At 62.7% G+C, this 53,310-nt stretch carries 67 protein-coding genes (2 of these 67 only partly in view); 14 read left to right on the top strand and 53 right to left on the bottom strand.

The features are described 5' to 3' along the window. The 4 genes in view from R3O64_RS02240 to glmS are tightly spaced (at most 25 nt apart) and all read right to left on the bottom strand, a layout consistent with a single transcriptional unit that may run on beyond the window. Window positions 1-563, bottom strand: the 5' portion of a protein-coding gene (locus tag R3O64_RS02240) for an aspartate:alanine exchanger family transporter (protein WP_339017199.1). 1,030 nt of this gene lie to the left of the window's left edge; the window shows 563 of its 1,593 coding nt (coding positions 1-563); the start codon lies at window positions 561-563; its stop codon lies beyond the left edge, outside the window. Between the two features lies 1 nt (window position 564). Continuing rightward, a complete protein-coding gene (gene tsaE, locus R3O64_RS02235) occupies window positions 565-1,029 on the bottom strand; it encodes a tRNA (adenosine(37)-N6)-threonylcarbamoyltransferase complex ATPase subunit type 1 TsaE (RefSeq protein ID WP_070530761.1) in 465 nt (154 codons plus the stop codon). Then, complete coding sequence (gene alr, locus R3O64_RS02230; RefSeq protein ID WP_339017532.1) at window positions 1,019-2,125, bottom strand: alanine racemase; 1,107 nt, start codon at window positions 2,123-2,125, stop codon at window positions 1,019-1,021. The genes tsaE and alr overlap by 11 nt, the downstream gene beginning before the upstream one ends. A 25-nt stretch (window positions 2,126-2,150) precedes the next feature. Then, window positions 2,151-4,022 carry a glutamine--fructose-6-phosphate transaminase (isomerizing) gene (gene glmS / locus R3O64_RS02225; RefSeq protein WP_144014232.1) on the bottom strand — a complete coding sequence of 624 codons (1,872 nt, stop codon included), beginning with the start codon at window positions 4,020-4,022 and terminating at the stop codon, window positions 2,151-2,153. A gap of 106 nt (window positions 4,023-4,128) precedes the next feature. On the opposite strand from glmS, the gene R3O64_RS02220 reads away from it, so the two are divergent. Beyond that, a complete protein-coding gene (locus tag R3O64_RS02220; RefSeq protein WP_070685178.1) occupies window positions 4,129-4,950 on the top strand; it encodes a dienelactone hydrolase family protein in 822 nt (273 codons plus the stop codon). A gap of 70 nt (window positions 4,951-5,020) precedes the next feature. Here the strand turns inward: R3O64_RS02220 and R3O64_RS02215 are convergent, their stop codons facing one another. The 11 genes from R3O64_RS02215 to eccCa form a co-directional block, all read right to left on the bottom strand. Next, entirely contained in the window at window positions 5,021-5,287 is a 267-nt protein-coding gene (locus tag R3O64_RS02215) for a hypothetical protein (RefSeq protein ID WP_143334262.1), read from the bottom strand. A 54-nt stretch (window positions 5,288-5,341) separates the two neighbouring features. After that, window positions 5,342-5,599, bottom strand: coding sequence for a hypothetical protein (locus R3O64_RS02210; RefSeq protein WP_339017198.1), 258 nt, complete (start codon window positions 5,597-5,599; stop codon window positions 5,342-5,344). Beyond that, on the bottom strand, window positions 5,599-7,290 hold the full coding sequence (locus R3O64_RS02205; protein WP_339017197.1) for a zinc metalloprotease: 1,692 nt from the start codon (window positions 7,288-7,290) through the stop codon (window positions 5,599-5,601). The genes R3O64_RS02210 and R3O64_RS02205 overlap by 1 nt, the downstream gene beginning before the upstream one ends. Beyond that, window positions 7,290-7,601, bottom strand: a complete 312-nt coding sequence (locus R3O64_RS02200) for a hypothetical protein (RefSeq protein ID WP_070521594.1) — start codon at window positions 7,599-7,601, stop codon at window positions 7,290-7,292. Before R3O64_RS02200 ends, R3O64_RS02205 begins: the two co-directional genes overlap by 1 nt. A gap of 140 nt (window positions 7,602-7,741) precedes the next feature. Further along, window positions 7,742-9,085, bottom strand: coding sequence for a phosphoglucosamine mutase (gene glmM / locus R3O64_RS02195; protein WP_070530775.1), 1,344 nt, complete (start codon window positions 9,083-9,085; stop codon window positions 7,742-7,744). A gap of 163 nt (window positions 9,086-9,248) precedes the next feature. Next, window positions 9,249-9,785 (bottom strand): 30S ribosomal protein S9, encoded by a 537-nt coding sequence (rpsI, locus tag R3O64_RS02190; protein ID WP_070521636.1) that lies wholly within the window; start codon window positions 9,783-9,785, stop codon window positions 9,249-9,251. Next, entirely contained in the window at window positions 9,785-10,228 is a 444-nt protein-coding gene (gene rplM, locus R3O64_RS02185) for a 50S ribosomal protein L13 (protein WP_010189505.1), read from the bottom strand. The genes rpsI and rplM overlap by 1 nt, the downstream gene beginning before the upstream one ends. 433 nt (window positions 10,229-10,661) lie before the next feature. Continuing rightward, the gene (locus tag R3O64_RS02180; protein WP_070521638.1) at window positions 10,662-10,949 is read right to left on the bottom strand and encodes a WXG100 family type VII secretion target; all 288 of its coding nucleotides are present in this window, start codon (window positions 10,947-10,949) and stop codon (window positions 10,662-10,664) included. Window positions 10,950-11,020: 71 nt separating this feature from the next. Further along, window positions 11,021-11,338 (bottom strand): WXG100 family type VII secretion target, encoded by a 318-nt coding sequence (locus tag R3O64_RS02175; protein ID WP_070521640.1) that lies wholly within the window; start codon window positions 11,336-11,338, stop codon window positions 11,021-11,023. A 178-nt stretch (window positions 11,339-11,516) separates the two neighbouring features. Continuing rightward, the gene (locus tag R3O64_RS02170) at window positions 11,517-12,647 is read right to left on the bottom strand and encodes a type VII secretion-associated protein (protein WP_070565024.1); all 1,131 of its coding nucleotides are present in this window, start codon (window positions 12,645-12,647) and stop codon (window positions 11,517-11,519) included. Window positions 12,648-12,692: 45 nt separating this feature from the next. Beyond that, window positions 12,693-16,370, bottom strand: a complete 3,678-nt coding sequence (gene eccCa / locus R3O64_RS02165; protein ID WP_339017196.1) for a type VII secretion protein EccCa — start codon at window positions 16,368-16,370, stop codon at window positions 12,693-12,695. A gap of 129 nt (window positions 16,371-16,499) precedes the next feature. On the opposite strand from eccCa, the gene eccD reads away from it, so the two are divergent. Next, window positions 16,500-17,831 carry a type VII secretion integral membrane protein EccD gene (gene eccD, locus R3O64_RS02160; protein WP_070521649.1) on the top strand — a complete coding sequence of 444 codons (1,332 nt, stop codon included), beginning with the start codon at window positions 16,500-16,502 and terminating at the stop codon, window positions 17,829-17,831. Further along, window positions 17,828-19,072, top strand: coding sequence for a S8 family serine peptidase (locus R3O64_RS02155; RefSeq protein WP_339017195.1), 1,245 nt, complete (start codon window positions 17,828-17,830; stop codon window positions 19,070-19,072). The genes eccD and R3O64_RS02155 overlap by 4 nt, the downstream gene beginning before the upstream one ends. On the opposite strand, the gene eccB is transcribed toward R3O64_RS02155, so the two are convergent. The 13 genes from eccB to secY all read right to left on the bottom strand — a co-directional run bounded on the left by eccB (window position 18,963) and on the right by secY (window position 29,396). Then, entirely contained in the window at window positions 18,963-20,222 is a 1,260-nt protein-coding gene (gene eccB / locus R3O64_RS02150) for a type VII secretion protein EccB (RefSeq protein WP_101735824.1), read from the bottom strand. The two genes, R3O64_RS02155 and eccB, sit on opposite strands and share 110 nt — an antisense overlap. Before the next feature lie 55 nt (window positions 20,223-20,277). Further along, a complete protein-coding gene (gene truA, locus R3O64_RS02145; RefSeq protein WP_339017194.1) occupies window positions 20,278-21,135 on the bottom strand; it encodes a tRNA pseudouridine(38-40) synthase TruA in 858 nt (285 codons plus the stop codon). 15 nt (window positions 21,136-21,150) lie between these two features. Next, a complete protein-coding gene (locus tag R3O64_RS02140) occupies window positions 21,151-21,984 on the bottom strand; it encodes a trimeric intracellular cation channel family protein (protein WP_039674330.1) in 834 nt (277 codons plus the stop codon). 101 nt (window positions 21,985-22,085) lie between these two features. Next, the gene (gene rplQ, locus R3O64_RS02135; protein ID WP_339017193.1) at window positions 22,086-22,607 is read right to left on the bottom strand and encodes a 50S ribosomal protein L17; all 522 of its coding nucleotides are present in this window, start codon (window positions 22,605-22,607) and stop codon (window positions 22,086-22,088) included. A gap of 78 nt (window positions 22,608-22,685) precedes the next feature. Continuing rightward, window positions 22,686-23,696 (bottom strand): DNA-directed RNA polymerase subunit alpha, encoded by a 1,011-nt coding sequence (locus R3O64_RS02130; RefSeq protein ID WP_070521667.1) that lies wholly within the window; start codon window positions 23,694-23,696, stop codon window positions 22,686-22,688. Between the two features lie 69 nt (window positions 23,697-23,765). Further along, entirely contained in the window at window positions 23,766-24,371 is a 606-nt protein-coding gene (gene rpsD, locus R3O64_RS02125; RefSeq protein ID WP_010189536.1) for a 30S ribosomal protein S4, read from the bottom strand. Between the two features lie 21 nt (window positions 24,372-24,392). Beyond that, window positions 24,393-24,797, bottom strand: coding sequence for a 30S ribosomal protein S11 (gene rpsK, locus R3O64_RS02120; RefSeq protein ID WP_010189540.1), 405 nt, complete (start codon window positions 24,795-24,797; stop codon window positions 24,393-24,395). 3 nt (window positions 24,798-24,800) lie between these two features. Beyond that, window positions 24,801-25,169 (bottom strand): 30S ribosomal protein S13, encoded by a 369-nt coding sequence (rpsM, locus tag R3O64_RS02115; protein ID WP_010189542.1) that lies wholly within the window; start codon window positions 25,167-25,169, stop codon window positions 24,801-24,803. Between the two features lie 185 nt (window positions 25,170-25,354). Further along, entirely contained in the window at window positions 25,355-25,573 is a 219-nt protein-coding gene (infA, locus tag R3O64_RS02110; RefSeq protein ID WP_003854422.1) for a translation initiation factor IF-1, read from the bottom strand. Window positions 25,574-25,873: 300 nt separating this feature from the next. Continuing rightward, window positions 25,874-26,665 carry a L,D-transpeptidase gene (locus R3O64_RS02105; RefSeq protein ID WP_269948419.1) on the bottom strand — a complete coding sequence of 264 codons (792 nt, stop codon included), beginning with the start codon at window positions 26,663-26,665 and terminating at the stop codon, window positions 25,874-25,876. Window positions 26,666-26,716: 51 nt separating this feature from the next. After that, the gene (gene map / locus R3O64_RS02100; protein WP_339017192.1) at window positions 26,717-27,511 is read right to left on the bottom strand and encodes a type I methionyl aminopeptidase; all 795 of its coding nucleotides are present in this window, start codon (window positions 27,509-27,511) and stop codon (window positions 26,717-26,719) included. Between the two features lie 14 nt (window positions 27,512-27,525). Beyond that, the gene (locus tag R3O64_RS02095; RefSeq protein ID WP_070530790.1) at window positions 27,526-28,071 is read right to left on the bottom strand and encodes an adenylate kinase; all 546 of its coding nucleotides are present in this window, start codon (window positions 28,069-28,071) and stop codon (window positions 27,526-27,528) included. Next, a complete protein-coding gene (secY, locus tag R3O64_RS02090) occupies window positions 28,071-29,396 on the bottom strand; it encodes a preprotein translocase subunit SecY (protein WP_070521679.1) in 1,326 nt (441 codons plus the stop codon). The genes R3O64_RS02095 and secY overlap by 1 nt, the downstream gene beginning before the upstream one ends. A 380-nt stretch (window positions 29,397-29,776) precedes the next feature. On the opposite strand from secY, the gene R3O64_RS02085 reads away from it, so the two are divergent. Next, complete coding sequence (locus tag R3O64_RS02085) at window positions 29,777-31,084, top strand: class I SAM-dependent methyltransferase (protein ID WP_339017191.1); 1,308 nt, start codon at window positions 29,777-29,779, stop codon at window positions 31,082-31,084. Between the two features lie 17 nt (window positions 31,085-31,101). Further along, window positions 31,102-32,583, top strand: coding sequence for an FAD-binding oxidoreductase (locus tag R3O64_RS02080; protein ID WP_339017190.1), 1,482 nt, complete (start codon window positions 31,102-31,104; stop codon window positions 32,581-32,583). A 12-nt stretch (window positions 32,584-32,595) separates the two neighbouring features. Here the strand turns inward: R3O64_RS02080 and R3O64_RS02075 are convergent, their stop codons facing one another. The 7 genes from R3O64_RS02075 to rpsH form a co-directional block, all read right to left on the bottom strand. Then, complete coding sequence (locus R3O64_RS02075; RefSeq protein ID WP_070563546.1) at window positions 32,596-32,934, bottom strand: hypothetical protein; 339 nt, start codon at window positions 32,932-32,934, stop codon at window positions 32,596-32,598. A 140-nt stretch (window positions 32,935-33,074) separates the two neighbouring features. Then, window positions 33,075-33,521 carry a 50S ribosomal protein L15 gene (gene rplO / locus R3O64_RS02070; RefSeq protein ID WP_070521691.1) on the bottom strand — a complete coding sequence of 149 codons (447 nt, stop codon included), beginning with the start codon at window positions 33,519-33,521 and terminating at the stop codon, window positions 33,075-33,077. Window positions 33,522-33,524: 3 nt separating this feature from the next. After that, window positions 33,525-33,710, bottom strand: coding sequence for a 50S ribosomal protein L30 (gene rpmD, locus R3O64_RS02065; protein WP_039673747.1), 186 nt, complete (start codon window positions 33,708-33,710; stop codon window positions 33,525-33,527). A gap of 3 nt (window positions 33,711-33,713) precedes the next feature. Next, window positions 33,714-34,340, bottom strand: coding sequence for a 30S ribosomal protein S5 (rpsE, locus tag R3O64_RS02060; RefSeq protein ID WP_070521694.1), 627 nt, complete (start codon window positions 34,338-34,340; stop codon window positions 33,714-33,716). Between the two features lie 40 nt (window positions 34,341-34,380). Next, the gene (gene rplR / locus R3O64_RS02055; RefSeq protein WP_070521697.1) at window positions 34,381-34,782 is read right to left on the bottom strand and encodes a 50S ribosomal protein L18; all 402 of its coding nucleotides are present in this window, start codon (window positions 34,780-34,782) and stop codon (window positions 34,381-34,383) included. A gap of 3 nt (window positions 34,783-34,785) precedes the next feature. Beyond that, a complete protein-coding gene (gene rplF / locus R3O64_RS02050) occupies window positions 34,786-35,322 on the bottom strand; it encodes a 50S ribosomal protein L6 (RefSeq protein WP_070521700.1) in 537 nt (178 codons plus the stop codon). 14 nt (window positions 35,323-35,336) lie between these two features. After that, window positions 35,337-35,720: a 30S ribosomal protein S8 gene (rpsH, locus tag R3O64_RS02045; protein WP_070521703.1), complete on the bottom strand. Its 384-nt coding sequence runs from the start codon at window positions 35,718-35,720 to the stop codon at window positions 35,337-35,339. 310 nt (window positions 35,721-36,030) lie between these two features. Between rpsH and R3O64_RS02040 the strand changes: the two genes are divergently transcribed. After that, window positions 36,031-36,279, top strand: coding sequence for a DUF6457 domain-containing protein (locus R3O64_RS02040; RefSeq protein ID WP_070563549.1), 249 nt, complete (start codon window positions 36,031-36,033; stop codon window positions 36,277-36,279). Continuing rightward, on the top strand, window positions 36,276-37,127 hold the full coding sequence (fdhD, locus tag R3O64_RS02035) for a formate dehydrogenase accessory sulfurtransferase FdhD (RefSeq protein ID WP_070530799.1): 852 nt from the start codon (window positions 36,276-36,278) through the stop codon (window positions 37,125-37,127). Before R3O64_RS02040 ends, fdhD begins: the two co-directional genes overlap by 4 nt. Here fdhD and R3O64_RS02030 read toward each other — a convergent pair. The 6 genes from R3O64_RS02030 to R3O64_RS02005 all read right to left on the bottom strand — a co-directional run bounded on the left by R3O64_RS02030 (window position 37,096) and on the right by R3O64_RS02005 (window position 43,145). Beyond that, window positions 37,096-37,881, bottom strand: coding sequence for a formate/nitrite transporter family protein (locus tag R3O64_RS02030; protein ID WP_070530801.1), 786 nt, complete (start codon window positions 37,879-37,881; stop codon window positions 37,096-37,098). The genes fdhD and R3O64_RS02030 overlap by 32 nt on opposite strands. A 148-nt stretch (window positions 37,882-38,029) precedes the next feature. Continuing rightward, a complete protein-coding gene (gene rplE / locus R3O64_RS02025) occupies window positions 38,030-38,581 on the bottom strand; it encodes a 50S ribosomal protein L5 (RefSeq protein ID WP_070521728.1) in 552 nt (183 codons plus the stop codon). A gap of 1 nt (window position 38,582) precedes the next feature. Beyond that, complete coding sequence (rplX, locus tag R3O64_RS02020; RefSeq protein ID WP_005527724.1) at window positions 38,583-38,897, bottom strand: 50S ribosomal protein L24; 315 nt, start codon at window positions 38,895-38,897, stop codon at window positions 38,583-38,585. Between the two features lie 4 nt (window positions 38,898-38,901). Beyond that, complete coding sequence (gene rplN / locus R3O64_RS02015; RefSeq protein ID WP_070521731.1) at window positions 38,902-39,270, bottom strand: 50S ribosomal protein L14; 369 nt, start codon at window positions 39,268-39,270, stop codon at window positions 38,902-38,904. 433 nt (window positions 39,271-39,703) lie between these two features. After that, on the bottom strand, window positions 39,704-41,710 hold the full coding sequence (locus tag R3O64_RS02010; protein ID WP_339017189.1) for a sucrose-specific PTS transporter subunit IIBC: 2,007 nt from the start codon (window positions 41,708-41,710) through the stop codon (window positions 39,704-39,706). 112 nt (window positions 41,711-41,822) lie between these two features. After that, a complete protein-coding gene (locus R3O64_RS02005; protein WP_339017188.1) occupies window positions 41,823-43,145 on the bottom strand; it encodes a glycoside hydrolase family 32 protein in 1,323 nt (440 codons plus the stop codon). Window positions 43,146-43,166: 21 nt separating this feature from the next. On the opposite strand from R3O64_RS02005, the gene R3O64_RS02000 reads away from it, so the two are divergent. Together R3O64_RS02000 and R3O64_RS01995 are read left to right on the top strand one after the other, a co-directional pair. Next, a complete protein-coding gene (locus R3O64_RS02000; protein ID WP_339017187.1) occupies window positions 43,167-44,036 on the top strand; it encodes a carbohydrate kinase in 870 nt (289 codons plus the stop codon). Next, window positions 44,033-44,425 (top strand): hypothetical protein, encoded by a 393-nt coding sequence (locus R3O64_RS01995; RefSeq protein ID WP_339017186.1) that lies wholly within the window; start codon window positions 44,033-44,035, stop codon window positions 44,423-44,425. The genes R3O64_RS02000 and R3O64_RS01995 overlap by 4 nt, the downstream gene beginning before the upstream one ends. Here the strand turns inward: R3O64_RS01995 and R3O64_RS01990 are convergent. From R3O64_RS01990 to rpsJ, 12 genes are all read right to left on the bottom strand, one after another. Beyond that, complete coding sequence (locus R3O64_RS01990; RefSeq protein WP_339017185.1) at window positions 44,422-45,144, bottom strand: hypothetical protein; 723 nt, start codon at window positions 45,142-45,144, stop codon at window positions 44,422-44,424. The two genes, R3O64_RS01995 and R3O64_RS01990, sit on opposite strands and share 4 nt — an antisense overlap. A 188-nt stretch (window positions 45,145-45,332) precedes the next feature. Next, window positions 45,333-45,614, bottom strand: coding sequence for a 30S ribosomal protein S17 (gene rpsQ / locus R3O64_RS01985; protein ID WP_070521746.1), 282 nt, complete (start codon window positions 45,612-45,614; stop codon window positions 45,333-45,335). Between the two features lie 2 nt (window positions 45,615-45,616). Then, window positions 45,617-45,847, bottom strand: coding sequence for a 50S ribosomal protein L29 (gene rpmC, locus R3O64_RS01980; protein ID WP_005276944.1), 231 nt, complete (start codon window positions 45,845-45,847; stop codon window positions 45,617-45,619). After that, complete coding sequence (gene rplP, locus R3O64_RS01975) at window positions 45,847-46,263, bottom strand: 50S ribosomal protein L16 (protein ID WP_070521748.1); 417 nt, start codon at window positions 46,261-46,263, stop codon at window positions 45,847-45,849. The genes rpmC and rplP overlap by 1 nt, the downstream gene beginning before the upstream one ends. Before the next feature lie 3 nt (window positions 46,264-46,266). Then, window positions 46,267-47,013, bottom strand: coding sequence for a 30S ribosomal protein S3 (gene rpsC, locus R3O64_RS01970; protein WP_070446580.1), 747 nt, complete (start codon window positions 47,011-47,013; stop codon window positions 46,267-46,269). Beyond that, complete coding sequence (rplV, locus tag R3O64_RS01965; protein ID WP_010189645.1) at window positions 47,013-47,375, bottom strand: 50S ribosomal protein L22; 363 nt, start codon at window positions 47,373-47,375, stop codon at window positions 47,013-47,015. The genes rpsC and rplV overlap by 1 nt, the downstream gene beginning before the upstream one ends. A 3-nt stretch (window positions 47,376-47,378) precedes the next feature. After that, entirely contained in the window at window positions 47,379-47,657 is a 279-nt protein-coding gene (gene rpsS, locus R3O64_RS01960) for a 30S ribosomal protein S19 (RefSeq protein WP_010189646.1), read from the bottom strand. 13 nt (window positions 47,658-47,670) lie between these two features. Beyond that, a complete protein-coding gene (gene rplB / locus R3O64_RS01955; protein ID WP_339017184.1) occupies window positions 47,671-48,507 on the bottom strand; it encodes a 50S ribosomal protein L2 in 837 nt (278 codons plus the stop codon). 35 nt (window positions 48,508-48,542) lie between these two features. Beyond that, window positions 48,543-48,845, bottom strand: coding sequence for a 50S ribosomal protein L23 (gene rplW, locus R3O64_RS01950; RefSeq protein WP_070521753.1), 303 nt, complete (start codon window positions 48,843-48,845; stop codon window positions 48,543-48,545). Then, window positions 48,845-49,507 carry a 50S ribosomal protein L4 gene (gene rplD / locus R3O64_RS01945; RefSeq protein WP_010189650.1) on the bottom strand — a complete coding sequence of 221 codons (663 nt, stop codon included), beginning with the start codon at window positions 49,505-49,507 and terminating at the stop codon, window positions 48,845-48,847. Before rplD ends, rplW begins: the two co-directional genes overlap by 1 nt. Beyond that, a complete protein-coding gene (gene rplC / locus R3O64_RS01940; RefSeq protein ID WP_070521756.1) occupies window positions 49,504-50,160 on the bottom strand; it encodes a 50S ribosomal protein L3 in 657 nt (218 codons plus the stop codon). The genes rplD and rplC overlap by 4 nt, the downstream gene beginning before the upstream one ends. A 35-nt stretch (window positions 50,161-50,195) precedes the next feature. Then, window positions 50,196-50,501: a 30S ribosomal protein S10 gene (rpsJ, locus tag R3O64_RS01935; RefSeq protein WP_003848085.1), complete on the bottom strand. Its 306-nt coding sequence runs from the start codon at window positions 50,499-50,501 to the stop codon at window positions 50,196-50,198. A 639-nt stretch (window positions 50,502-51,140) separates the two neighbouring features. Between rpsJ and R3O64_RS01930 the strand changes: the two genes are divergently transcribed. The 5 genes in view from R3O64_RS01930 to R3O64_RS01910 are tightly spaced (at most 52 nt apart) and all read left to right on the top strand, a layout consistent with a single transcriptional unit that may run on beyond the window. Then, window positions 51,141-51,638 carry an Asp23/Gls24 family envelope stress response protein gene (locus tag R3O64_RS01930; RefSeq protein ID WP_070521759.1) on the top strand — a complete coding sequence of 166 codons (498 nt, stop codon included), beginning with the start codon at window positions 51,141-51,143 and terminating at the stop codon, window positions 51,636-51,638. Window positions 51,639-51,690: 52 nt separating this feature from the next. Beyond that, on the top strand, window positions 51,691-51,945 hold the full coding sequence (locus R3O64_RS01925) for a hypothetical protein (RefSeq protein WP_246816518.1): 255 nt from the start codon (window positions 51,691-51,693) through the stop codon (window positions 51,943-51,945). A gap of 31 nt (window positions 51,946-51,976) precedes the next feature. Further along, window positions 51,977-52,171 (top strand): hypothetical protein, encoded by a 195-nt coding sequence (locus R3O64_RS01920; protein WP_010189668.1) that lies wholly within the window; start codon window positions 51,977-51,979, stop codon window positions 52,169-52,171. Beyond that, window positions 52,171-53,073, top strand: a complete 903-nt coding sequence (locus R3O64_RS01915) for an Asp23/Gls24 family envelope stress response protein (RefSeq protein ID WP_101735812.1) — start codon at window positions 52,171-52,173, stop codon at window positions 53,071-53,073. Before R3O64_RS01920 ends, R3O64_RS01915 begins: the two co-directional genes overlap by 1 nt. After that, a protein-coding gene (locus tag R3O64_RS01910) for a DUF6286 domain-containing protein (protein WP_339017182.1) crosses the window boundary here: on the top strand, window positions 53,066-53,310 show its start. Its footprint extends 331 nt past the window's final position; only the first 245 of its 576 coding nucleotides appear in the window; the start codon lies at window positions 53,066-53,068; its stop codon lies off the right edge, out of view. Before R3O64_RS01915 ends, R3O64_RS01910 begins: the two co-directional genes overlap by 8 nt.

Here is a 53,310-nt window from a genome sequence, read left to right as displayed (position 1 = left end):
GGCTCTGCAATCATGCCCTCGGCGCGCGCGTCCTCAATGTGGTTCACGCGCAGCACCTTGGCACCAATCGCGGCAACCAGAATGGTTCCGATGATGCAGCCCGGGTAGGCCAGGGAATAGCCCACCACCGGGGTGCTATCGCCGCCCAAGGCTTCGACGACCGCGGCCATACCAGGCGTCGAGCTCACCGAACCCGCCAGCGTGCCCACGCTAATCGCCGGGTCCAGATCAAACATGCGCATCGCCAGGGTGGTCAGCCCCGCCAACACGAAGAAGAAGACGATGACCACCATGGACATCTTCCATCCACGCCGGCGGAAATCTTGGAAGAAGCTACGGCCGAAGTTCAAGCCGATGACATAGACGAAGATGGCCAAACCAAATTGATACACGAACGCCGGGACCACGATGTCCGGGTTGGCCGCGGACAATCCCAGGGCCACGAACATCGCAGCGGCGGCGCCGAGCGAGATGCCGAAGACATTGATCTTGCCGACGGCTAATCCCACCGCCATGATCAGAAAAAGCGTGAGCAGGGGCTGTTCAGCAAGGAAAGCCAGCACGTTAATTCACCCATTTCCATGTGAATACGCGGACGTCATCGTCCGAATCGCGGTTGATTGTAACGGCGAGGTACGAGTCAGATAGCCGCTCCATGAAGCCCCCGCCCCATTCGGCGACGACGACGGCGTCCTCTATTTCGGTGTCTAAGTCTAGACTGTCCAGCTCCCCCAACGGATCCTCTGAATGATCCAAGAGGCGGTAGGCATCCACGTGCACCAACGTCGGCCCGCCCACGCGCGAAGGGTGCTCGCGCGCGATGACGAAGGTCGGCGACGTCACCCGCCCCTTCACCTGCATTCCGCGGGCAATACCCTGCGTGAAGGTGGTTTTCCCGGCGCCCAGGGGACCATCAAGAATTACCAGGTCCCCGGCCTCTAAAGCCGCGCCCAGCTCCTCGCCGAAGGCCTGAGCATCCTCCGGAGTGGCCGCCTCGCGGTGTCCTTCGTGTGGAAAATCACTGCGCATCGCTAGCTCCTTCGCGGTATGTGCGCTGGGTGCGCCCGGTAGGGCGGCACAGTACTTCGTAGTTGATGGTCCCGGCTGCCTCGGCCAGCTCGGTAGCGCTCATGCCGCCACGGCCAAAGATAACGGCTGTCTCCCCGGCGCGCACACCGTGGGGATTGGCCCCAAGGTCGACGACAATCTGGTCCATACAGACCCTGCCTACCTGCGGGTAGAGCTCGCCGCCGATCCCTACCTGCAGCGCCCCTTGAAAGGCTCGCGGTAGGCCATCGGCATAGCCCACGCTGACGGTGGCGAGTTGACGGTCGCTATCCGCAGTCCAGGTCAGGCCGTAGCAGGTGGACTCCCCCGCCGAAATCGGCTTCACCGCGACGACGGACGCTTCCCACGTCATGGCGGGCTTCAGCCCATGGTCGCGCCCGGCCACCGGTTCGAGCCCATACAGGACCAGCCCGACGCGCACCTGCTCGAAGCGCGCCGAGGGGCGGGTCAAGGCCGCGGGCGAGTTGGCAAGATGGTTCAGCGGGCACTCAAGCCCGAGCTCACGGGCAAGCGCTAGGGCCTGGCGGAACTCCGATTCTTGATGATCATTGTGCGGGTGCTCCGGCTCGTCCGCACAAGCAAAGTGGGACATGAGGCCCAGGACGGTGATGTGGGGGGCGTCGGCAAGCAGGCGGAAGGTCTCCTCCCACGCGTGCTTGTCGACGCCCGAGCGGTGCATCCCCGTCTCCACCATCACGAAGACCTCGGTGGGCGCATCAGTGGCGGCGATGAGCGCCTGCGCGTGCGCCAAAGAAGGGATGCCGATCTGGATTCCGGCGGCTAGGGCCGGGGCGAGGTCCTCCGTCGGCTCCCACAGCCAGGCAGCGATGGGGAGGGTGTCAATGACCTTCCGCAGCGCCACGGCCTCGGCCAGCGTGGCCACCCCGAAGGCGTCCGCCCCCGCCTTCGCCATGACCGGGGCGCAACGCTCGATGCCGTGGCCATAGGCATCCGCCTTGACCACGCACATGAGGCGGGCCGGGGCCACCGCCTCCTTCACGCGAGCGACATTGTGGGCAATAGCGTTGAGGTCAACGGTGGTTTTCAACATGCCCACCATTGTGCCACTTAAGGGTGCGGCGCTATTCGACGGTCACCGACTTCGCAAGGTTACGCGGCTGGTCCACGTCGTAGCCCTTGGCGGTGGCTACACCGCAGGCGAAAATCTGCAGCGGCACGGTGGCAAGCAGAGGCTGCATGAGCGTCGGCGCCTGCGGGATACGGATGATGTGGTTGGCGTAGGCCTCGACGGCTTCGTCGCCCTCTTCCGCGATGACGATGGTGATGGCACCGCGGGCACGGATCTCCTGGATATTGGAGACGACCTTGGAATGCAGGGAATCCCGGCCGCGCGGGGAAGGCACGATGACGAAGACCGGCTGGCCCTCTTCGATGAGCGCGATGGGGCCGTGCTTGAGCTCGCCGGCGGCGAAGCCCTCAGCGTGCAGGTAGGCGATCTCCTTGAGCTTGAGCGCGCCCTCCAACGCGACGGGGAAGCCGACGTGGCGGCCCAGGAAGAGCACCGACTTGGCGTTCTCCATGGCGTTGGCCAAGTCGTAGACCTGCTGCTCGTTGTCGATGATTGCCTGGACTTTATCCGGCATATCACGCAGATCCTCGAGGACGGAGTTGACCTCATCGGAGAACATGTTGCCGCGCAGGCGTGCCAGGTAAAGGCCCAGCAGGTAGGTCGCGGTGATCTGCGCCAGGAAGGCCTTGGTGGAAGCCACGGCGATCTCCGGGCCGGCGTGGGTGTACAAGGCGGCGTCGGACTCGCGCGGGATGGAGGAACCCTGGGTGTTGCAGATGGCAATCACCTTAGCGCCCTGCTGGCGGGCGTGGCGCACGGCCATGAGGGTATCCATGGTCTCGCCCGACTGGGAAAGGGCCACAACCAAGGTCTTTTCGTTGACGATCGGATCGCGGTAGCGGAACTCGTGTGCCAGCTCCACCTCGCACGGGATGCGGCACCAGTGCTCGATGGCGTAGCGCGCGACGTGTCCTGCGTAGGCGGCGGTGCCGCAGGCGATGACGATGATCTTGTCGATGGACTTGAGCACCGACTCCTCGATGCGAATCTCATCGAGGACCAGGTTGCCGGTCTCATCGAGGCGGCCCAGCAGCGTATCGCGCACGGCGGCTGGCTGGTCGTGGATTTCCTTCTCCATGAAGGAGTTGAAGCCGCCCTTTTCGGCCGCGGCGGCGTCCCACTTGATTTCGAAGGGCTTGCCCTGGGCGGGGTTGCCGTCATAGTCGGTGATCTCGACATCATCCGCGGTGATGGTGACGACCTGATCGTTGTCCATCTCCACGGCGGACTTGGTGTAGTCGATGAAGCCGGAGACGTCCGAACCCAGGAAGTTCTCCCCGTCACCCAGGCCGATAACCAGCGGCGAATCGCGGCGCGCGGCCACGATGCGGTCTGCCTGCTCGGCGTGGATAGCCAAGAGGGTAAACGCGCCTTCCAGGCGCTTGCCGGTCAGCTGCATGGCCTTGGTGAGGTCCCCGCCGGCCTCGTTGTGGAACACATCCGCCAGGAGGGTGGCGGCAACTTCGGTGTCGGTCTCGGACACAAAGTTGTGGCCCTTGGCCTCCAGCTCGGTCTTGAGCTCGGCGAAGTTCTCGATGATGCCGTTGTGAACAACGGCGAGCTTGCCGCCATCCACTACGTGCGGGTGGGCGTTCAGATCGGTCGGGCCACCGTGGGTGGCCCAGCGGGTGTGCCCGATGCCCAGGACGGAATCCTGAAGCGGACGCGCGGCGATTTCGGCTTCCAGCGCGGCGACCTTTCCGGCCTTCTTGCGCCAGCCGATCTTGCCATCGGCGTACATTGCGACGCCTGCTGAGTCATAGCCGCGATACTCCAGTCGACGCAGGCCCTCCAGCACAACGTCTAGGGCAAAGTACTCACGGCCATCGGTGTTATGGCCAATGTATCCAACGATTCCACACATAGGTCGAAATTTTACAGCATGATTTAACATGCCGAATCGCAAGGATCCTACTTAATCTCCCGCACTGTTCACCGCTTTGCTTATTCTTTCCTCTATTCTGTAAAGCGTGTCTGCGAATTTGAAGAAGCATCTCGGTACGTTGTCTAAGCGCGGCCCGCACCGCGTCCTCGTCGGAGACCTGTCTTATGCAGGGCTTGAGGGCAAGGTGTACACCCCGGTTGAGGGCAAGGGCCTGTCCGCCGTGGCGTTTGCCCACGACTGGACGAAGAGCATCAAGGACTACCACGCCACCCTGCGCCACTTGGCCAGCTGGGGCATCGTGGTGGTTGCTCCGGATACGGAGACGGGCGTCTTTGCCAAACACCGCGACTTGGCTGCCGACCTCGAATCGGCCTTGCAAATTGCCGCCGGCGTCAGGCTGGGTGCTGGCAAGATTTCGGTCTCCGCTTCCAAGCTGGGTGTCTTTGGCCACGGCATGGGCGGCGGCGTGGCTACCCTGGCTGCCGTGGATAACCCGAAGGTCCGCGCCGTCGCGGCCCTCTACCCCGCCGATACTTCCCCGTCCGCGGTTCAGGCCGCACACACCGTGAAGGCACGCGGCCTCGTTATTGGCGCGGGCCAAGATGATATCTTCCGCGCGGGAAACCCCGCGAAGCTGGCCAACGCCTGGGGCGGTCCGGTGGCTTACCGCGAAATTGCTAAGGGCACGCAGTCCGGCTTCAGCGAGGACAAGCTCTTCAAGTTGGCGCTTGGCTCCGGCTTCTTCCAAGGTTCCGCAGTCGAAACTGCCCGCGGCCTTGTCACTGGCTTCTTCCTGTCCACCCTCGCTGGCGAATCCAAGTACGACGACTTTGCGGCTGCCGACGCCTCCGCCAAAGGCGTCGAGAGCTTCGTCGGCGAAGACCTCACCAAACGCGCCGGCTTCTAGCAACAGGAAAGGTTTCGACGAGCTAGCACCACAAGGCGCACATGTACTCCGACTAAAGCAGGACGATCGCTTATCCGTCCTGCTTTAGTCGTTTTAACCGAGGAACCTCAATGAAAAGCCAAGCGATAAGTGCGATGCCCGGGAGAAGCAACTGAGCGGCTGTCCACAGCTTTATGTGGGCCATTTCTCTGTCGTATTTAATCTCAATGCCAAGCACAACAAAAGCCACCAAGAGGTACAGCATGGGAAGAACGCCCCACAAGACGTCATAAAGCCAAGGAACTGTCATGCGGTCTTTCCCTCCGAACCCTGGTTGATACGTGCGGCGGCTACTCACGCCACGGTAGCACCTAAGACTGCTGGCGCACAGAGGAGTTTCCCGGTTTCCGTGTCACCCGCGCCTGAGCACCGATTGCACTTGACCGCGCGGGCGGCCCCGCCCCTGCCCCTGGCTTTGGCCGTGCGCTACGCCCCTGGCGGCTGGGCTTCGCCTCTGCGGGTCCGGGTGCACTTGGGTTTGGGCCGCGCGCTGCGCAGATTTTTCCAGCTCATCCTGTGCCTTAGCCATGGCTTTCTCAAATTCCAGTAGCCGTGCTGCTGTGCGCTCGCGGAATCCGCGCGCGAACTCATCAAAATCATTGTGCGGCATTACCACTGCCCTGCCTTTCGTGCGTGTACAGACGATGTCTCTGAGCTTTCTTGCGGCGCTATGTCTGGTGCGGCCTCAGTTGCGGGAGCTGGCCCTGGCGCTGGCTCGGGTGCGGGTGCTGGCGCAGGGTCCGGTGCTGGCACCGGTGCTTCCGCTGCTTGCATGTGTGCAAGCTTCTCCGGCGGTGCTTCTGGCTCCGGGACGTTGTTCAGCTCCGGCGGTGGCGGCGTAACGCCATTGTCAGGAGCAGGTTCCGGCGCAGGCGGCGGACAGGGCTCTGGTTCTGGCTGGGGTTCGGGCTCTGGCTCAGGCACCGGCTCCGGTACAGGTTCTGGCTCCGGCAGGTTTTCGATGAAGTCCACAGCCGCCTCGGCCAAGAGGCCCAGCCCCAGGATGGCAACCCCTACGCCGAGGATTCCCAAGCTTCCGCAGCAGGATTCTTCAGGCTTGCACTCACCCGGCTCCGCAACTGGTGGCTGCTCTGGCGCCTCACAGTCTTCACCTTCTACCGGTTCCTCAGGGCACTCCTTCTCCTCAGCCACCGGCTCCATATCCTCCGGGCAGTCAATCACCTTCTGTTGCACGGGTTCGGTGGGACTCTCCACCCCTGCATCGGCTGGCTTCGTGGTTTCTATTTCACGTTGCTGCTCACTGCAACCGCAGGACTGCGCTTCTTTCTCCGCATGGCAGCCGCACGGTGTGTGCTGCGCTTCTGGCGCAGTGGATTCCGGCTTGGGCTGCTCTACGGTTTCAATTGGTGTGCTTGGAGGCTGGCTCGGCTTCGCCGGCTGTGGCTTCTCTTCATCCGGTGGGCACTCTTTTTCCTGCGCCGCAGCGGGACGAGTCGGCGCCGGTTCCTCCGGTGGCGCTACCGGTTTTTCAACCCCCTGCTCAACCGGTTGCTGTGGCGGGGCAGGTGTGGAAGAAGCCGGTGCGGGAGAAGGCTGCGCTGGCGCAACAGGTTCAGTGGACTGGGCTGGCTTCGTCGGCGCACAAGGCTCAGGCGCAGGTTGCGCACACTGCTTCGGTTTGTCCTCGCAGCCACATTCGGGTTCCGGCGGGGTCTCCGGAAGCTCGCGCTCACACACCTCAGAACAACGCCTCTCAAACTCGCCATAGCAATTCTCGATGGCAGTATCGCGGTCCCGGCAGGTCTGCGTAATAGTGTCATTCGTCTGATCGATCAGGTCCCCACCAATGCGCGCTATCTCAGGGACGATGACCTTTCCCAGAGGATGCCGCTGCAATAGCATCGTCAGGATGTTGAGCAGTGGAATTACCGCGGAAATGAGCTCTGCCACCGCAGAATCGGAAACATCGACCACATCCTCGATGGCCTCGGAGCACTGCTGCGCGGATTCCACCAGGTCATCGGCTTCGTCTCTCTCCTTCTCAAAGTCATCCTGCACGCCGCGCAGGTGATCCATGAGCGCTCCCCCGGCCAGCGATAGGACCGTTCCTAAAAGGAAATCTCGCAAACCATTGCCGCCACGCCGCGGGCGCCGAGCGCCCATCGCCGATGCGGTACTGCTCACCAGGTCATCCGGTTTTATCCCATCGACCGAACCCACCATGTCCCCCAACAAACCAATAGGTGTGCTGGGTCCGGAGTAGCCGCCTAAGCTAGCGGCCTGGAACTGGGACACCGCCTGTGAATAATCACCCAAAAGTGACTTGACCATCGTGGACATCAGTTCATCCCCACTTCCTGCTCACCAAGCTGGCTAGAAAGACCACGGTCGATCTCCCCGAAGGCACGCAGCTGTGCGCGTGCAGCATCCGCTGTGGCCGATATGTTGTCCAACCGCCACGCTCCGCGCTCATGCAGCTGGCTCAGCAACGCCTGAATCTGCGCCCCATGCCCGCCGAAGTCCCTGCCCGCGGATGACGCGGGAAAGTTCGGTCTGTCCCCACGATGCGCGTCACTTTGGGCGCGGGTTTGGTCCACGACGGCGTCGAGAAGCCGCGTGGCTTCGTCCTCATCAAAAAATACGTCGGGCATGAGCGCCCTCCTTCTCGTCCACAACAAACAGTGATTCCTGCCCTTATTGGACTGAGAAACCTCCCCTCCGGTTCCCCCATCACCCACAAAACACGAAACCCCAGGCCACATGGCCCGGGGTTTAGCGTGGGTGCGTAGAACTAGACTGCAGCAACAACCGCAGCGAGCTTGCCCGCCACCTTGCGCGCCTGCTCCTCTTCAGCAGCCTCCACCATGACGCGGAAGAGCTCCTCCGTGCCGGACGGGCGCAACAGAACGCGGCCTGTGTTTCCAAGCTCCGACTCGGCGGCAGCGATAGCTTCCTTGACCTCAGGAGCCTTAAGAATGACGGCTTTATCGGACACCGGAACGTTAATGAGCACCTGCGGCAATACCGTCATCACGGAGGCCAGCTCCTTGATGGACTTCCCGGACTTCGCCATGCGCGCCATGATGGACAGGCCAGTCAGAGTGCCATCACCAGTGGTGCAGTCATCCGGCAACACCACGTGGCCGGACTGCTCGCCGCCCAGGGAGTAATCGCCACGGTTGAGCTCCTCCAGCACGTAGCGGTCACCCACGGCGGTTTCCTTGACCTCGATGCCCTGCTCCTGCATGGCCAGCTTCAGGCCCAGGTTCGACATGACGGTAGCCACCAAGGTGTTGAAGCGGAGATCGTTGTCTTCCTTCATGCCCACGGCGAGGATCGCCATGATCTGGTCGCCGTCAACAACGTTGCCCTCGGCATCCACGGCCAAACAGCGGTCAGCGTCGCCGTCGTGAGCCAAGCCCAGATCGGCGCCGTGCTCGACGACGGCCTCCTGGGTCTTCTCGATGTGCGTCGAACCGCAGTCCTCGTTGATGTTGAAAGCATTGGGCTTGTTGTGAATGGCAATGACCTCAGCACCCGCAGCCTCGTAGGCCTGCGGTGCCACCTTGGAGGCAGCACCATTAGCGGTATCGACGACAACCTTGATGCCGCTCAGATCCGTGGTCACGACCTCGGCCAAGTGCTTGAGGTAGCGCTCGCGGCCGTCGGGGGCCTCCGAAATGATGCGACCAATCTTGGTCGCAGTAGGTCCGTCTTCGGTGAGGCTTCCCATGGCAGCCTGGATGCGATCCTCCACCTCATCAGGCAGCTTCTTACCGCCCGCGGAGAAGAACTTGATGCCATTGTCCGGCATCGGGTTATGGGAGGCGGAGATCATCACGCCGAGATCTGCCCCAAAGTCATCGGTGAGGAACGCGATAGCCGGGGTAGGCAGCACGCCGACGCGTACGACGTCGACGCCACGCGATGCTAAGCCCGATGCGATCGCCGCATCCAGCATCTCACCCGACACGCGCGGATCGCGCCCGATAATCGCGAGCGGTCGACGCTCATAGGACTCGCGGTCCGAGGTCAATACCTCCGCAGCCGCCTGTCCCAAGCGCAAGGCCAGGATCGGAGTGAGCTTCTTGTTCGCTAAGCCGCGAACTCCATCGGTTCCAAAAAGTCGAGTCATAGTTGTTCATTATGCCTGCTACCCCATAGCTTCCGCAGATCGGGCCACCAACGATGTCTGTCTATGACTCGCGGCTTCACGTTGTGCAGGCCCTACGCATAGCGAAAGCCGCCGCCCCCATACAAGGGAAGCAGCGGCTTTCGAAAAATGCAGTGCGCGAAGATTAACGCTTGGAGTACTGCGGGGCACGACGTGCCTTGTGCAGACCAGCCTTCTTGCGCTCCACGGCACGAGCGTCACGGGTGAGCAGGCCGGCCTTCTTGAGGGCCGGGCGGTCAGCCGGGTTGTAGACGTTCAGTGCGCGGGCGATAGCCAGACGCAGAGCGCCGGCCTGGCCGGTCGGGCCACCACCGTTGACGGTGACCTTAATGTCGAACTGGCCATCGCGCTCAAGGATGGTCAGCGGCTGCAGGATGTCCTGCTGGTGCAGCTTGTTCGGGAAGTACTCGTCAAAGGCACGGCCGTTGACGGAGATGTTTCCGGAACCAGCAACGAGGCGAACACGAGCGATGGCGCGCTTACGGCGACCAACGGTCTGGATCGGGCCCTCGTGGATAGCCGGGGCAGCGGTCTCAACCTCAGCCTCGGTATCGGTTGCCAGGGAATCACCGATGGTGTTGGTGAACTCCTCGGTAGCGGCGGTTGCTGCAGCGATGTCGGCAGCGTCGGCTACATTGTTGTCGATGTTCTGCTCGGTCATTACTGTGCCACCTGCTTAAACTCAAAGGTTTCCGGCTTCTGGCCGGCGTACGGGTGCTCCTCGCCCACGAAAACGTGCAGCTTCTTGATGGAGGCGTTGGAAAGCTTGTTGTGCGGCATCATGCCCTTCACAGCTTCCTCGATAACGCGGACCGGGTTGGCGTCCAGGGACTGACCAAGGGTCATGGACTTCAGGCCGCCCGGGTAACCGGAGTGGCGGTAGCGCATCTCGCGCTCGCGCTTGTTGGAAGAAATGTGGATCTTGTCCGCATTCAGGATGATGATGTGGTCGCCGCAATCAACGTTCGGTGCGTACTGGGGCTTGTGCTTGCCGCGCAGCATGTCAGCCACGGTGGAAGCGAGCTTGCCCAGAACCACGTCGGTAGCGTCGATGACGTACCACTTGCGGGTGATGTCACCGCTCTTCGGGTGGAAAGTAGACAAAATGACTCCTTGAAAGTCTGTCTCGGAACTGCCGGCCATCGCTATGTAAGCCTTGACGCGGTACATACAGCGGCCGGTGGAGACCTGCAGCCCGCGCGCACCCACTAACGACGGGGTGCGGACACATAGGTGTTTCACTTTAGTACGCAGCAGTTTGAAAACCCAAAACGCCGATATCGCCCCTCACCAACGCCTCCACCTCAATTCATTCGGGGTGGGGGTAGAGACAGAAACGTTGATGAGAAGCGATACCGGCGCCTTCACTGGGCGGGCGGTGGAAGCTGAGTCAAGGCGGCGCGTCCAGCCCTTCCATTCCCTGCGCCTTCCTTTCCTAGCCTCCGCGCCTTCCTACCTACCGCTCATCACTCATGGTGGTGAATGGTGTTAAAGAAAAAGCTCACCCACCCAGTTCAAGACTCACAGCCGGGTCGGTTTATCCCCAGCTGGCGGCAGCGCGACGGTTGACGTCACTCATGTTGTCGTTGCCCTGGGAGACCGTGGTGGAGATGGTCGCCAGCACCGTGTTGAGCTCGGCGGCCGCCTTATCCCACTTAGCTTGCGCCGCGTTATATGCCGCAGCGGAATCTCCCTCCCAGGTCGATACCATCGGCTGCAGGGTGGCCTTCAGGTCACCGAGGAGTCCATTGATGCGACCGGAGGTGGAGTTGATGTCGGCTGCGGCGCCGGCGATGGCGCCGAACTGATACTTGATTCCAGACATTGCGTGTTCCTTATCTTCTGTGTGCTCGTGTGTAATTCAACGTGTGCTGTAGTCCGTGAACGCAGCTAGCGCTACAAGGCCAGTCCCGCGCCGCCGACGTTCTCGAAGGACTGGGCGTTATCCGCCTCAACCGTGTCGAAGTTGCGGGCATTATCCCTGATGTTTTCGCTGATGGCGGTCAGCGCTTCACGCAGCTGCTGCGCGGAGGAGTTGTAGCGCTGCATCAGGTTGTCAAAGGAAACCTGCGCGCGGCCTGCCCAGCTGCCGCGAACGGAATCCACAACACCCTGCAGACGGGTGAGCTCACCCTGTACCTCGTCATTGGTGGAGTCGACGCGGCCGGCGGTGGCCACCATTACGTCGGCTTCTGTGCGGAACGTTTGAGTCATGTTCTTCTCTTTCTGTCTTGTTCCCTACCTGGGGTATATCCCTTTTCCAAGGGCTTGGTGTGTGTTTCTTTCCCCCCGAGAAGCACCCTGTGTCCTTCTCACCCTTATTGGACTGAGCTAGTGGCTCATCGGTTCCCGCCGCGTTCAAAAATCTTTTAGCTTCGAGGCGTGCTCCCTCCTACTCCTTTTTGACCAGAGATTCCGCAGCCATCCGGCAGGCGGCTTTCTGCACCACGTTGGGTTCAAACTTGGTGTGGCACCCCACGGACATCTGATGGCCCTTGTCTTCCCACATCATCCACGTCACCTGCGAACCGTCTCCAGGGTCCTCGGTATACGTCAGCCGCCCAGATTCCTCGACCGGATCACGGAGGGCGGGATCGGAGTCGATCTGTCCTTTAATCTCGGCGAAGAGGACGTCGACGGGGACATTGAAGAGCGGATCAGCTGCCAAAAGGATGCGCAAATTGGGGTCTTCGCCGGCCGCAGTGACAAGTCCATCCTCCACGCTGGTGCGGAATCCCTGCGGGAGTACCAGGGACATCCCTTCCACCTCGATGGCCTGCTGGCCAGGGCGCAGCTGCGTGCTACCGGCTCCCCCGGACTCCACCTCCGCTGCAGCACCCCCAGGGCGCTCATCCCCATCGGGTGCTGCGGCCGTACCCGGCGCGCCGGCAGCCACAGACGCGCTCTCATCCACCTGTTCGGAAGTCGACGCCGCCACGGCCGCATCCTTGCGCCCCACCGCCCACCAGGACACCCCGGCGACGACAACCACCATGACCGCTATCGCGATGTAGAAGGGATCGACGCCTCCCAAAAGCGCCGTCCAACGGGATTGCGCCGCGCGATGGGAGCGCAAACGGCGAGCTGCCCGAGGCCGCTCAGCAGTTATCTCCTTCGCACCGTCATAGTCGTACTGTTGCTCCCCCACCGCCGAGCGGGAAGCAGCCTGTGATGTGCCGGTTACAACCGGTGCCGGCGGCGGCGATGGTTCTGGCTCTAGGACCGTCGCACCGGCACCAGCGAGTTGCCGGCGCAGGATACTCACAGCTTCGACACTGACATCCGTTCCGGATGGATCCGCTACCACCTCAACGGTGACGTCCGGCCATTCCGCCCCACAGACTTTTTCTGCCTGGTCAAGGACGGCCTCCAGCGCCCACCCCTCGGCGATTCCCGTGCCGGGCAGGTCATAGCGATAAATCGTTTCCGGGCCTTCATAAATTGTGGCGGCATCGAGCACCGTGACGATCAGCGTGGTCTCTGGCGCGGTTGTCGGTGTTCGCAGTGCGTGCGTCGCGGTCATTGGTTGTCTCCTTTGTTGCGTGTGGTCTGTGGTGGGTTGTGTGAACTATCGGCGCTCGGCACACACCTGCGCCAAGCCCTGAGATATGCCGCGCAGGACCCATTGGCCGCGGCCTGGCGGCAGCGCTGTTGGCTTGATGCCGAAGATGGCGCCTTCGTCGCGGTCGGCGTCGAGAAGCAGCAGCGCCGGCTGCAGGTCCCGCACCGCAGAGAGGAACTGCCCAAACATCGCGCGCCCGATGCCGCCGGCTTTGCGCGCAAGCACCAGGTGCAGCCCCACATCGCGGGCGTGCGGGAGGAGCTCGAGCAGGGGTGCCAGGGCAATGTCGCTGACCAGGTCGAGGTCGTCGATAACCAGGTAGATGTCCGGCCCCTCCCACCAGCTGCGCGCTGCAAGCTGGGCGGGGGTGACCTCGGGGCCGGGAAGGCGCTGTTCCAAGGTGCGCACGGTATCGAGGATGGCTTGGGTGGCCGCGCTTGCCGACGCCCCATACGCCGCCACCATCTCCTCATCCAACGTCCCCAAATGTGCACGGCGCTCATCGATGACCACCAGGCGGGCGGCTTCCCTGCCCAGGTGGCTAATTCCGGCCAGGATTACGCTGAGGAAGTTCGATTTGCCGGAGCCTTGGGAGCCAATGCACACCAGGTGCGGCTGCGCGGCCGGATCCCAGCTAAGGACTTCGAGGTCCGGCCCGCCGATTCCCCAGGCCACCCCGTCCGGTGGCGAGCCGTCTTCTGGCTCGGGCAACTCGGTGAGAAAGGCGGGCAGCATCTTCAGCGGTGGAACCGGCTCGGCACCAGCATGCACACCGCAGATGTGGGCGATGTCTTGCGGGGACGTTGAGGCAAAAAGCAGGTTTTCCCCTGCCGGTGTGATTCCCCGTCCGGGCGTTGCCGGGAGCTTCTGCTGCGCCTTGCGGTCGATGAGTGAATCCATTGCTTCGCCCAGCCGCAACTCGATACGGGCCGCGATGAGATCCCGAATAGACGGCCGCAGGCTCGTCCACCGCGCTGCAGCGATCACGACGTGGACGCGGGCGGAGGCGCCGTCGGCGACCAGCTGGGTGATCGGCTCAGCAAGGTCCTCAAAATCCGCGCCGGAGGTGCCGATGTGGTGCCAGCCGTCCACGATTAAAAAGGTGTGGCGGGGCTCCGGGCGACGCACAAGGCCGGCAACTTCATCAACGATGCGACGGATTTTCTCCGGCTCCTCACGGCCGGCCACCCCCGCCACGTGGGGCAGCCGGTCCAGCACCTGCAGCTGCCCGCCGCCCAGGTCAATGACATAGAAACGCACCTGTCCCGGCGAATGCCGCAGCGCCAGACCGGAGGCGATACTGCGCAGCGCCATCGACTTACCCGACTGCGGTCCACCGCACAACGCCAGGTGCCCACCTCCTGCCTTAAAGTCCACGGTGAGCGGGTCTTGGCGCTGGTAGTAGGGGCGGTCAATAAGCCCCACCTCGGCGCGCAACTCTCCGCCCGCGCCGGGAGAATCTTCCCGCAAGGAGGCAACGCTGGACAGCTCCACCACGGGCGGCAGGGGAGGCAGCCAGATTCTTCGCGCCGACTGGCCACGCCGAGCAGCCTCATCCCGGGCGGCGGCCACCACGGTGTCCAGGAGCGTGCTCGAGGAATCTACGAGCTCTGCAAAGCCGAGCTCTTCTTCCACCGCGCGCTGCCCTGTGAAAAGCTCCACGCGCGCGGCGTGCCGCGCATTCATTTCAGAATCATCAGGCGCTACCCGGCGCGTGACCGGGCCAGACACATAGGAGGCGTGGAAGCGAGTAGGGGCATCGGCATCCGTCTTGAGGTAGCCGGCTCCCGGCTGGGCGGGGAGGTGATAGGCATCGACCACGCCGAGAACTTGGCGGGACTCCCCCGCGGAGAAGGTCTTCAACCCGATGCGGTAGGACAGGTGCGAATCCAATCCCCGCAAGCGCCCTTCCTCCAAGCGCTGGGAGGCCAGCAGCAGGTGCACATGGAGCGAGCGGCCAAGCCTTCCCACCGCGACGAAGAGCTCGGCGAAGTCCGGGTGCTGGCCTAAGAGCTCCGAGAACTCATCCACCACGATGACCAACGCCGGCAGCGGTCCGTGCTCGGCCACCGCAGCAGCCGAGGCATTGAATTCGCCCACGTTCGCAAAATTGCCCGCCTTGCGCAGCAGCTCCTGGCGGCGGTTCATCTCGCCGGAGATGGCATCATACATGCGCTCCACCAGGGTCGATTCTTCCTCCAGATTGGTAATGACGGCGGAGGTATGCGGCAGCTCCTCACAGCCCAAGAAGGTTGCGCCACCCTTGAAATCAACGAGCACGAGGTTGAGCTCCTCCGGGCTATGGGTGGCGGCCAGCGCTACGACGAGTGTCCGGAGAAGCTCCGACTTTCCGCTGCCCGTGGCACCAATGCACAAACCGTGCGGCCCCATCCCGCCCTGCGCGGACTCCTTCACATCAAGCATCAGCGCGTGCCCGGACTCGTCCACGCCGATGGGCACACGTAGCCGCTCAGCCGGGCTGCGTCCCTGCCACATGCCGGAGGCCTGAAGCGCATCCACGTCCCGATAGCCCAACAACGAGGGCAAGTCCGCATCGCGACCGTGCCGGGGCGCTGCCGCAGCATCACTGCCAAAGGGGCGGTGATAGGGCGCAAGCGTACGGGCGCGCAGGAGGGCCGTGGAATCGTCGACAAGCGCACAGCGTCCCAGCTCCTCCTCCCCCGCGGCAGTAACCACGGAGAGCGCGCCCTCCGCCCGCAGGTAGATGCCTTCTTCCTCAGCGCGGCGCCCGAGCGGCGAATGAGGCGTAACGCCCACGGCGATGGTGGTTGTGGGGGTATCCTCCAGCTCGTCACTGCGCGGCATGGCAACACCGCTTGCCTGGTCCTCCTCAACAACGCGGATGCGGAACTGGGCTTGGGCCGGATCCCTGGCGTGCGGAAGCCACTTCAGCCACTCCCACTCCTCACCGTGGTACTCAATGCCCACGGTTTCCGGACCGTGCAGCACGGCCAGGTGTAGCAGCAGCGCGCGGGCAACCCCGGCCGCATCCTCGCCGGCCAGGCCAACGATGGGAAAGGCTTGCAGTTGGATGACCACCGGCATGTCCGCCAGCGTTCCCACCGCGCGCACGGTCTGGCGCAAGCTCACCGCGCACACCGGATCGAGGTCCTCCGCCGCGCCCGAATCCGGCACGTTAATGGGCGTGCACAGGGCCATCGGCCCCGTCCCCACCCGCACCTCCAAGGCGTCCGGGGCATCCGCGTCCCGTTCCCACAGGCGCGTTGTCGGAATCAATGCGCCAAGCTGCTCAGGGTCAGGGTTGCGGTGTTCTTCATGCGCGCGTTGCGCCGCCCCGCGCTCCAGCGCTTCCTCCCGCAGCGCCTTGAGGTGGCGCAGGTAAGTCCGGCGGGTCTCATCCGGATCCTGCCCGCCTCCCTGCGGGTTAAACATCATGGCCATACTGGCCAGCATCATGAGCGGAAACATGAGGCTCATGGGGCTCATCCGGCGGGCGTCCCCCGCCCCGATGACCATGAGCGCCACCATGCCCAGCATGGCCGCGATCATGACCAGCGGCATAAGCAGGCGAACCAGTGGCACGGGTTGAGCGCGAGCCGCCTCCGGCACGGCCTCGGCATTGATGCTGCCCTGCGGCAACGGCGGTGCCGGCTCCCGATAGGCCGGCTGCCCAGTGTCCACGACGCGTGTGGGTACGCGCATGTCAAAGTCCTTCCCCCCGAAGTACTCCACCGCCTCCTGAAGCGGTGGACAGCGTGCCACTAGTAAGCCACAATGTGAGGCAATGGGCAAGGGGTTGCCCAGAAATTTTTCTCGGGGGAGGTACATTCCATGACTCGCGCACTCGCGCATTCTGTCCACGTCACCGTCCGTATCCACGCAGGTCATACCCGCAAAGAGGCGGACATATCCTTGCCGCTTTCTTCCAGCCTCGGGGAGGTGCTGGGGGAACTGCTCGTGCTTGTCGACGTCCCACCGGCCCCCATCCTGTGGCGCGCTACTACCGCGGCGGGCAAGACCATATCGATGACCACGCCGCTGGATCGCACCAGCGTGGAAGACGGTTCCGTCCTCGTGCTCAGCCCCGATGAGCCATCGCCGGCGCCGATTGTGCGCGATGCCGCGGAGGCGCTCGCTGCCGACGTCTCTGCAGCGCAGTTTTCCGGCCTGGCCGGGTTCTGGGGCGCAGCGGGGCTCATCGCCGTCGGCGCGTTGCTCGCCGCTGCGCTGTCTCCCGCGGTTGGCTGCACCGCCGCTGCGATAATCGGCCTCGTGCTCGCGGCGTGGACCCGGCGCGGCTCCCTGCTCGCGGCCTCCCACGTGGCTGCCGGGCTGGCGGGGGCGCTGGCCACTGGGGTGCCCTTCTTTGCTGGCCCATCCGGAACCGCGATTCCGGCCGCGCCACTCGTGGCTGCGGCGGCGGCCGTGGGTACCGTGGCGGTGCTCTCCCATCTGGTGCGCATCGGCGGAATACGTGCTCGGGCAAGTGCCGCGACGTGGTGCCTGCTCGTGCTCATCGGCCTGCTTGGCCCCGCCCCGCTGCTTGCCGCCACCGTGGCCCTACTCGCAGGCGCTCCCCTGTTCACCACGCGGCTCGCTGGCCTCCGGGTGCCACAACTTCCCACCGCCGGACAAGACCTGAGCATCTCCGATGAGGACCCTACGGATAACTCGCTCAAAGCCCGGCGCGCCGGGCAGGCCTACGAGGGAATCGCAGTGGGCTGCGCGCTGGCGGGCGTTCCTTCCCTTCTCCTCGTCGCGCTCAACGCTCACGAGGGCGCAACCGTCATTGTTTCCCAAGCCCTGTGCCTGAGTGTCGCGGGCGGTGTCATCGTGCATGCGGCACGCCACGCCCGGCCCGTCGCCGCGTGGGCGCTGGGAATTTATGGCCTTGCTGCTGCGTGTGCCGCGGTGGCCGTACCTCTGCGCGAGTGGCAGCTGCTTTCCGCCCCAACGACGGGAACGTGGGTGCTCAGCATCGTAGCGGGTCTGGTCATCGCGGCCATGCTGTCAGTGCCGGTGTGGGCAGGCAAGCTACGGCAGATTGAGCCGACCACCATCGTGTGGTTCGAGCGCGCCGAAGCTCTCGCCCTGGCCGCGTGCCTTCCGCTGGCCGCGCACGTGGCAGGGCTCTTCGAGCTCATTCGGGGGTTGGGATCATGAATACGCTGACCCGAATAGGCGCTGCCGGCGCTGCGCTTGGTGTTTGCCTGGCTTGGGGTACCAGTGCTCTGTGTGCGCCGGTAGCCGTCGCCCGCGAACCGGATACCGCCTGCGCGAAGGCCACACTCGCCACGGCAGGGCCACAGCCCTCCGCGCAGTACGCGGAGTACCGGGCACGGCTGCATTCTTTTGCCACGGGTGCTGGGGTGAAGGTCGCGGTCATCGATACCGGGGTGGCCGCCCACCCACAACTACGGGTGACGCCAGGAGCAGACTTCGTGACCCCGGAGGAGCCTGACCCGCTGCGGGACTGCGACCTGCACGGGACGGTGGTGGCCGGCGTCATCGCAGGCAAGGACCTCGGCGTGGCCCCGGATGCGGAAATCTACTCCATCCGGCAGACCAGCTCGCACTACCGGACCCCAGCGCCGGACAATGGTGAGGCGGACCGCGCCGGGGCCGGCACGCTGGCCAGCCTGGCTGCCGCCATCGAAGACGCCGTCAGCGCGGGTGCTCAGGTCATCAACGTCTCCGTGGTGTCGTGCGTTCCACCGGAGGCCGCCACGCGGGTCGATCGATCCGCCTTGGACGCGGCGCTGCAGCGCGCGGAAGGGGCTGGGGTGGTGGTTGTGGCGGCGTCGGGAAACGCGACGGCCGGCGGCTGTGAAAAGGATGACGTGGTCTTTCCCGCGGAAGCCGAAACCGTCCTCGCGGTTGGTGCTCTGGCCACGCCGCACGACCTCGCGGAGTATTCCATCACGGCACCGCTCAGCGCGGAAGGCAGCGTTCCCCTCGCGCTGGAGCCCGGCGGCGGATGGGCCACGGGAAAGGAGGACACCGTCTTTCAGGGAACGTCCTTTGCAGCTCCCCTGGTCAGTGGCACGATCGCATTGTTGGCGCAGCGCTACCCTGGGGACTCCCCAGCACAGCTGCGCCAGCGCATCATTGACTCAGCAGAGCCCGGGCATGGGGTGGTTGATCCTCTCACAGCAGTGACCTATCGGCCCGCGAGCGAATCCCGTGAGGAGCGTGCCGTCGCGGTGAGGCCGCAGGCGGCGCCACCAGCCAAGGGCTGGCCGATTGTTCGCCTTCTCCTCGGCGCCGTGGCCTTCCTCGCCCTCGTAGCCACCCTCAGTGCTCAGACTCTAAGGCCTCCGCGCGGCTCAAAGCAGAGCCTTCCGGCAGCAGCCGCAGGATCTCCCACGGCACCCGCTCCGGTTCCCCCACACCCAGTGCTTTAAGCTCTACCGCGCTAGCCAGCTCGTGGCGCCTGCCGGTGGCGGAAACCACGTGGTAGCCGTGCCCGCTGTCCACGCCCACGCCGGCCTGGAGGCCGGCGAAACGCTGCGCGGCCGAGTCCCCCGGCAAGTCCACCGTGGCCGCCACCGGCCGCATGGTTCCGGCGCCTTGCTCGTGAGTTGCGCACAACCAGCCTTGCTCAGGGGACAGGAAGTCCACACGGGTGGTGGGGAGGTTGAAGGACGGTGGGACGTCCCCCAGCGCGGCCACCTCCTGCGCCTGCGCAGGCAAACGCTGTGCGCCCAGGCCGACCAGCATTTCCGCCTGTGTGGGGGTGATGGAGAAAACACCCTGCTCCGTGCGCGCCCAGAGCTGCTCACCAGTATCCAGAATCTCCGGCGGGGCGGCCGGAAAGCTCAGCGGCTCCAGTTCGGCAAATGTGTTGAGCAGCTCCGCGGGCATGGCCCACACGGCGGTCTCCGCGGTCATCCCCAGCGCGCGCCGCAGAACCCGGCCTTGTGTGCTCGTAGCCTCGGGCAGCACGACGCGCCCCTGGCCGGTGAGCAGCCACTGCGTGCCCTCAGTTTCCACTACGGCGGCGTGCTCTTCATCGAACCTGGGAACAGCGCGGTGCGCAACCACGGTCACGGTGCCAACGCGGCTGCTGGATTGCCAGTTCGCGCCCTGTGTTGATTCTTCCAAGCAGGCCGACCATCCTGGTTCCTGCCCAGTTGCGCTTGCAAGAAGGTTGGGGGCGTCTGCAATCCCCAGCGGGGTGCCCAGGCTCATCTCTTCTAAGAAGCTATCCCCTGCCACATGCGGTTCGACCGGCTCGTTGGCAATGAGTCTGGCCGAAGCCAAGTTAGCCACTGGATGATAAGTGCCGTTGACCAGCGCTAAGAGCTGCCCTTCGGAGGAACGCACGACGGGCGCATCGCCGGGTTGCGGGTCCGGCTGCATCCAGGCGATAAGCCCCGAGCCAAGACTCAAGAAGGCTACTGCGGCTACCCCGCCCAGCAGGGCGCGTTGGCGCCTTTTCAATGGATCATGAATCATACGGATATCCCCGAACACGAGTCCGTGCTCGAGGCGGCGCAGTAGAAACTTGTGGCCCGATACCTGGGCCTTGGTAGTTGGCAACGCGCGTGCCATGAGAATCCTCCCCCGAATCGCAGCGCCACCCTCCCACGGCGCAGTGGGTTCTAGATTAACCCAACTCGGTGTCCTCCGCAGCGCGACGACCACGGGTCATCTCCGCCCGCGCGGCCAACTGGTCCGCATCGGGGTAATCCACACCCACAAGGCACAAGCCCTGGGCGTCGGCAAGCGGGATCTCGGAGGACCGGCTTTCTTCCCGCAGCATCTGGGCGGCGAAGTCAACTCCGCGCGAGCCCTCCCCCACCCGCAAACAGCAGCCCACCAACGAGCGCACCATGGACCAGCAAAAGGCGTCAGCGGTCACGTGTGCCTCGTAGAGCTGCGGCTCCGCGGGCGTCGACACGTCCTTCCACTCAAAGGCAAGGAGCTCGCGAATGGTCGTGGCGTGCGGCTTGGCCTTGCAAAAAGCCACGAAGTCATTAAGCCCCACCAGCTGATCGGCCGCGGCCTGCATTAGCTCCAGGTCCACCGGCTTGAACCACGTCGCGGTATCGCGCGCGCGAGTTGGAAGAGCACCGCGCGGATGCGTGGTGATGCGGTAAACGTAGCGGCGGCGTAAGGCGGAAAAGCGCGCGTCGAAATCTGCGGGGACTTCGGTGCAGGCGTGGACGCGGACGTCGGCAGGCAGCAACTTGGCCAAGCGTTTCACCAGCTTGGAGGGGTCGCCGTCGATGCTGCGCTGTCCCAGCGCCGACCGCGTGGTATCTAAGTGCGCCACCTGACCGCTGGCATGCACTCCGGCATCGGTGCGCCCAGCCACGGTGAGCTCCACTGGGTGGCGCAGCACCATGCTCAGCTTCTCCTCAACGGTCTGCTGAACAGTGCGCAGGCCGCCCTTCTGCTTGGCCCACCCGTGGAAGTCGGTGCCGTCGTAGGCCAAGTCTAGGCGAAGGCGAACGTTAGTCATGGATGCTGATTCTACCTAGTCGTTGGCATTCCACTCGCGATTGAGTTCCCAATCCTGGGCCGCGTGCTGGCGCTTCGCGCTCTTGCTCACGCCCAGCTTGCTCAAAGCGGCATAGCCAGCCCGCTTGGGGTGCTTTAGATTCTTCTTGGCCTGGCCGGCTTTGCGCTTGGCCTTGCGGGCGCCATCCCGAACAATGCGGGCAGACAAGCGCAGGCGCGGGTCCATGGGTTGTTCGGCTCCCCGGTATTCAAACACCGGCAGCGACCATCCAAAGTAGATCGCAGCCACGCGCAGCGCCAGCGCTAGGCATACCGTCACGACGCCAGCGACCTCATCGCTGAGCCCCAGCTCCATCAATCCCGCATAAGAAAAGGCTGCAAGAACAGAAATGGAGGCGTACAGCTCGGCGGACAAGACCAGCGGGATACGGTCGGACAACAAGTCACGCAAAATACCGCCAAAGACACCGGTCAGCACCGCAGCCACGGCAGCGATAACCAACCCATGGCCATGTTCCAAGGCCTTCTGAGCACCAAGGACACTGAATACCGCAAGGCCCAGGGCGTCGAGAAGCAAGAATACATGCCGGAAATAGTGCATTAGGAAGGACATATAAACCGTGGCGACGGCGGCGGCCACCACGGCCAAGAGGAAGCGCGGTTCCGCCACCCACGTCAACGGGTAGGCGCCCAGCACCATGTCGCGGATCGTGCCGCCGCCCAATGCGGTGACTGCGCCCAACATGATGACGCCAAACAGATCCATCTTTTGCCGGCCAGCGGACAGCGCAGCGGTCATCGCCTCGGAGACGATGCCGATTACGTACAGCACAGTAAACAGCGGGGTCATAGAGTATACGTTCTGGTCGGGGTTATATAGCCCAGAAAGCATAACAAAAGGCCGCAGCCCCACCTAAGGTGGTACTGCGGCCTAGTTAAGGCGAGAGAAGTTTACTTCTCCTCGGACTCCTCAGCAGCGGTCGCCTCGACCTCTGCCTCGGTTGCCTCTGCCTTTGCTTCCTCAGCGGATTCAGCCTCAGCCTCTTCGGCCTTAGCTTCCTCGGCCTGCTTGGAAGCAGCAGCGCGGGTAGCGCGGTTAGCCTCGGAGGTCACGGTCTCCTCAAGAACGAGGGAGATCTGGGACATCGGGGCGTTGTCGCCGGAGCGGTTGTCCAGCTTGATGATGCGGGTGTAGCCACCCTCACGGTTCTCGAACTTCGGTGCCAGCTCGTCGAAGAGGTAGGCAACGACATCCTTGTGCGGGATGAGCTTGAGAACTGCGCGACGGTCAGCAACGGTGCCGGCCTTCGCCTTGGTGATGATCTTCTCGGCGTAAGGACGAAGCAGCTTCGCCTTAGCGTCGGTGGTCTTGATTGCGCCGTGCTCGAACAGGCTCGCTGCCAGGTTGCTCAGCAGGTGCTTCTGCTGGCTGGCGGAGCCGCCGAGACGCGGACCCTTCTTGGGGGTAGGCATTGTGTACTCCTCGTGTGCGGATTATGTGAGCGCGCGACGGGGCGCACAAGTCGCGCCGTCACGATTCAGTGGAATTCTTTACTCGGAATCGTCGGAAGCCGGGTCCTTGAAGTCGCCGGTTTCTGCGTCGTAGCCTTCGAGCTGGGTCGGGTCGAAGTCCTCAGGGGTGTCCTTGAGAGCCAGGCCCAGGTTAGCCAGCTTGATCTTTACCTCATTGATCGACTTTTGACCGAAGTTGCGGATATCCAGCAGGTCCGATTCGGTGCACTCTGCGAGCTCACCAACGGTGTGGATTTCCTGACGCTTCAGGCAGTTGTAGGAGCGGACGGAGAAGTTCAGATCCTCGATCGGCATGCTGTAGGCGGCGATGTACTCCGTCTCCTGCGGGGACGGGCCAATCTCAATGCCCTCAGCAGCGGTGTTCAGCTCGCGGGCCAGGCCGAAGAGCTCGACCAGGGTGCCACCGGCGGAAGCCAGGGCGTCGCGTGCGGAAATCGAGTTCTTGGTCTCGACGTCGATGATCAGCTTGTCAAAGTCGGTGCGCTGCTCAACACGAGTAGCTTCGACCTTATAGGAGACCTTCAGCACCGGGGAGTAGATCTGGTCGACCGGAATGCGGCCGATTTCCCCGGAGGTGGAGGCAGCCGGGACGTAGCCACGGCCGCGCTCGACGACGAGTTCCATCTCCAGCTTGGCGGAATCATTCAGCGATGCGATGTGCAGATCCGAGTTGTGGATCTCCACGCCAGCCGGCGGCTGGATATCGCCTGCAGTTACCTCACCCGGGCCTTCCTTGCTCAGGTACATAACCACCGGCTCGTCAGAGTCGGAGGACAGAACCAGACCCTTGATGTTCAGGATGATTTCGGAAACGTCTTCCTTCACGCCATTGATGGTGGTGAACTCGTGGAGCACACCATCAATCTTGATGGAGGTTACTGCCGCGCCCGGGATGGACGAGAGCAGCGTGCGACGAAGCGAGTTACCGAGGGTGTAACCAAAGCCCGGCTCGAGCGGTTCGATGACGAACTTGGAGCGAGACGAGTCAATGAATTCCTCGGTGAGCTGAGGACGCTGGGAAATAAGCATGGAGTTTCTCCTTGTCGGCGCCCGCTATATGACGCCGGTAGAAGGGGTAAAGATGAAAATGTCGAAGGATTACTTCGAGTAAAGCTCGACGATGAGCTGCTCCTGCAGCGGAACGTCGATCTGAGCGCGCTCGGGCAGCTGGTGCACGAGGATGCGCAGGGTGTCCGGAACGACCTGCAGCCACGCCGGAACGTTGGCGTCTACCAGGCGGTCCTGAGCCTCTTCGAACCATTCCATCTTCTGGGAACGCTCACGAACATCGATGATGTCGTACTGCGTAACGCGGAAGGACGGAACGTTGATCTTCTTGCCGTTCACGGTGAAGTGACCGTGGGAGACAAGCTGGCGAGCCTGGCGGCGGGTGTTGGCCAGACCAGCGCGGTAGATCACGTTGTCGAGACGGGACTCGAGCAGAACGACGAGGTTGTCACCGGTCTTGCCCGGGAGACGGTTAGCCTCGGCGTAGTAGCGGCGGAACTGACGCTCCAGCACGCCGTAGGTGTACTTTGCCTTCTGCTTCTCCTGGAGCTGCAGCAGGTACTCAGATTCCTTGATGCGGTTGCGGCCAGCCTGTCCCGGTGGGTACGGGCGGCGCTCAAATGCCATGTCGCCGCCGACCAGGTCGACGCGCAGACGGCGGGATACGCGGGTAGCGGGGCCAGTATAACGAGCCATTTTCTTACCTCTTCCTTTCCCTTAAACCTTGCGGCGCTTGGTCGGACGGCAGCCGTTGTGCGGCTGTGGGGTGGCATCCGTGATCGAGGAAACCTCGAGGCCTGCAGCCTGCAGGGAACGGATGGCGGTCTCGCGGCCGGAGCCCGGACCCTTGACGAAAACGTCAACCTTCTTCATACCGTGGTCCATGGCCTTGCGGGCCGCGTTCTCAGCAGCCATCTGCGCTGCGAACGGGGTGGACTTACGGGAACCCTTGAAGCCAACGTGGCCGGAGGATGCCCAGGAGATGACAGCACCGTGCGGGTCCGTGATGGACACGATGGTGTTGTTGAAGGTGGACTTGATGTATGCGTGGCCAGCGGCCACGTTCTTCTTTACGACGCGACGACCACCACGGCGCGCGCCGGAACGAGTCTTAGGTGGCATGTGTTACTTCTTCTTTCCTGCGATCGTCTTCTTCGGACCCTTGCGCGTACGAGCGTTGGTCTTGGTGCGCTGACCACGAACGGGCAGGCCACGACGGTGGCGGATGCCCTGGTAGCAACCGATTTCAATCTTGCGACGGATGTCAGCCTGAACCTGGCGGCGGAGGTCACCCTCGACCTTCCAGGTAGCTTCGATGACGTCACGCAGCGCCGACAGCTGATCATCGTCGAGGTTGTCGGTGCGCAGGTCAGGAGAAATGCCGGTCTTTTCCAGCAGCTCCTTGGCACGGGCAGGCCCGATGCCGTAGATGTAGGTGAGAGCAACCTCCATGCGCTTGTTGCGCGGGAGGTCAACACCAGCTAGACGTGCCATATGGCTAGTCCTTTCGGGTTGTTACGATGGTTTTCTCCTCATCCGTCCCCCGCCACGCATACGCTTCGCCCCGGGCCGTGCCGGGGAACTGTGGGCATGCTTAGCAGCGTGGGCTCAGGCCATCGCAGCCTGAGGTAGAAAGGGACGCATCAAGTGCGTCCCGTGGGTGAGGAGGCTTACTGTCTTTACTTGTAGCGGTAGACGATGCGTCCGCGGGTTAGGTCATAAGGAGACAGCTCCACGACAACGCGATCCTCCGGGAGGATGCGGATGTAGTGCTGACGCATCTTGCCCGAAATGTGGGCAAGTACCTTATGCCCGTTGTCGAGCTCGACGCGGAACATTGCGTTGGGCAGGGGTTCGACGATGCGACCCTCAACCTCGATTGCGCCTTCCTTAGCCATAACCTCTACTTTTCTGGTGGGGTTCTTCGCGCCGCGCTGGGCGACGCCCCCACCTGCATGTTTGGTGTCTACTGCCTGGTGTCCTCCACAACCACTTCGGCTGCGTACAGACACCAGCTCTAAAGCATACGCTGCGCGGAGTCGTTTTCCAAATACGGTAAGTGCAGGATAAGAGCACTTCGCTACCAGACACACCGAAACACATACACATTTGGGCAATGCCGAAAACGTGAAAGCCTCCCGCACCGTAAGGAGCGGGAGGCTGTTGGTGTGTAGCGGTGACGCACTCACCGCTACGGGTTAGTAGATGAAGACCTTGGAACCCATCGGCACATCATTCCAGTAGCGCACAGCATCCTGGTGGGTCAGGCGTACGCAGCCATTGGACTGGTATGCCGGGGAACCCTCATGGAAAGCATGGCCGTTGTTGGTGAAGTACATGGCGTAGGGCATCGGAGCGTTGCCAAACTCCCAAGAAATCTCGTCTTTGATCTTGCGGTTGATGTAGAACGTACCGGCCGGGGTCTCCTGGCCCGGCATACCGGTGGACATGCCCTGAGCAACATAGGTCACGTTGCCGTTGCCATCCTGCAGCCACGAGCGGCGGCCATCACGATCCACGCAGATACGGGCATCCGCGGGGCACGGGCCAACATCGAAGCGCTGAGCCTGGCGCTCAGCCTCGGCCTTGCGGGCAGCCTCCTCAGCGGCAGCCTTCTCGCGTGCAACCTGCTCAGCGTGAGCGCGCTCTGCAGCTTCGCGAGCCGCACGAATCTCGGCGTTCTTCTGCTCAATGAGGCCTGGGAAGACCAGTTCAATGGCACCGTCGATGACAGGACGCAGGGCATCAGCGGCCTGCGGGTTAACGTTCTGCAGCGTCTCCAGCATCTGGTTGCGGCTGTTCCACGCGTTCTCACGGGTCTGGCCGGCGAACTCATCAATCTGGGATTGGACGTCGGAGGACAGGGAATCAATCGAAGGGACCGTCTGCGCGTTTGCGGCGGGGGCAACCGAGAGAGTGGCGGCTACCAAGCCGATTGCGGTGGCGCGACGTAGGGAACGAGCACCAACAAAGGAGCGAATCTTAGACATGTGGAGAAGTATAAACCTTCCTCCACCGATTTCCCACCTGAGTGTCGCGTTTTAGTAACGCTGCGTCAGGATTCGAGGACCATTCTCCGTTGCCGCCACGGTGTGTTCCCAGTGGGCAGCTAGCGATCCGTCGAGGGTGACGACGGTCCAATCATCGTCGAGAACCGCGTTGTCTTCCGTGCCCAGCGCCAGCATAGGTTCAATGGCCAAGACGGAGCCCTCCTGGATGATGGGACCGCGCCCTGCCTTACCTTCATTGGCTAGGTAGGGGTCTTCATGCATTTCGTGGCCGATACCGTGGCCGCCGTAGCCGTCAACAATAAACAGGTCCACGCCGAACTTATCCTCGGCGCGGTAGGTGGCCTGCTCGAGGGCGGCGGAGACGTCGGTAAGCCGGTTACCGGGGACCATGGCTTTAAGGCCTTCGTGGAGGACCCATTCGGTGGCGTTACTCAGCGCCTGCGCCTCAGAGCTGAGCTTGCCGACGCCAAACGTCCACGCGCTATCCCCCACCCAGCCGTCGAGCGTGGCGCCACAGTCGATAGAGACAAGGTCCCCTTCAGCGAGGACAATCTCCTTGCTGGGTATGCCATGGACAATGACGTCGTTCACTGACGCACAGATGGACCCCGGAAAACCGCCGTAGCCCTTGAAGGTGGGCACGGCACCGGCATCTCGAATGGTCTGCTCGGCTACGTGGTCGAGCTCGAGCGTGCTCACGCCAACTGCAGCGGCGGCACGCACCGCCTGCAGGGCGCGGCCGACGATTTCGCCAGCCGCCTGCATGGCATCAAGCTCGCCCGGGGTGCGGGCCGGAATGGTTTTAGTGCGTCGACGAAAAGCCATAGCTAAAGAACGGACTACTTGCCCATTGCCTTCAGGGTGCGCTCGTTGATTTCCTCAACGGTTCCTTCAGCCTTGATGGAGATGATGGCATCGCCATAGTGCTCGATGAGCGGGAAGGTCTCTTCGCGGTAGACGCCCAGGCGGGTGCGGATGGTCTCCTCGGTGTCGTCCGCGCGGCCGCGGGCGAGCATGCGCTCGACCACGACGTCCTCGGATACCTCAAAGTTCAGCACGCCGTCGAGCTTCAGGCCCTTGTCGGAGAGGAGCTTCTCAAGAATATCGGCCTGCTCCACGGTGCGGGGGAAGCCGTCGAGAAGGAAGCCATCCTTGGCGTCATCCTGGTTGAGGCGATCCTCCACCATGCGGGCGGTGACATCAGTCGGCACCAGCTTGCCGGCGTCGATGTAGGACTTAGCCTCTACGCCGAGCGGGGTGCCCTCACCAATGTTGGCGCGGAAGAGGTCACCGGTGGAGATGTGCGGAACGCCGAGCTTTTCGCTGAGGAGGGCGGCTTGGGTGCCCTTGCCGGCACCGGGAGGGCCAAGGAGTACGTAACGCATTACTTAAGCAGTCCTTCGTAGTTGGATTGTAGGAGCTGGGACTCGATTTGCTTGACCGTGGTCAGGGCCACCGAGACCATAATGAGGATGGCAGTACCGCCGAAGGCGGAAGTGCCGCTGGCACCTGCGCGGCCCACGCCGAGGTCCAGAAGGATATTCGGCAGAACAGCGATGAGCGCCAGGTAGATCGAACCGACGAACAGAAGGCGGTTCATGACGAATCCCAGGTATTCGGCGGTCGGCCGACCCGGGCGGATACCCGGGATAAATCCACCATACTTCTTCATGTTCTCCGCCTGTTCAGCAGGGTCATACTGAACCGAGACATAGAAGTAGGAGAAGAAGATGGTGAGGACGAAGTAGAGGACGATGTACTGCCAGGAGCTCGGAGCCTGCAGGTGCGCAATCACATTGCGCTGCCACCAGTTATCGGACACGCCCGGGGAGCCGGAGTTGACGATCTGGGTGATAAGCACCGGCATGTAGATCAGCGAGGAAGCGAAGATAACCGGGATAACGCCGGCCTGGTTGACCTTGAGCGGCAGGTAGGTCGACGAACCACCGTACTGGCGACGGCCAACCATACGCTTTGCGTACTGCACCGGAATGCGGCGCTGCCCCTGTTCGATGAAGGTGATGCCCACGACGAGGACGATGAGGCCGGCGACCACCATGGCGAAGACGAGGCCACCGTTGTTCTGCATGATGCTGACACCATCGGTGGGAAGGCGGGTAGCAATACCGGCGAAAATCATCAGCGACATACCGTTACCAATGCCCTTCTCCGTAATCAGCTCACCCATCCACATCACGAGGATGGCGCCGGAGGTCATGGTGATAACGAGCACGACGAGGGTGAAGAAGTTACGGTCCTCCGCCAGGACGCGTACGCCTTGCCCCAAGAGTTGCTCGCGGTCCGCCAGGGCCACAATGCCCGAAGACTGCAGAAGCGCCAGCGCCAGGGTGAGGTAGCGCGTGTACTGCGTCATCTTGGCCTGACCGGACTGCCCCTCCTTCTTCAACTGCTCGAAGTGAGGAATCACCACGGTGAGCAGCTGCACGATAATCGACGCCGTAATGTACGGCATGATGCCGATGGCGAAGATCGACAGCTGCAGCAGCGCGCCACCGGAGAACAGGTTGATCACCGAGTAGAGGTTGCCGGATTCCTCCGTGAGGTCACGAAGGCGGCCGGCGATGGTGGCGTAATCAACGCCCGGCGACGGGATCTGCGCGCCAACGCGGTAGAGGATAATCAACACGAGCGTGAAGATGATCTTCTTACGCAGGTCGGCATCTTTAAAAGCCTGCAAAATGGCGGACACTACTTAATCCTCCTGGCCTACCGCGCTTGTTGTGCGGTTCGAATTCGCCGCGCACGGGGGTGGATCTCATCTGTTCCCAAAAGCTAAGAGCCCTCTTAAGGCATCTCATAGGAACGGTTGAACACTTTTGACCCCATTACCCTACCAGCCTTGGCCACTTTCGCCACATTAACCCCGCACATGGCCGCCCGGAGGTCCCCTTTTTGGTTTCTCCCTTAGCGCTATCCCCGGATTGGGCCTACCATTGCCTGTGTTGTCTGAAGGCAATGTCCTTACAAGATTTCTACGTCTTTTCGACCTCCCCCGCGACGCCCGGGGCGTCTCGGAGTATGGCCGTTCTTTTTCTGCCAGCCAATGAACCGAAAGAAGTATGTAGTTTTATGAGTAAGCGATTCTCCCCAATGACCGTGGCCGAGATTATCGATACCTTCGTCCCCAGCCCCAACCCCTTCCGCTGGGAGGCTTTCGATGGTTCCGCCACCGGCCCAACCGATGCGCAGTTTACCGTCAAGATCAACAACCTCCAGGGCTTGGCCTATATCGCTACTCACCCAGGGGATGTAGGATTTGCCCGCGCTTATGTCACCGACGGCATCACTGTCGAGGGAGAGCACCCGGCGCATCCCTACGGCATCTTCGATGCGCTGCACGCCATGTATGACAAGTTCACCCGCCCGGACACGAAGACCTTGGCCAGGGTGGCACGCTCCCTGGCCTCGATGGGAGCTTTCCAGATCCAGCCGGTCCCGGAAGTCGAGCGCGCCTCGTGGCTGCGCCGCAAGCTGCACGAAGGATTGTCCAAGCACTCCAAGGAGCGCGACGCAGAAGTCATTTCCGATCACTACGACGTAGGCAATGACTTCTACGAGCTCTTCCTCGGTGACTCGATGACGTATACCTGCGCCTACTACCCCTCCCCCGACGCCACTCTGGATGAAGCTCAGGAAAACAAGTATCGCCTCATCTTTGACAAGTTGCGCCTCAAGAAGGGCGACCGCCACCTCGACGTCGGCTGCGGCTGGGGCGGCATGGTGCGCTACGCCGCCAAGCGCGGCGTGAAGTCCCTCGGCGTGACCCTTTCCAAGGAACAGGCTGAGTGGGGCCAGGCCAAGATCAAGGAGGAGGGTCTCGAGGACCTCGCGGAAATCCGCTTCCTGGACTATCGCGACGTCACCGAGGAAGGCTTCGACGCCATCTCCGCCATCGGGCTACTCGAGCACATTGGCGTCAAGAACTACCCGGACTTCTTTAGCTTCCTCAACGGCAAACTTAAGCCGGGCGGATTGATGCTCAACCACTGCATCACCTACCCGGATAATCACAAGACCCCGAAGGGCGGCTTCATCGACCGCTATATCTTCCCCGACGGTGAGCTCTCCGGCTCCGGCACCATCACGAAGTGCATGCAGGACGCCGGCTTCGAAGTTGTCCACACGGAATCCCTGCGCTTCGACTACATGCGCACTCTGCACGATTGGTGCGAGAACCTTAAAGAGACGTGGGAGGAGGCCTGCTCTCTGGTGGGCCTGCCCACCGCGCGCCTGTGGGCCATCTATATGGCCGGCTCTGAGTGGGGCTTCGAGCACAACATCATCAACCTGTACCACTTCTTGGGAGTCAAGCTGGGTGAGGCCGGTTCTCGTTCCGGCGTGCCCGAGCGCCGCTGGTGGGAAGATTCGCGCTTCTAAAGACTTAAAGGAATTCTATGTTGACTGATCTCATTCGCAATCACCGTAGCGTCGACGCCGTGGAGATTCCGCCGGTGGGTTGGAAGGCGCATGAGGAGGGCGTCGATAAGCTCCTGCGTAGCTTCCGCGCGGTGCCGAAGGACAAGCGCGTACGTCTAGCGAAGAAAACCTCGAATCTTTTCCGCGGGCGCAGCGGGCAGCAGGTGGGGCTCGACGTGTCCGGCCTGGGTGGGGTCATTGAGGTCGATCCGATTGCGCAGACCGCCGAGGTTCAGGGCATGTGCACCTACGAGGACCTTGTGGACGCCACCTTGCCGCACGGTCTTATGCCCTTCGTGGTGCCGCAGCTCAAGACCATTACGCTCGGCGGCGCGGTGACGGGCATGGGCGTGGAGTCCACGAGCTTCCGCGATGGATTGCCGCACGAATCCGTGTTGGAGATGGACATCCTCACCGGTACTGGCGAGATTCTCACGTGCTCGCGCGAGGAGAATGTCGATCTCTTCCGTCTCTTCCCCAACTCCTATGGCTCCTTGGGCTATGCGGTGCGCCTCAAGATTGAGCTGCGCGCGGTGAAGCCTTACGTGGAGCTGCGGGAGGTGCGTTTCCACGACTTTGAGTCCTTGGCACGCACGCTTGACGATGTCTCCCGCACCCACTCCTATGACGGCGTCGATGTCCACGGCCTAGATGGCGTGGTCTTCTCCCCGGAGGAATCCTACCTTGTCATGGCCCGTTTCACGGAGGAGGAGGGGCCAACCTCGGACTATACGCGGGAGAAGATTTTCTATCGCAGTCTCCAGCACGCCCGGGGTATTCGCCGCGACCGCCTCACGGTGCGCGATTACATCTGGCGCTGGGACACTGACTGGTTCTGGTGCTCGCGAGCCTTTGGCGCGCAGAATCCGCGGGTGCGCAAGGTGTGGCCGCGACAGCTGCGGCGCAGTTCCTTCTACTGGAAGCTCGTGCGCCTGGACCGGAAATACGAGCTGGAGTACAACTTCATCAAGAAGCCAAAGGGCCTGCCGCGGGGTGAGCGCGTGGTGCAGGACATCGAGGTCACCCCGGAGAACTTGCCGGAGTTCTTGGACTGGTTCTTTACCGCCTCAGATATACAACCGGTGTGGCTGTGCCCGATTCGGCTTCGCGAGGGCGTCGAAGAGCTCGTCGGAACCGGCTCTCTCGCGGCTGACTCCCCCGCCCCGTGGCCGCTGTATCCTCTGCGCCCGGACCAAACCTGGGTCAACGTGGGCTTCTGGTCAGGCGTGGAGGGCAATCACGTCGACCCCTCCGCCCCGGGCAACGGCGCCTTCAACCGCGTCATCGAGGCTAAAGTCAGCGAGCTCGGCGGGCATAAGTCGCTGTACTCAGAAGCCTTCTACTCCCCCGAAGAATTTGCCGAGCTCTACGGCGGTGACCTGCCGGAGCGCATTAAAGCGCTCACCGACCCGGACAGCCGCTTCCCCGGCCTCTATGAAAAGACGGTCAACGACGCCTAACGCGCTGCCTTCCTAGGCAACTGCATCGACGCGATCAAAACCGTTGGTGGCCAGGGCCTTCATCACGCGGTCCACGGCTGCCTGGTCGGTATCCGGGTTGTAGGTTTCCAGGAAGACGATGTGCGCGGTGTCATTGCCTTCAAAGCGGATGGTCATGAAGTCGTGCCCCAGCTCCTGGGTGGCAAGGGCCAGCTCGCGCTGCACCGCCAGCTCGCCGCTGGGCAGGTTTTCCGTGCTGGTGGCGGACTCTGGCTGGGAGAGCATCTCCTGTGCATCGACGGGACCAGTAACGCCAGCCAGGGGCAGAAGTGCGGCGATGGCGGTTGCCACGATGGAAGATACGGACGACATAACACTCTCCTTAACGCTTACTAAGATTTAACCAAGGGTTATACTACTCTTCTTAGCTCCGCGCGCACAATAGGCATGAAAAGTCCCCCTGCCCCGCACGAATGCGGTGGACAGGGGGAAGAAATCTACTGAGTAGAGATTTACTTGGTGGTGGCGGTGCCGCCAGCAGCCTCGATCTTCTCAACAGCAGACTTGGAGAACTTGTCAGCGGTGACGTTCAACTTAACGTTGATGTCGCCGTTGCCCAGAACCTTGACCGGCTGGTTCTTGCGAACCAAGCCAGCAGCGACGATGTCCGCTACGGTGACGTCGCCACCCTGAGCGAAAGCCTCTGCGAGGTCAGCAACGTTGACTACCTGGTACTCAACGTGGTTCGGGTTCTTGAAGCCCTTGAGCTTCGGCAGACGCATGTGGATCGGCATCTGGCCACCCTCGAAAGCAGCGGAAACCTGCTTGCGAGCACCGGTGCCCTTGGTACCGCGACCAGCGGTCTTACCCTTGGATGCCTCACCGCGGCCGACGCGGGTTTTGGGCTTATTGGAGCCTGCGGACGGGCGCAGGTCGTGGAGCTTGATGATATCAGCCATGGTTTACTCCCCTGCCACTTCTTCGACGGTGACCAGGTGACGCACCTTGTGAACCATGCCGCGAATAATCGGGGTGTCCTGCTTTACAACAGAGTGTCCGATGCGCTTGAGACCAAGGGCCTCAATGTTGGCGCGGTGGTTCGGCTTGGTGCCCACAAGGCCCTTTACCTGAGTAATCTTCAGAGCCATTGCTTATGCCTCCTGACCTGCGCGCTTGCGCAGCATCTGGGCCGGTGCGACCTCCTCGAGGGACTTGCCGCGGCGTGCAGCAACTTCCTCCGGGCGAACCAGCTGCTTGAGGCCGTCCACGGTAGCGCGGACGACGTTGAGAGCGTTGTCGGAGCCCAGGGACTTCGACAAAATGTCCTGCACACCGGCGCACTCAAGCACCGGACGAGCAGCACCGCCGGCGATGACACCGGTACCCGGAGCGGCCGGCTTCATCATGACGATGCCAGCTGCGTCGCGACCCTCAACCGGGTGGGTAATGGTGCCGGCAATCATCGGGACGCGGAAGAAGTTCTTGCGAGCCTCTTCTGCACCCTTCTGGATTGCGGCCGGGACTTCCTTGGCCTTGCCGTAGCCGACGCCAACCATGCCCTGGCCGTCGCCAACGACGACGAGAGCGGTGAAGGACATGTTGCGGCCACCCTTAACGGTCTTGGAGACGCGGTTGATGGTCACAACGCGCTCGATGTACTTATCGCGCTCGTTGTCCTGGTGGTTGCGGCGGTCGTTACGACGGCCGTTGTTGCGACCCTTGCGGTCGTTGTTGTTCTCGGCGGAGCGTCCGCCGTCACGCTGTTCACGGTCCGACATTAGGCGTTCCTTCCGTTGATGTTTCCGTATGCCTTAATCATTAGAACTGCAGACCACCTTCACGAGCAGCTTCGGCCAGCGCAGCAACGCGGCCGTGGTACTTGTAGCCTGCACGGTCGAAGACGACCTTCTCGATGCCAGCGGCCTTGGCGCGCTCAGCGATGAGCTGGCCTACCTTGGCAGCCTTGGCCTTCTTATCGCCCTCGAGTGCACGCACGTCGGCTTCCATGGAGGAAGCAGCGGCCAGGGTGTGGCCGGCCAGGTCGTCGATGACCTGAACGTGCATGTGGCGGGAGGAGCGGTGAACGACCAGACGCGGTGCCTCAGGGGTGCCGCGGAGGGTCTTACGGATGCGGAAGTGGCGGCGCGCGCGTGCTTCACGACGACGCGAGGAAATGTCCTTGCCAACCGGGGTGCGCTTTGCGTTTTCAGTGTTAGCCATTGCTTACTTACCCGTCTTTCCGACCTTGCGGCGGATCTGCTCGCCGTCGTAGCGAATACCCTTGCCCTTGTAAGGATCGTCCTTACGCAGGCGGCGGATGTACGCGGCGACCTGTCCAACCAGTTGCTTGTCAATACCAGATACGGAGAGCTTGGTTGCGCCATCCACAGCGAAGGTGATGCCCTCCGGAGCCTTGATGAGGATCGGGTGGGAGTAGCCCAGAGAGAACTCCAGGTCCTTACCCTTCTGCTGGACGCGGTAACCAACACCGAAGATTTCCATCTTCTTGGTGTAGCCCTCGGTCACGCCAACGACGGCGTTGTTGACCAGGGAGCGGGCCAGACCGTGCAGTGCGCGGTTCTTGCGGTCGTCGTCCGGACGGGAGACCTTGATCTCATCGTCCTCGACGGCTGCGGTGATCGGCTCCGGCAGCTCAACCTCGAGGGAGCCCTTGGACCCCTTCACGTTGACAACCTGGCCATTGATGGTGATGTCGACGCCCTTCGGGACGGCGATAGGTGCTAGACCGATACGAGACATGTGTCAATCCTCCCTTACCAGACGTAGGCGAGAACTTCTCCGCCTACACCCTTCTCCTGAGCCTGACGGTCGGTAAGCAGACCCTGAGACGTGGAAATGATGGCCACGCCCAGGCCGCCCAGAACCTGCGGCAGTTCGGTGGACTTTGCGTACACACGCAGACCCGGCTTAGACACGCGACGCAGACCCGAGAGGGAACGCTCACGATTGTTGTACTTAAGCTCGAGGGACAGCTCGCGGCCCTCGACGGAGTAGTCAGCGATGTAGCCTTCCTGCTTCAAGATCTCGGCGATGTTCGCCTTGAGCTTGGAGGTCGGCATCGACACGGAATCGTGGTGCGCATTGGATGCATTGCGCACGCGCGACAACATGTCGGCAATAGGATCAGTCATAGTCATATGAGTGACCTGTAACCTTTCTCGTTGCGGTTCCCTTAAAGCTCACCAAAGCGTTTTCCGTGTGATTTCGGGCTACTCACGCTCCCCGCGGTCAATACCGCGAGGCGCTCGCCACCCTTTGATACAGACAACGGTCCGCTGTCTACGGCGAGGGGCCTACAACAAAGTAGATGTGTTCAATTCTTCCGGCTTGGCACATTTGCGCACCTCCAGCGCCATTTTTGCGGCGCGGAGGAGGAAAAATGCAAGTCCGTCGGCTTACTTTACCCGCTGACATGCTGTTTTCCAAAACGCGTTAGCATGGGAAGTCATGAGTGAAGAACAAGACCCCATCCGCACGGCACACCAGTGGCTTGAGGAGGCTGCCGAGCTTGTCGGCGTCTCCCCGGCCGACGCCACCGCCTTGGTTAGAGAACTCCTCGATCTGACTAAGGACGTCGCGCATACCCAATCGCGCCCCGCTGCCCCACTGACGGCGTACCTGGTCGGTTTGGCCTCGAAGGACGTCGACGAGGCCCGCACCCACATCGCCACACTCAAGGAGGCCCTCAACCGATGAGCGGGCGCGTCAACGCCACCTTCGCCGTGACCAAGGTGCGCCTCGATGAGCACGGAGAGGTCATCCAGGTCGATACCCGCGGCGATACCGTCGCCGGCGAAGAGCCTTTGGAGATCCGCGTGGGCGGACAAACGCTGACCACGACGATGCGCACGCCTGGCCACGATGTCGAGCTGGCCCACGGTTTTCTTCATTCCGAGGGCCACATCGAGAAGGCCAGCGATGTCACCGAGGCGCGCTACTGCGCCGGTGCCTCAGTGGACGGGCGCAACCCCTATAACCTGCTCGACGTTGAGCTAGCCAACCCCCACGCGATCAGCCTCGCCGATCTCCGCCTGACGACAACCACGTCTGCGTGCGGAGTGTGCGGCACCTCCTCTATCGAGGCGCTGATGATGCAGTCGCGATACTCAATCCCACAGGTGCCGGTGGATCCGGGGATCGTCGCCAAGCTGCCCGGCGCCTTGAAAGCGGAACAGAAGCAGTTCCGCAAAACCGGCGGCATCCACGCCGCGGGCGCCTTCACGCTCGAGGGAGAACCCGTCGTCGTCCGCGAGGACGTGGGCCGACACAACGCTGCCGATAAGGTCATCGGCCACCTACTGATGGAAGGAATGCTGCCCGCCAGCGACCTCATCCTGGTGATGAGCTCGCGCGCCAGCTTCGAGCTGGTCAACAAGGCTGCTATGGCCGGCTTCGGCATGCTCGTTGCGGTCTCCGCGGCCTCCTCGCTGGCGGTGGAAACCGCCCGGGAAACCGGCATGGCGCTCGTGGGCTTTGCCCGCGGCGACCGCTTCAACCTCTACTCGGGCGAACTTAGTCGCGGTACGCCTCCGGGCCAGAGTTAAGCCAGGCGTACACGCCGCCAATAAGGAAGCCGCCGCCGATGAGGTTTCCCACCCACACGATGGACCAGTTGGCCAACACCGCGCCGAGGGTGAAGCCCTCAGGCAGCGGGCTGGCGCAGAAGAAGGTCAGGGTCATCAGGCAGAAGTTGGCGATAACGTGCTCCAGGCCCAGGCCCACGAAGCAGGCGATGATCGGCACGATGACGAAGAACTTGGACACCACGTCCTTGGCAAAGACCGCGCCGACGATAGCCATGTTGACCACGAAGTTCGCCAGCATGGCCTCCACCAACAATCCGCCTGGGCCCTTGGTCAGCTTGCCCATCGAGAGGTTGGCAATGAGATGGTTGGGGTCGATTCCGCCCAGCTTGGCCGACATTCCCATGGCTGCAGCAAAGAGGGCGGCACCGACTAGGTTAAACAGCGTCGTGACCACCAGCAGCCACAGGCCCTTGCCCCAGCCCACCTGTTTAGTTACGGCGCCATAGACCATGTACATCATGTTGCCGGTGGCCAGCTCCGCGCCGAGAAGGACGATGGCAAACAGGCCCAAGCCGAACAGGCAGGCAAACACCAGCGAGCCCATGCCTTCCACATGCTTCTCGACGCCCATCCCCATCACCGCAGCAAACGCCGTACCGATGGCGAGGTACACACCCGCCAGGGTGGAGCGCACGGCAAACCGGCCAAAGGACTCGTCGAGCAACGCAACCTTTTTCTTTACCGCGGCTGCCGAAGCATCATTCAGGGACATTTCTTACCTCACTGGGGGACGCAGACTTCTCAGACGCTCGTAGTGTACTCCCCCGCGCTCAGGGTGACGAAACTCACCAGTGGCGCAGACACAAAAATTCCCCCGGAGCTCCTTCACGGAGTGCCGGGGGAATGATTCAAGCGCTACTTTACTTGAACGGGAAGCCGAGCTCGCGCAGGAGCTTGCGGCCCTCCTCGTCGTTGGTAGCGGTGGTCACGACGGTGATGTCCATACCGCGCGGGCGGTCCACCTTGTCGATGTCGATCTCGTAGAACATGGTCTGCTCGGTGAGACCGAAGGTGTAGTTGCCGTGGCCGTCGAACTGCTGGTCGGAGAGACCGCGGAAGTCGCGAATACGCGGCAGCGCGATGGTCAGCAGGCGGTCCAGGAACTCCCACATGCGGTCGCCGCGCAGGGTAACGCGTGCGCCGATGGGCATGCCCTCACGGAGCTTGAAGTTTGCGATGGACTTCTTAGCGCGACGCACCTGCGGCTTCTGGCCGGTGATAGCGGTAAGGTCCTCGAGAGCACCGTTGATCATCTTGGAGTCGCGGGCAGCGTCGCCCACACCCATGTTGACAACGACCTTGGTGACGCCCGGAATCTGCATCACGTTGTCGTACTTGAACTCGTCGTTCAGAGTCTTCTTGATTTCCTCGCGGTAGCGGGTCTTCAGACGCGGAGTGTAGTTCTCGCTCATGTTAGATGTCCTTCCCGTTGCTACGTGCGATGCGGACCTTCTTGCCGTTTTCGTCGAAACGGTAGCCCACGCGGGTCGGGTTGCCCTCGGAGTCAACGATCGCAACGTTGGACACGTGGATCGGAGCTTCCTGGGTAACGATTCCGCCGGACTCGGCGCCACGCTCGGTAGCGGAGTTAGCAACGTGCTTCTTGACGCGGTTGACGCCCTCAACGAGGACCTTGTCGCGCTTCGGGTATGCCTCGATGACCTTGCCCTTCGCGCCCTTGTCTGGGCCCGAAATGACGATCACCATATCGCCCTTATGAATCTTCATAAGATTAGATCACCTCCGGTGCGAGAGAAACGATCTTCATGAAGCGCTTGTCACGAAGTTCGCGAGCAACCGGGCCGAAGATGCGGGTACCGCGCGGCTCATTGTCGCCCTTGAGAATAACTGCGGCGTTTTCATCGAATGCGATGTAGGAGCCGTCCGGGCGACGGGTCTCCTTCTTGGCACGGACGATGACGGCCTTGACGACATCGCCTTCCTTCACGTTGCCACCCGGGGTGGCTTCCTTGACAGTGGCAACGACAACGTCACCAATGCCAGCGAAACGTCGAACGGAGCCGCCGAGAACGCGGATGACGAGGAGCTCTCGTGCACCGGAGTTGTCGGCGACGCGCAGACGCGATTCTTGCTGAATCACTATGGGTCTCCTGACCTGGATTAACGTGCGTCAAGATTTCCGTCCTTGACACACCTGGTCTACTTGCTTGCGTGGCATAGGCTGTGCGACGAACGCGCTGTTCACAGCGGTCGAAGGGTCTCGGTGTGGCGATTCGGAAACGCATCGCGCTGCACCGACCGACCATATGCAACCCATACATTCAAGCACGTCCCCCACTGTTTCTCCAAATCGCACACCCCACCACGTCCCGCCCCACAGCACACTCTCGAATGCATGGCCGGCCCCTACGCGCCACGCCCTCCCCCACCTGCCCTCACCCCACAGTGCAAATGTGCAGACCCGGAAGTGCATAGGTGCAGGTGGGCGTCGTCAAGCGCTCGCGCAGTGCTTGGCGACGACCAGCGTGTCTGTACTTCCAGGTCTGCACTTATGGAATCGGCGGGCGGAGGCCCTAAGCCTTCTCCGCCGAAGCGGCGGTGGTTGCAGCCGCGGGTTGCGGCTTCGGGTCCACGGTGAGCAGTGCATCGCCGAAGGCGATTTCCGCGCCGGTGGCATAGGCCGGGAGGACCGGGCCGGTCTTCTTCGAGTTGGAGACAACGACCGGCGTGGTCACCGGGTAGTCGGCCGCCTTGATGGCCGCGATGTCGAACTCGCAGAGGAGGTCGCCGGCCTTGACCTCATCGCCCTTGGAGACGTGCGAGGTAAAGTGCTCGCCCTTCAGGTTCACGGTGTCGAAACCGATGTGCATGAGGATGTCCACGTTGTTGCCGTCGGCATCTTTTCCGCGCACGGCATAGGCGTGCTTGGAGGGGAAGGTGACGGTGATCTTGCCATCAATCGGGGAGACGAGGCGCCCCTCGCTCGGCTCGATGGCCGCGCCCGCGCCCAGCTTGCCGGCGGCAAACATCGGATCCGAAACCGATTCCAACGCGATGGCCTTTCCGGCCAGCGGGGAGGCCACGCAGTAGGCATTCGGATCAGCGGTGGCGGCAGGAACCGCCCCGCCCACGTCGGCGCTGGCGGTACCGACCTCATCGGGGTCGATGGAGCCGTTCTTAGAGATGAGGTAGCGGCCATATACAAAGGCCACGCCGAAGGAGAGGATGAGGGAGACGAAGGCGCAGATGAAGAACTGCGTGTAGTCCTCCGGACGCATTGAAACGAAGCCGATGAAGCCGGCGGCGCCGAGGGCGGTAGCTTTAACGTCGAGAAGCGCGATGAGCGTCGAGGCCACTGCGGACGCGCCCATGCCGATGTAGAACGGCCAGCGCAGGCGGAGGTTCACACCGAAGATGGCGGGCTCGGTAATGCCGAAGAGCGCGGAAACACCCGAGGCGCCCGACAGGCCCTTGAGCTTCTCGGACTTGGTCAGGAAGTAGACCGCCAAGGCCACGCCACCCTGGGCAATGTTGGCCATGGAGGCCACCGCGAAGATGAAGGAACCGCCCTCGTTCCACAGCATCGTCTCAATCGGCGGGAAGGACTGATGGAGGCCGGTGATAACGATCGGCGAGTAGAACAAACCGAAGATGAAGCCGCCCACCGGGCCGGCGAAGGTGTAAAGGTCGTTGAGCCCAGCGCCGAGCATGTCGCCCGCCGTGCGCAGAATAGGACCAACCGCGATGAAGGTGATAAAGCCCGTCACCAGCAACGTGAGCAGCGGGGTGAGCATGAAGTCCACGGTGCCCTTGAGGTGCTTGTGCAGGAATTTCTCAATCGTGGCCAGAATCCACGCGATGACCAGGATCGGCAGGATGGAACCCTGGTAGCCCGCCTGAGCAACATCGAGGCCGAAGATGTTCCAATAGGACATCTCCCCCGCCTCGATGGTCGCGGCCACCTGATAACCGTTCACCAGGTCCGGCATCACCATGGCCATGGCCATGCCCGCACCGAGGAACTCGTTGCCGCCGAAGCGCTTGGTGGCGGTGAAGCCCACCAGGATGGGCAGGAAGGCAAACGGCGCGGAAGCCAGGAGATTGATGAGCCCGGCGACATCCGCCATGGCCGGGAACATCTCGATGACGGATTGCTCGCCGAACAGCCCGTTGGCGGTCAGCACATTGTTGAGCGCCATGAGCAGACCGCCGCCGACCAGAATCGGGATGAGCGGCACGAAGATATCCGCGAGGACCTTCACCGCCCGAGAGAACCAATTGCCGGAGTCGGCGGCGATGTCCTTGAGCTTGTCAGTGGAAACCGCGATATCCTTCGAGGTCATCGCGTTGATCTGTTCGAAGACGATGTTGACATCGCCCGGGCCGACGATGACCTGGAACATGCCCCCGGCCTCAAAGATGCCCTTGAGGTCCGGATCGTTTTCTAGTGCGGCCGTATCGACCTTTTTACTGTCTTTCAGCACCATGCGCAGGCGGGTGGCGCAGTGCGCGAGCGCCACAATGTTGTCTTCGCCGCCGATTGCTTTGAGTGTTCGCGCCGCGACCTGTTTGTGATCCATACCGGCGTGCCTCCTCGGAGAGTGAGATGAATTAAATAGCGTCACCTCCCATTAGACACGTTACCCAACATAAAGCCAACCATTCGGGCGCAAATATAGGAAAATTCACACCCTACCGGGCTTCCCAGCCGCGCCAGCGAGCGTCACCGGCACAAAAGACTGCCGACGCCCCCGCAATCCGCCCATCACCCGCAAAGACCTCCACCGCGCAGCCATCAGCGATAAGCTCCAGTGTTCCTGCCGGACACGGCACGACGCGTTCATCTTCGCCAGACGTGAGCCGCAGCTCTCCCCCGCCGTAAGCTACGAGGAAGGCGGTGGCACCGGAGGCGTCGACAAGCGCATATGTGCCCTCCCCAGCCTGCAGTGTGGCCACCGAACCGAACCCCTCTCGCGCCGACTCCGTCGGCGCAGACCCTAGCGACCACAGCGGTGCCTGGCGCAACCAGCCATCCTCCAGCCAGACGCGCCGCGGAAGCGTCAGCGTGTGCACCCAGCCCTCGGCGACAGTCGGGGTGTCATCCTGCGCGGGCAGCCCCATCCAGCCCAGCATGATGGCCTCGCCGTCCCTCTCCACCAGCTGCGGCGCATAGAACTGGTGGCCATAGTCCAGCTCGCTGAAGCCGCGCTCGACGTAGAAAACCGTTCCCTCAAGACGGCCCACGAGGTAGCCGCACTGGTCGGAGGAGGCGTAGTGCGTGGCGCTACCACGCACGGGATCTAGACCTTGCGGGCAGATGACCAGGACGTCCTTGTCCTCCCCCGTGGCGCGGTCCGAAAGCGTGAGCAAATTCGGGCATTCCCACATGTAGCCGCCCGGCACCAGGTCGGGGCTCAGGCCCGGCTCAGCGCCCGAGGTGTCAAAGGTGAGCGCACCCTCAAAGGACCACTGCGCCAAGTCCGTGGAGCGATAGAGCACCACGTGCCCGGTTTCATCCTCCGCCTGGGCGCCGAGCACCATGCGCCAGCCGTCCTTGTCGCGGGTGATCTGGGGATCGCGGTAATGCCCGGTGAAACCTGCGGCGGGCCCGTCGATGAGCGGGTTCGCGGCGTCGTGCTCATAGAAGCCGCCTTCTGGACCGCCGGCATCGACCGCGCGGACGCGGTTCTGCGAGGGAATCCGCACGCCATCGCGCTTGAGGTTGCCGGTATAAAACAGCCAAACGTCCTCACCGTCGACCACCGCGCCACCGGAATAGCAGCCGTGGGCGTCGTGCTCGCGGATGGGATAGAGCGCGTCCGGGAAGTGCCGCCAGGGCTGTGGCTCGCTCAGGGAAGTCACGGCGTGCCCCCAGCCCGTCTGCTTCGGTGCGTGTGGGAAACAAGGGTCGTGCTGATAGTAAACGTGCAGGTTATCGCCATCAAGGAAGACCCCATTTGGATCGTTAAGGCGACCAGACGGCGGGGAGAGATGGAAGTGCGGACGGTAGTTCATGCTCCCGATAGTATGGGCTCTATGGACATTATGGTGTGTGGCGAAGGCCTCGTTGACCTCGTTCCGCGCGGACGCGGGGGGCTGGCAGATCTCACCCCGGCGTTGGGCGGCGGCCCCTTCAATGTGGCGGTCGCGGCGGGGCGTTTGGGCGCAAGCGTGGGTTTTCAATCGCGGCTTTCGCGGGATGCATTCGGGCAGGCGCTCATGGAGCGCCTACATAGAGAAGGAGTGGATACCTCGCTCGTGCAGCGCGGTGACGAGCCCACCACGCTGGCAGTCTGCAACATCGGGGAGGACGGCTCGGCCACCTACTCCTTCTATACGGAGGGCACGGCGGACCGGCTGGTGGAGCCTGTGCTTGCTGACGTCCCCTGGGCCTGCTTCGGCACCGTCTCCCTCGCCCTGGAGCCGGGCGCATCCCGCTATGCCGAGCTGCTCCAGGAGCTTGCGGCGCAGGGCACAAAGGTGGCCTTGGATCCCAACATCCGCCCCTTCTTCGCCACCCCGGCGCACCGCGAGTTTTTGTTGTCCTTGCTGCCGCACGTCACGCTGTTGAAGCTGAGCGAGGAGGAGGTTGAATTCCTCGGCGAGGACGCCCTTTCGCAGGCACCCGTGGTCGTGACCACGCGCGGTGCGGAAGGTCTGAGTGTGCGCACGGACTCGGTATCGCTGCAGGTCCCGCCGGTTACGGTGGAGGTGGCGGACACCATCGGCGCGGGCGACACGGTGATGGCTGCGCTCCTAAGCCAGTTGGTGGAGCGGGACATTAGCACCTTGGGCGTCGAGGAGTGGCAGGAGATCCTGCACTTTGCGGCGACGGCCGCGGCGATCACGGTTTCGTGTACGGGCGCGCAGCCGCCCACGCTTTCTGAGGTGGAGGAACTACTATGAGCTATCCCCTGCGCACGACCGGGCTCCACGGTCTGCTCTTTTTCGTGGTGACGGTGTCCTTCATTTTGCCCGTCGTCTTCGGCACGGGCGCGCTTCTGCCGGTGCCAGCTGCGGTGGTGCTGTCGGTGCTGTTGGGAGGTGCCACGCTTGTCGACGCCTCCTACCACGCCTTCTCCCCCACCCAGCGCCCCACCCGCGGGCTGCGGGCTATCTCCGCACTGGGTTCGATTGCGCTCATCGCGGGCTGGCTGGTTTGGCTCAAGGTCTTTCACACCGTCGACCTGGCCAGCGCCGCGCCCTACCGCATCGGCACGTTTCTTCTCGCGGTGGGCGCGGTGCTCAGCGTCTTTAGCATCGCTATCGCGCTCACGCACCGGCGGGTGCGCTAAAGAATATCTGCCGGTATGTAGGGCATGCGCAGCGTGCCCATCGGGACACTCACATCGCTTTGCCAGTATCCGCTCGTGGCATCGATCGGCAAGGTGACCTTCGTGCCTTCGTAGCCGTCCCACAAATCCCCATTGCCGACTATTCCGATACATTCCTGGTTTGCACGAACCTCGACCTCACCCGGCCTGCCGCTCATGCTGCCGCTCAACGTGGTGGGCGCGTCCAGGGCAAGGAACCATACCTCTTCCGATGCGTACTCCGGCAAGACAATGCCGGGCTCTCCACCGTCGAGGTCGCCTGCTTTTGCCTTGTGTACGGTACCCGACACAGTGGAGGGAACATCGGCAGGATTGCCCTCGCTGCGGACGCGATCCTTCCGGTACACGCACTTGTCAATGCCGCTGGCGGCGGAGGTGCCCGCGGCGTCTTTAGTTACGTCCTGTGTGTTGGGCGTCTTCGCGCCTTCAGCCGAGCCAGAATCAGCGGCGCCAGGTGTATAGCCGGCTGGCAGCGTCGGGTTCGGGCCGGCGGCATCGATGCTCGGTTGTGGCTGCGCGTCCGAATCCGGCTCGGCCTGCGTAGTTGAAACGTCGCCAGTGGATTCCACCGCCGGAGCATCGGCAGCAACCGGGGCAGGCTCCTCCGCGGCGCAACCAACGAGGGCTGCAACAGAGGAAGCGCAGACAAGGGTAAACAGAGAGCGAGAGAACGCGGACATAGAGAGTTTGGCCTTTCAGGAGATGAACGGCCTTACCCTAACACGTTTTCGCAGCTTAATACCCATAACTGGAGACCGTTCCCCTGGCAGGCTGTTGTCTCTGGCGTGCCGGACGCGGAAGCCAAGGGCGCATAAAAATGGCCCCCACGTTCACCGTGGGGGCCACTGATATCGAGGAGGGCTAGATTTTACTTAGCCTTCTCCACGATCTCGACGAGACGGAAGTGCTTGTCCTTGGACAGCGGGCGAGTCTCGGCGATGAGAACGCGGTCGCCGATGCCGGCGGTCTCGTTCTCGTCGTGCGCCTTAACCTTCTTGTTAGTGCGCATAATCTTGCCGTAGAGGGCGTGCTGCTTGCGGTCCTCGAGCTCGACAACGATGGTCTTATCCATCTTGTCAGAGACAACGATGCCGGTGCGGGTCTTGCGAGCGCCCTTTTCCTTCTTAGTGTTCACGTTTGCCTCACTCATGATTAAGCCTCAGCTCCCGGAGCAACGGACAGGCCCAGCTCGCGCTCGCGCAGAACGGTGTAGATGCGGGCGATGTCGCGCTTAACCGTGCCGATGCGGCGGTTGTTGGTCAGCTGGCCAGTGGCCTTCTGGAAACGAAGGTTGAAGAGCTCTTCCTTCGCATCCTTCAGACGGGTCTCCAGCTCAGCGTTGTCGAGCTCACGGAACTCGTGGGCGGGGGTACCGGTAGCCATTAGAACTGGTCCTCCTTCTTGATGATGCGGACCTTGCACGGAAGCTTCTGGCCAGCGCGGCGCAGGGCCTCGATGGCAACTTCGTCGTTCGGGTAGGTCATCTCGAAGAGGATGCGGCCCGGCTTAACGTTGGCAACCCACTTCTCGACGGGACCCTTACCGGAACCCATACGCACGCCGAGCGGCTTCTGGGTCAGGGGGCGGTCCGGGAAGATGTTGATCCACACCTTGCCACCGCGCTTGACGTGGCGGTTGATGGCAATACGTGCGGCCTCAATCTGGCGGTTGGTGATGTACGCCGGCTCGAGAGCCTGGATGGCGTAGTCACCGAAGTTGATGCGGTTACCGCCCTTGGACACACCCGAGCGGGTCGGGCGGTGCTGGCGACGGTACTTGACGCGCTTAGGAATCAGCATGGATTAGCCCTCCTGCTTCTGCTGTGCGCGCTGACGACGCTGGCCACCACGGCGCGAGCGACCGTTACGGTCACCGCGGCCACGGCCCTGCGCCGGAGCGTTCAGTTCGGACTCGCGCACGCCACCGACAACGTCACCCTTGTAGATCCACACCTTGATGCCGATGCGGCCGAAGGTGGTGTGGGCCTCTGCGGTGCCGTAGTCGATTTCGGCGCGAAGAGTGTGCAGCGGAACGCGACCCTCGTGGTAGCGCTCAACGCGAGACATTTCTGCACCGCCCAGGCGGCCGGACAGCAGAATCTTGATGCCCTTGACCTGCGGCTGGCGCATAGCGGACTGGATAGCCTTGCGCATTGCACGACGGAATGCGACACGGTTAACCAGCTGCTCCGCGATGGACTGCGCAACCAGGGTTGCGTTGGCGTCGACCTGCTTGACCTCGAGAATGTTGAGGGCAACCATCTTGCCGGTGAGCTTCTCCAGCTCGCGGCGGATGCGGTCAGCCTCAGCGCCGCGACGGCCAATCACGATGCCCGGGCGGGCGGTGTGAATGTCCACGCGGACGCGGTCGCGGGTGCGCTCGATGACGACGTCGGCAATGCCGGCGCGGTCGAGGCCCTTCTCCAAGTACTCGCGGATCTTGATGTCTTCGGCTACGTAGTTTGCGTAGTCCTTATCGGCGTACCAGTGGGTCTTCCAGTCGGAAGTGATGCCCAAACGTAGGCCGTGAGGATGGATCTTCTGGCCCATTACTTGGCCCCTTCCTTCTGGCTCTCGACAACCACGGTGATGTGGCTGGTGCGCTTACGAATCATGAATGCGCGGCCCTGTGCGCGCGGCTGGAAACGACGCATGGTCGGACCCTCGTTGGCGTATGCCTCGGAGATGACCAGGGTGCGCGGATCCAGGCCGAAGTTGTTCTCAGCGTTGGCAGCTGCGGATGCAACGACCTTGGCGACCGGCTCAGCGGCGCCCTGCGGAGCGTACTTCAGGATTGCAAGTGCCTCGGCTACGGACTTACCGCGGACCAAGTCGATGACGCGGCGTGCCTTCATCGGGGTAACGCGGACGTAGCGAGCCGTTGCGGATGCGGAGGTGATGGTGTCACTCATCGCTTATCGACGTCCCTTCTTGTCGTCCTTGACGTGACCCTTAAAGGTCTTGGTGGGTGCGAACTCACCGAGCTTGTGACCAACCATGGAGTCCTCGACGAACACCGGCACATGCTTGCGGCCGTCGTGGACGGCGAAGGTGTGACCGATGAAATCGGGCAGGATGGTGGAGCGGCGAGACCAGGTCTTGATGACCTGCTTGGTGCCGGCCTCGTTCTGAGCATCAACCTTGTTGAGGAGGTGCTCATCGACGAACGGGCCCTTCTTAAGGCTGCGTGGCATTGTTTACCTCCTCTTAGCGCTTCTTGTTCGGGCGACGACGGCGCACGATCATATTGTTCGAGTAACGGTTCGGGTTGCGGGTGCGGCCTTCCTTGTGGCCCCACGGCGACACCGGGTGGCGACCACCCGAGGTCTTACCCTCACCACCACCGTGTGGGTGGTCGACCGGGTTCATAACGACACCGCGGACGGTCGGGCGGACGCCCTTCCAGCGCATACGGCCGGCCTTGCCCCAGCGGATGTTCATCTGGTCAGCGTTGCCAACCTCACCGACGGTGGCGCGGCAACGGATGTCGACGCGACGGATCTCGGAGGACGGCATACGCAGGATGGCGTACTTGCCCTCCTTACCCAGCAGCTGGATGGAAGCACCAGCGGAGCGGGCCAGCTTAGCGCCAGCGCCCGGCTTGAGCTCCACAGCGTGGATGGTGGTACCGGTCGGGATGTTGCGCAGCGGCAGGTTGTTGCCAACCTTGATATCTGCGTTCGCACCAGCCTCAACGATGGCGCCCTGCTTCAGGCCCTTCGGGGCGATGATGTAGCGCTTCTCGCCGTCTGCGTAGTGCAGGAGGGCGATGTTAGCGGTACGGTTCGGGTCGTACTCGATGTGAGCGACCTTTGCGGGGATGCCGTCCTTGTCGGCACGACGGAAGTCGATGAGACGGTAACGGCGCTTGTGTCCACCGCCGATGTGGCGGGTGGTGATGCGGCCGTAGTTGTTACGACCACCAGTCTTGCTCAGCGGGCGCAGCAGGGACTTCTCCGGGGTCGAGCGAGTGATTTCCTCGAACTCGGACACGGAGGATGCGCGGCGACCCGGAGTTGTCGGCTTGTACTTACGAATAGCCATAATTCTTCCTTTTCCTTTCGGCTCTTCGGTGGGGCTTAAGCGCCTGCGCCGAAGACGTCGATGGAGTCGCTGCCTTCACGGAGCGTCACGTAGGCGCGCTTGGTGGACTTACGCTGACCGAAACCGGTGCGGGTGCGCTTGCGCTTGCCTGCACGGTTCACGGTGTTCACGGAAGCAACCTGCACGCCGAAGATCTGCTCGACGGCATCTTTAATCTGGGTCTTGTTGGAGTCCGTGGAGACGTAGAACGTGTACACGTTCTGCTCCATGAGGCCGTAGGACTTCTCGGACACAACCGGTGCGATGATGACGTCGCGCGGGTTAGCGAGCTTAGCCATTACTTCTCCTCCTTAGCTTCCTCGGCAGCGCCGGTAGCGCGCTCGACGAAGGTGTGCAGAGCCTCAACGGAGAACACAACGTCGTCCGAGTAGAGGACGTCGTAGGTGTTCAGCTGACCGGCGTCCAGGATCTGGACGTTCGGCAGGTTGTTGGCGCTGCGGCGAGCATTGATGTCCTCGCGGCCGATGACCAGAAGAACGTTCTTGCGGTCGGTGAGGCGCTCGATGAAGGCCTTGGCCTGCTTGGTGGACGGGGTCTGGCCCGGGACGAGCTCCTCAATGACGTGGATGCGCTCGTTACGTGCACGGTCAGACAGTGCGCCGTAGAGAGCAGCCTTGATCATGCGCTTCGGGGTGCGCTGGGAGTAGTCACGCGGGACCGGGCCATGCACGGTGCCGCCGCCGGTGTAGTGCGGAGCACGGATGGAACCCTGGCGGGCGCGGCCGGTGCCCTTCTGGCGGAACGGCTTGCGACCACCACCGCGGACCTCGCCGCGGGTCTTGGTCTTGTGGGTACCCTGACGAGCGGCAGCGAGCTGTGCGTTGACAACCTGGTGCATCAGAGCAATGGATGCCTCGGTGTCAAAGAGCTCGGCCGGCAACTCAACGGTGCCGTTGGTCTTACCGTCAGCGGTCTGGACGTCTAGCTTGAGGTTGCTCATGCGTGTGCACCGCCCTTCACTGCGGTCTTAACGGTGACGAGGCCACCGCGCGCACCCGGGATAGCACCCTTGATGAGCAGCAGGTTGGACTCGGCATCAATCTTCTGAATCTTCAGGTTCTGGGTGGTCACGCGGTCCTGGCCCATGCGGCCAGCCATGCGCTTACCCTTGAAGACGCGGCCCGGGAACGAAGCGCCACCGATGCCACCAACGCGGCGGTGAGCAGCCTGGTTACCGTGGGCAGCGCCCTGGCCTGCGAAGCCGTGGCGCTTCATGGCGCCGGCGTAGCCGTGACCCTTGGTGGTGCCGGTGACGTCAACGAAGGTCACGCCCTCGAAGATGTCCACCTTGACCTCCTGACCGACCTCGTATGCGGAGGTATCGTCCATGCGGATCTCAGCGACGTAGCGGCGCGGGGTCACGCCAGCCTTCTTGAAGTGACCAGCGGCCGGCTTGTTGGCCTTGCGCGGGTCCTTCTCGCCGAAGGCAATCTGGATGGCGTTGTAGCCATCGGTTTCCTTGGTACGGATCTGGGTAACCACGCACGGGCCAGCCTCGACGACGGTCACCGGCACAACGCGGTTCTCCTCGTCGAAGACCTGGGTCATGCCGAGCTTGGTGCCCAGAATTCCCTTGATCTCGTTTTCACTCATTGTTTGTTCTCCACCAAATACGTTGTGTCGATCGCTTACTGAATATTCACGTCGACGCTTGCCGGAAGGTCGATGCGCATCAGGGCGTCAACGGTCTTCGGGGTCGGGTCGAGAATGTCGATGAGGCGCTTGTGAGTGCGCATCTCGAAGTGCTCGCGAGAGTCCTTGTACTTGTGCGGAGAACGAATAACGGCGTATACGTTCTTCTCGGTTGGGAGCGGCACCGGGCCGACAACACGAGCACCCGTACGGGTAACGGTCTCGACGATCTTCTTAGCAGAAGCGTCGATGGCCTCGTGGTCGTAGGCCTTCAGCCGAATGCGGATTTTTTGTCCCGCCACGCTTATCCTCTTCCTCGCTTCCCCACTTTCACATACCCGGCCTATCCGGGGCGTGAAGCGGTGGGAAATTGCTTCTCGATTTCTCTATAACGTTGTCCGGGCTGGAAGCCATGGCTCAACGCCAGTTGTCTGACTGTCATGACGACCACGAGAGTGACTTAAGGCAAAGCCCAGAGTGCAGTGCTCGTGACGGGGTACAAGACCCGTAGTCAAAGTAAATAGGAAGAAGACTGGGGCGTTAGATCACTATCGATCCGCAACCAAAGTCTTATTCATATACTGCCGCTGTTTATTTGCCATGCCCCTTCTCCGGTCCATCTTCTCGGGGGTGTCTCTGCTCAAGCGCGGACCTAGCCCGATCGGATGACCTTCGCGTGCAGCTCTGAAACGAACTCCACAACAAAGGTGTCATGTTCGCCTTACCAGCAACAACGCCCTACAAACTTGCGCCTGCGGCTACGTTGCTGTGTTAAAGCAACCCCTGTATTTAAGCACGTAACCTCGCGTTTTCCAAACTCCTGCCGAAACAGTGGGTAACATCACGTTTTGGCCAAAGATTTCCTTCTCGCCGCCCCGCGTTCTGCATTCGGCGATAAGCTCGTGACGTAGGTACCAACTACACAACGAAAAGGATTGAGCATGGCTGAGAACACCACCCCCAAGGACGTTGCCGAGCAGAACACTCAGGCTGGCGACGCCACCCCGGCACCCGCACCGGAGCGCAACAAGAACCTGGAGACCGACTTCGGCACCACCCGCATCGATGACGTCGTCGTGTCCAAGATCGCCGGAATCGCCGCCCGCGAGGTCTCCGGTGTCGCTGCCCTCGGTGGCGGCGGCGCCCGCATGATGGGTTCCATCCGCGAATCCTTCGGTGCTTCCGAGGACGTGCGCCAGGGCGTCACCGTCGAGGTGAACAACGGCACCGCTTCCATTGATATCGCCATCATCGCCGAGTACGGCGTGGCCATCCACGAGCTCGCCGAGGCCATCCGCCGCAACATCATGAATGCGGTCGAGCGCATGACCGGCCTGAGCGTGGACCGCGTTGACGTCGTCGTCCACGACGTCAAGCTGCCGAAGGAAGAGCAGGATTCCACCGAGTCAGCCCCGGCGGTTACCCAGGGCCAGGCATAACGTGGCCCCTGCCGAGCTGACCCCCTCCATCGCGCAGTCCATAGTGGCGGCGGTGACGGATCTGAGGGGCGTCGCCAAGCTCTCGCCCGGCCGGTTCGGGGAGGTCGCGCTCCTGTTTCCCGGTGAGCGCATACACGGCATCCGCCGCCCCACCCCGCAGGATGACACGCACCTGGAGCTGCACGTCGTCGTTGATGTCAGCGCCGGCGTTCCGCTCGCCGAGCTTGGTGCCGCCACCCGCACCACCGTCCGCAACACCTGGCCCGCGGCGCGCCGCGTGGACGTTGTCTTCGACGACGCGGTGTAGAGGAACCGACACACAGAACTAAAGGAAAACCATGAAGAACTACACCTCCCTCGGCGTGATTGCCGGCTTGGTTCTGGCCTTTTTCATCTACCTCGGCGTGTGGTACGTCGCGCTGGCGGTGCTGCTCGCCGCGGTCGGCGGCGTCATCGGCGCGCATTTCGACGGCCGCATTGACCTCACCGCGGTGTGGAAGGGCGTGGTCGGCCAGGATAGAGGCCGAGGCTAGTGAGCACCGATTCCACCGGGGTCGCCCTCGCCGGGCGGACCCGCTTTTCCCTGCGTGCGATGGAAAAGGTCATTAGCTCCGCCATTGCGAGCGTGCCGGGAACCGCGGCTGTCGACGCTAAGTTAGCCGGCCTCGCCGGCCGCGCTTTTCCGCGGGTGATGGCGCAGATGGACCCGGATACGCAGATGGTGGCGGTCGACGTCGACATTGCTGTGTACTGGCCCTCCCCCGTCACCGCAGTGGCGAAGGCCGTCCGCACGGCGATTCGGGAAGCCGTCCGCGATTTCACGGGCTTTCGTACCACCCGCGTCAACGTGACGGTCGCCGGCGCGGTCGCGGGCGAGCGCACGACCGCACTGGCGGTCGACACCCGCGCGCCGCTAACCCCGCAGATTCCAGCGATTGTTCCGGAACGTGCCCTGAAGCCGGTAGAGGTCTCACCGCACGCAAAGGTTCACCAGGTTGCGGTTCCTTCACCGGTGTCGGTCCGTGCGGTGGCGGTGCCGGAGGCGGTAAAAGTGAGGGGCGTCGGCAAGCAGGCGGACGTTGAGGTGCGCACGGAAGGTTTCGGCCCCGGCGAGCACCGCTACGACGAGCTTCGCCCCGTTCGCACAGCCCCGCCGCAGCCGCTGCACGCTGTCGCCGCCCCCGCACCCGTGGACGTCCGTTCCGTACCGGCTCCGCGGGGATTCGCGCTGCGCCGCGTTGAGGCTCCCCGCCCCGTCCAGCCGCGGCGGGTTCAGGTCCCGCAGGCTGCTCCCCTGCGCACCCCGCACGCCGAGCCGCTCCAGCTACGCCCCATTGAGATTCGGCCTTCCGCCGAGTTCACACGCCGGGTCGACATTCCACGGCCGACGCCGCTGCGTGCCATCACTATCCGCGAAGGAGTCCATCATGAGTGAGAGCTCCCTTCCCGTTGGCTTTGGCCAGCGCCCGAAGGCATCCCCGCCGGCGCGCGGGTGGACCATCATCGTCGGCATTCTGCTGCTCGCCGCGGCCGTCGTCGCGGGGCACGAAGCCTGGGTCGTGGGTGCCAAGGAGGGCGGTGTCTCGTGGCTACAGCCATTCATCGACGTGATGTCCACGCCGACTGTCGCCACCTGGATGCTGGTCGCCGGGGGCGTCGCCATCGTCGTCGG

Source organism: Corynebacterium hesseae (assembly GCF_037850265.1).
Lineage (GTDB): Bacteria > Actinomycetota > Actinomycetes > Mycobacteriales > Mycobacteriaceae > Corynebacterium > Corynebacterium hesseae.
This window is presented reverse-complemented; position numbering and strand designations above follow the sequence as displayed.

Excerpts from the sequence above, each read along its gene's own strand:
- rplV (WP_010189645.1), bottom strand. The coding sequence starts at position 47,375 with ATGAGTGACACCATCACCTCCGCATCCGCAACGGCTCGCTACGTCCGC.
- rplF (WP_070521700.1), bottom strand. The coding sequence starts at position 35,322 with ATGTCTCGTATCGGTCTAGCACCTATCGCCGTCCCGAAGGGCGTCGAC.
- rpsI (WP_070521636.1), bottom strand. The coding sequence starts at position 9,785 with ATGACCGAGCAGAACATCGACAACAATGTAGCCGACGCTGCCGACATC.
- rpsM (WP_010189542.1), bottom strand. The coding sequence starts at position 25,169 with ATGGCACGTCTAGCTGGTGTTGACCTCCCGCGCAACAAGCGCATGGAG.
- rplP (WP_070521748.1), bottom strand. The coding sequence starts at position 46,263 with ATGCTGATTCCTAAGCGCGTCAAGTACCGTCGCCAGCACCGCCCGACC.
- rplB (WP_339017184.1), bottom strand. The coding sequence starts at position 48,507 with ATGGCTATTCGTAAGTACAAGCCGACAACTCCGGGTCGCCGCGCATCC.
- R3O64_RS02105 (WP_269948419.1), bottom strand. The coding sequence starts at position 26,665 with ATGTCTAAGATTCGCTCCTTTGTTGGTGCTCGTTCCCTACGTCGCGCC.
- eccCa (WP_339017196.1), bottom strand. The coding sequence starts at position 16,370 with ATGCGCGTACCCACACGCGTCGTGGACACTGGGCAGCCGGCCTATCGG.
- tsaE (WP_070530761.1), bottom strand. The coding sequence starts at position 1,029 with ATGCGCAGTGATTTTCCACACGAAGGACACCGCGAGGCGGCCACTCCG.
- glmS (WP_144014232.1), bottom strand. The coding sequence starts at position 4,022 with ATGTGTGGAATCGTTGGATACATTGGCCATAACACCGATGGCCGTGAG.
- R3O64_RS01995 (WP_339017186.1), top strand. The coding sequence starts at position 44,033 with ATGAGCTATCCCCTGCGCACGACCGGGCTCCACGGTCTGCTCTTTTTC.
- R3O64_RS02175 (WP_070521640.1), bottom strand. The coding sequence starts at position 11,338 with ATGACTCAAACGTTCCGCACAGAAGCCGACGTAATGGTGGCCACCGCC.
- rplO (WP_070521691.1), bottom strand. The coding sequence starts at position 33,521 with ATGGCTGATATCATCAAGCTCCACGACCTGCGCCCGTCCGCAGGCTCC.
- R3O64_RS02040 (WP_070563549.1), top strand. The coding sequence starts at position 36,031 with ATGAGTGAAGAACAAGACCCCATCCGCACGGCACACCAGTGGCTTGAG.
- rpsQ (WP_070521746.1), bottom strand. The coding sequence starts at position 45,614 with ATGAGTGAGGCAAACGTGAACACTAAGAAGGAAAAGGGCGCTCGCAAG.
- R3O64_RS02010 (WP_339017189.1), bottom strand. The coding sequence starts at position 41,710 with ATGGATCACAAACAGGTCGCGGCGCGAACACTCAAAGCAATCGGCGGC.
- truA (WP_339017194.1), bottom strand. The coding sequence starts at position 21,135 with ATGACTAACGTTCGCCTTCGCCTAGACTTGGCCTACGACGGCACCGAC.
- rplR (WP_070521697.1), bottom strand. The coding sequence starts at position 34,782 with ATGGCTAACACTGAAAACGCAAAGCGCACCCCGGTTGGCAAGGACATT.
- R3O64_RS01920 (WP_010189668.1), top strand. The coding sequence starts at position 51,977 with ATGAAGAACTACACCTCCCTCGGCGTGATTGCCGGCTTGGTTCTGGCC.
- R3O64_RS02095 (WP_070530790.1), bottom strand. The coding sequence starts at position 28,071 with ATGCGTTACGTACTCCTTGGCCCTCCCGGTGCCGGCAAGGGCACCCAA.
- rpsH (WP_070521703.1), bottom strand. The coding sequence starts at position 35,720 with ATGACTATGACTGATCCTATTGCCGACATGTTGTCGCGCGTGCGCAAT.
- R3O64_RS02210 (WP_339017198.1), bottom strand. The coding sequence starts at position 5,599 with ATGCCGCACAATGATTTTGATGAGTTCGCGCGCGGATTCCGCGAGCGC.
- rplX (WP_005527724.1), bottom strand. The coding sequence starts at position 38,897 with ATGAAGATTCATAAGGGCGATATGGTGATCGTCATTTCGGGCCCAGAC.
- R3O64_RS02030 (WP_070530801.1), bottom strand. The coding sequence starts at position 37,881 with ATGTCCCTGAATGATGCTTCGGCAGCCGCGGTAAAGAAAAAGGTTGCG.
- glmM (WP_070530775.1), bottom strand. The coding sequence starts at position 9,085 with ATGACTCGACTTTTTGGAACCGATGGAGTTCGCGGCTTAGCGAACAAG.
- eccD (WP_070521649.1), top strand. The coding sequence starts at position 16,500 with ATGACTCGCGCACTCGCGCATTCTGTCCACGTCACCGTCCGTATCCAC.
- rplC (WP_070521756.1), bottom strand. The coding sequence starts at position 50,160 with ATGAGTGAAAACGAGATCAAGGGAATTCTGGGCACCAAGCTCGGCATG.
- rplW (WP_070521753.1), bottom strand. The coding sequence starts at position 48,845 with ATGGCTAAGCTCGCTAACCCGCGCGACGTCATCATCGCACCGGTTGTG.
- fdhD (WP_070530799.1), top strand. The coding sequence starts at position 36,276 with ATGAGCGGGCGCGTCAACGCCACCTTCGCCGTGACCAAGGTGCGCCTC.
- R3O64_RS01990 (WP_339017185.1), bottom strand. The coding sequence starts at position 45,144 with ATGTCCGCGTTCTCTCGCTCTCTGTTTACCCTTGTCTGCGCTTCCTCT.
- eccB (WP_101735824.1), bottom strand. The coding sequence starts at position 20,222 with ATGGCACGCGCGTTGCCAACTACCAAGGCCCAGGTATCGGGCCACAAG.
- map (WP_339017192.1), bottom strand. The coding sequence starts at position 27,511 with ATGGCTTTTCGTCGACGCACTAAAACCATTCCGGCCCGCACCCCGGGC.
- infA (WP_003854422.1), bottom strand. The coding sequence starts at position 25,573 with ATGGCTAAGGAAGGCGCAATCGAGGTTGAGGGTCGCATCGTCGAACCC.
- R3O64_RS02005 (WP_339017188.1), bottom strand. The coding sequence starts at position 43,145 with ATGAACTACCGTCCGCACTTCCATCTCTCCCCGCCGTCTGGTCGCCTT.
- R3O64_RS01930 (WP_070521759.1), top strand. The coding sequence starts at position 51,141 with ATGGCTGAGAACACCACCCCCAAGGACGTTGCCGAGCAGAACACTCAG.
- rplE (WP_070521728.1), bottom strand. The coding sequence starts at position 38,581 with ATGAGCGAGAACTACACTCCGCGTCTGAAGACCCGCTACCGCGAGGAA.
- rplD (WP_010189650.1), bottom strand. The coding sequence starts at position 49,507 with ATGAGCAACCTCAAGCTAGACGTCCAGACCGCTGACGGTAAGACCAAC.
- rpmC (WP_005276944.1), bottom strand. The coding sequence starts at position 45,847 with ATGGCTACCGGTACCCCCGCCCACGAGTTCCGTGAGCTCGACAACGCT.
- rpmD (WP_039673747.1), bottom strand. The coding sequence starts at position 33,710 with ATGGCTCTGAAGATTACTCAGGTAAAGGGCCTTGTGGGCACCAAGCCG.
- R3O64_RS02170 (WP_070565024.1), bottom strand. The coding sequence starts at position 12,647 with ATGACCGCGACGCACGCACTGCGAACACCGACAACCGCGCCAGAGACC.
- rpsC (WP_070446580.1), bottom strand. The coding sequence starts at position 47,013 with ATGGGCCAGAAGATCCATCCTCACGGCCTACGTTTGGGCATCACTTCC.
- R3O64_RS02080 (WP_339017190.1), top strand. The coding sequence starts at position 31,102 with ATGTTGACTGATCTCATTCGCAATCACCGTAGCGTCGACGCCGTGGAG.
- R3O64_RS02000 (WP_339017187.1), top strand. The coding sequence starts at position 43,167 with ATGGACATTATGGTGTGTGGCGAAGGCCTCGTTGACCTCGTTCCGCGC.
- R3O64_RS02155 (WP_339017195.1), top strand. The coding sequence starts at position 17,828 with ATGAATACGCTGACCCGAATAGGCGCTGCCGGCGCTGCGCTTGGTGTT.
- R3O64_RS02180 (WP_070521638.1), bottom strand. The coding sequence starts at position 10,949 with ATGTCTGGAATCAAGTATCAGTTCGGCGCCATCGCCGGCGCCGCAGCC.
- R3O64_RS02085 (WP_339017191.1), top strand. The coding sequence starts at position 29,777 with ATGAGTAAGCGATTCTCCCCAATGACCGTGGCCGAGATTATCGATACC.
- rpsK (WP_010189540.1), bottom strand. The coding sequence starts at position 24,797 with ATGCCACCTAAGACTCGTTCCGGCGCGCGCCGTGGTGGTCGTCGCGTC.
- R3O64_RS02200 (WP_070521594.1), bottom strand. The coding sequence starts at position 7,601 with ATGCCCGACGTATTTTTTGATGAGGACGAAGCCACGCGGCTTCTCGAC.
- R3O64_RS02075 (WP_070563546.1), bottom strand. The coding sequence starts at position 32,934 with ATGTCGTCCGTATCTTCCATCGTGGCAACCGCCATCGCCGCACTTCTG.
- rpsS (WP_010189646.1), bottom strand. The coding sequence starts at position 47,657 with ATGCCACGCAGCCTTAAGAAGGGCCCGTTCGTCGATGAGCACCTCCTC.
- R3O64_RS02130 (WP_070521667.1), bottom strand. The coding sequence starts at position 23,696 with ATGCTTATTTCCCAGCGTCCTCAGCTCACCGAGGAATTCATTGACTCG.
- R3O64_RS02140 (WP_039674330.1), bottom strand. The coding sequence starts at position 21,984 with ATGACCCCGCTGTTTACTGTGCTGTACGTAATCGGCATCGTCTCCGAG.
- R3O64_RS02205 (WP_339017197.1), bottom strand. The coding sequence starts at position 7,290 with ATGTCCACGATGGTCAAGTCACTTTTGGGTGATTATTCACAGGCGGTG.
- rplQ (WP_339017193.1), bottom strand. The coding sequence starts at position 22,607 with ATGCCTACCCCCAAGAAGGGTCCGCGTCTCGGCGGCTCCGCCAGCCAG.
- rpsE (WP_070521694.1), bottom strand. The coding sequence starts at position 34,340 with ATGTCGGACCGTGAACAGCGTGACGGCGGACGCTCCGCCGAGAACAAC.
- rpsD (WP_010189536.1), bottom strand. The coding sequence starts at position 24,371 with ATGGCTCGTTATACTGGCCCCGCTACCCGCGTATCCCGCCGTCTGCGC.